This is a genomic window from Streptomyces tyrfis, assembly GCF_037034285.1.
Lineage (GTDB): Bacteria > Actinomycetota > Actinomycetes > Streptomycetales > Streptomycetaceae > Streptomyces.
In genome coordinates this window covers 228,270-274,667 of record NZ_JBAGJZ010000002.1, presented here as the reverse complement: position 1 = coordinate 274,667, position 46,398 = coordinate 228,270, and the positions used below count along the sequence as shown (strand labels likewise).

Here is a 46,398-nt window from a genome sequence, read left to right as displayed (position 1 = left end):
GCTGTTCCGGTTCCACGCTTTCGCACTTTCCCTTTCCGGCGGTTCCGACTCTATCAGATCCTTTCGGGCCTGATTCCCAGTCAGCGGGATTTGCCTTCCCGGCCGTTGGGCCGTTCCGACACCGAAACTCTAGCGGATTTTCCCGGCGGCTCATAATCGGGCCTTCGAAATCAATTTCGGCATGCCGAAATTGTCCCGAGCGGGAGATCGTGCTGAGTTTTGGTTGCCGCGTCCGCGGCGGGATCGACTGTCGCAGAACCGTTCCGGCCCCGTGACAACTCGAAGTACCTTACGGATCGGCACGAGGCGTGTCAACTCCGCCAGGTCAAACGGTTTAACGGGGCCGGCCGCCGGATCAGTCCAGGTCGGTGAGGCGGCCGCCGGCGTCCGGCTGGGCGTGCTCCACGCGGCGCAGGACGCGGATCAGCATGTCGCCGAGGACCCCCCGCTCCTCGGGCGCGAGATCCTGGAGCAGGTCCCCCTCGAAGGCGGTGGCCATGCGCATCGCCTCCAGCCACTTCGTACGGCCCTCGTCGGTCAGCTCGACGATCACCCGCACCCGGTTGGTCTCGTCGCGGTCGCGGGTGACCAGGCCCTCGCCCGCCATGCGGTCGATCCGGTGGGTCATCGCGGCCGGGGTCAGCCCCAGGCGCTTCGCCAGCTCCCCCGGTCCCAGGCGGTACGGAGCACCGTTCAGCACCAGCGTCTTGAGGACCTCCCACTCGGCGTTGCTGATGCCGAGGGTGGCGAGCTGGCGCCCGTAGGCCACGTTCATCCGGCGGTTCAGCCGGCCCAGGGCCGAGACGACCTGCTCGACCTGGGGGTCGAGATCACGGAACTCCCGCTGATAGGCGGCGATCTGCTCGTCGAGGCTCGGCTCCTGCGGGCCGGGCTGCCCGGTGGTGTCAGACATGGCGGGCAGTATGGCACGCCCTTCTGAGCCGTCGAAGTCCTTCGGCCTGAATTGTTAAGGTTCTAACTTTAGTGCTAAAGTCTTCGGGTTCGAGTCGTTGAGTTGGCCCGGTGTGTCGGCATGCCGGGCCAGAATCTTGAGGTAGGTGAGTGTGACCAGGGAGATGGGGGCAGCACTGCGGCGGATCCAGCTGGGGAGCGCGCTGAGCGCGTTCGGGCTGGGGTTCACCGTTCCGTACCTGTATGTCTACGTGGCGCAGGTGCGGGATCTGGGCGCCGGCACGGCGGGCGTGGTGCTGGCGGTCTTCGCCATGGCGGCGCTGGCCGTGCTGCCGTTCACCGGGCGCGCGATCGACCGGCGCGGGCCGGTGCCCGTGCTCGTGGTGGCCTCGGCCGTGGCCGCCCTGGGCGCGGTCGCGCTCGGGCTGGCGTCGGACGTGACCATGTCGGTGCTGTCGGCGGCGGTCCTCGGCGCGGGCACGGCGGTCATGCAGCCGGCGCTGGCCACGATGCTGGTCTGGTGCTCCAGCACCGCCGGCCGTACCCGCGCCTTCGCCATGCAGTTCTTCCTGCAGAACCTCGGTCTCGGCATCGGCGGCCTGGTCGGCGGGCAGATCGTGGACACGGCCCGGCCGCACACCTTCACCCTGCTGTTCCTCATCGAGGCCGTGATGTTCGTGGTCCTCGCCGTCATCGCCGCCACCGTGCGGCTGTCCCGTGCGCCGTCCTTCTCCGGCGCCAGGCCGACCGGCGGGTCCGGGGCGGCGGCGGGCGGGTTCCGGGCGCTGCTGTCGCACCGGGCCATGGTGCAGCTGTGCGTGCTGGGCTTCGTGCTGTTCTTCGCCTGCTACGGGCAGTTCGAGTCCGGGCTCGCGGCGTACGGCACCGAGGCCGCCGGAATCCAGCCCTCGACGCTCGGTGTCGCGCTGGCCGCCAACACCGCGGTCATCGTCGTGGCGCAGTTCGTCGTGCTGCGGCTGGTGGAGCGCCGCCGGCGCAGCCGGGTCATCGCCGCGGTCGGCCTGATCTGGGCGTTCGCCTGGGCGGTGGCGGGCTACGCGGGTCTCGGGCACGGCAGCCAGACCATGGCGACGGCCGCGTTGATCTCCACGTACGCGCTCTTCGGGCTGGGCGAGGCGATGCTGTCGCCGACCGTCGCGCCGCTGGTCGCCGACCTCGCGCCGGAGTCGATGGTGGGGCAGTACAACTCCGCGTTCGCCCTGTGCAAGCAGCTTGCCCTGGCGGTCGGACCGGCCATCGGCGGGCCGATGGGGGCGACGCTGCACGGGCCGTACATCGTGACCTTCGTGCTGTTCTCACTGGGCATCACGGTGCTGGCGCTGCGGCTGGGCCGACGGCTGACCCCGGCGCAGGACCAGCCGTCGGCGGAGGTGACGCCGTCCCGGGTGGTGGCGGTGTCGCGGCCGGAGGCCGAGCCCGCGCCCAGCTGCCACTGACGTCCGTGTCCCGGCCCGCGGCCCGGCGCCGCTCACCGGGCGAACGGCCCCGGCCGCCGCACTCCGCGTATCGGAGTGCGGCGGCCGGGGCCGTGTCGTGTCCGGGGCCGCTTTCATGTCCGGGCCGTGTCATGTTCGGGGCCGTGCGGCGTTCGTGGCCGGTGCGGCGTCCGCGTTCGGGGCCTACCGGTCCGTCGTCGGGGGCTCCGGCGGCAGGGCGAACTCGCACCAGACCGACTTGCCGCCGCCCGGGGTGCGCCGGCTGCCCCAGGCCGTGGCGATCGTCGCGACGATGGAGATGCCGCGGCCCGATTCGTCCGCCGGATCGGCGCGACGGCGGCGGGGCAGGTGGTCGTCGCCGTCGGTCACCTCGATGATCAGACGGCGGTCGGTCCGGCGCAGGCCCAGGCGCATCGGCGGGGTGCCGTGCTTGAGGGAGTTCGCGACGAGTTCGCCGGCGGCCAGGACGCCCAGGTCGCGCAGCTCGGCCGAGAACCGCCACGACGTCAGCACGCCGGTCGCGAAGGCGCGGGCGCGCGGGGCGGCCTCGACGCCGCCGAGCAGGTCGAGCGAGGCGTTGTGGAACAGCTCGGCGTCGGCCCCGCTCCGGGCGGGGTGCTGGACCACCAGCACCGCCACGTCGTCGTCGTGTTCCGCGGTGACCCCGAGGGAGCGGATCAGCCGGTCGCAGACGACCTGGGGCGAGCCCTTGGCGCCCGAGAGGGCCCGTTCCAGCGCGGCGACGCCCTCGTCGATGTCCTCGCTGCGGCGCTCGACCAGGCCGTCCGTGTAGAAGACCGCCGTGGAGCCGGGCGGCAGCTCGATCGTGCCCGAGGTGTGGATCCAGCCGCCGGTGCCCAGCGGCGGTCCGGTGGGGTCCTCGGCCCGGTGGACCGTGCCGTCCTCGTGGCTCACCAGGATCGGCAGATGCCCGGCGGAGGCGTAGACCAGCCGGCCCTCGTTCGGGTCGTGGACCGCGTAGGCGCAGGTGGCGATCTGGCTGGCGTCGATCTCGGCGGCGAGCCCGTCGAGCAGCTGGAGCACCTCGTGCGGCGGGAGGTCGAGCCGGGCGTAGGCCCGCACGGCCGTACGGAGCTGTCCCATGACGGCGGCGGCCCGCACGCCGCGCCCCATCACGTCCCCGATGACGAGGGCGGTGCGGCCCGCGCCCAGCGTGATGACGTCGTACCAGTCGCCGCCGACCGCCGCGTCCGTGCCGCCGGGCTGGTAGGTGGCGGCGATCCGCAGGTCGTCCGGCTGTTCCAGTTCCTGCGGGAGCAGCGAGCGCTGGAGGGTGACGGCCGTCTCGCGGTGGCGTCGTTCGCTGGTGCGGAGCCGTTCGGCCGCCTCGGCGTGGTCGGTGACGTCGGCGGCGTACACGAGCACTCCGCGCTCGCCGTCGACGCCCCGGTTCCGGTTCCTGTCCCGGTCCTTCCTCCTGCTCCTGGCCGTGCCGTTGCCGGCCGGGTCCCCGTCGGCGTCCTCGGCCGTCGCGGCGTCGCCCCGGTGCACCGGGGTGCAGGTCACGGTGTACGAGTTGCCGCCGCGGACCTTGCGGGACTTGACCGTGCGGGGCGTGCCGCTGCGCAGGACCTGGTCCATGAGGGGCAGCAGGCTGAGTTCGGCGAGTTCGGGCATGGCCTCGGCGGCGGGGGCGCCGACCGGGCGCGGGCCGAACGCTGCGACATATGCGTCGTTGACGTACTCGATCCGGTGGTCGGGGCCGTGCACCAGGGCCACGAGGGCGGGCAGCCGGCCCAGCAGGTCCCGTGCGGAGAGGTTCTCCAGCACGGTTCCGCCGCCGGGAGGCCGGGCCCGGGCGCCGTCCTTCGTGCCGTCGCCCGTGCCGCCGGGTCCGCCGTCGGGCGAGCCGCCGGGGGTGTCCGGGCCCGGGCCGTCGCCCGGGGGCCGGGACTCCGTTTCGGGCCGTGCGTACTCGGCGCGCGCCGAGGGCACGGAACTGCGGTCGTCCCGAGCGGCGGCGCGGCGCTGCGTTCCGGGGAGGCGGGCGCTCCAACGCGTGAAGTTCACGGAATTTCTGGCCTCGTGTGTCGGTCTGGTCCGCTCGGGCGGGCTGCTTCCTGTGCTGGTTCCGGCTTTCCCGCCGGATCCGGTCGTCACCGCCGGGTTCGGCGGGAACGGCCGGTTCCGAAGAGGGCGGCCGGGCCCCATCGCGCTGTTCGTGCCTCTGACGAGGCGTCGGGGATGTCAGCGTGCGTCAGCGGGTGTCGGCGGGGTCCGCGGGTGTCAGCGGGGGCCGGCCGCGGTGTCCGGCGTCCCGGACGTCCCTGACGTGCGCGGTGTTCGCGCTGTCGCCGGCGCGTGCCCCGCCGTCGGCGCGTCCGTCGCGCCCGGCGCCTCCGATGCTCCCGGTCTCTCCGAGACCTCCGGCGCCTCCGGCCCCCGCCGGTGCGTCCGGCGCGTCCCGCGCGCCCGGCCCGTCCGCGGTGTCCCGGACGCCTGACGCGCGTGATGCACCCGGCGCCCCCAGTGCTTCTGATGCGGTCGATGCATCCGATGCGGTCGATGCGGTCGATGCGTCCGGGGCTTCGGGGATGTCGCTGCGTTCACTGTCCGTCACTGTCGGCCGGGTCACTCTGTGCAGGTGTGGGCCCACCTATGGTCACACGTCCAGTGTGGCGGACCGTGCGGACCGTCGTCGGCGCCGCCGTGCAGCGGTCGGGTGAGGCGACGCGCCGACAGCCGGTCAGCCGCCGTGCCCCGGTGGGCCGTCGGGGCCCGGCGGGCGGCGCGGGCCCGGCGGCCCCCCGGTGGTCGGCGGGCCTCCGGGGGTGGACGGGCCGCCCGGTCCGGGGCCGCCGGGGCACCCGCCGCCCGCGGCGCGTTCGAACTCGGCCCGCGGGTGCTCCAGCGAGCCGAGCGAGACGATCTCGCGCTTGAAGAACCCGGCGAGCGTCCACTCGGCGAGAACGCGGGCCTTCCGGTTGAACGTGGGGACGCGGCTGAGGTGGTACGCGCGGTGCAACAGCCAGGCCCGGCGGCCCTTGAGACCGCGGCCCCGGACGTGGGCGACGCCCCGGTGGAGGCCGAGCGAGGCGACGGAGCCCGCGCAGGCGTGGCGGTACTCCTTGAGGGGGCCGCCGTCGATCGAGGCGAGGACGTTCTCGGCGAGGACCTTGGCCTGGCGCACGGCGTGCTGGGCGTTGGGCGCGGTCGTGGCGTCCTTCCCGGCGGCGGTCAGATCGGGTACGGCCGCCGCGTCCCCGGCGGCCCAGGCGTGCCCGGCGCCCTCGACGGCGAGCTCCGCCGCGCATCTGATCCTGCCGCGCTCGTCGAGCGGCAGATCGGTGGCGGCGAGGAGGGGTGCCGGTTTGACGCCCGCGGTCCACACCAGGGTGCGGGTCGGGAGGCGGGAGCCGTCGCTCAGGACGGCGATCCGGTCCTCGCAGGACGCCAGCCGGGTGTCGAGGCGTACGTCGACGTTGCGGCCGCGCAGCTCACGGATCGCGTACCGCCCCATCGCCTCGCCGACCTCGGGGAGGATGCGGCCGGACGCCTCGACGAGGATCCACCTCAGGTCCTCCGCCCTGATGTTGTGGTAGTACCGCGAGGCGTAGCGGGCCATGTCCTCCAGTTCGGCGAGCGCCTCGACGCCGGCGAAACCGCCGCCGACGAAGACGAAGGTGAGGGCGGCGTCGCGGACGGCCGGGTCGCGGGTGGTGGAGGCGATGTCCATCTGCTCGATGACGTGGTTGCGCAGGCCGATGGCTTCCTCGACGGTCTTGAAGCCGATGCCGTGGTCGGCGAGCCCGGGGATCGGCAGGGTGCGCGAGACGGAACCGGGGGCGAGGACGAGCTCGTCGTACGGAACCTCGACGGGCCCGGTGCCGTCCTCCACACCGGCGGGCGTGGTCACGACGGCCGTGCGCCTGGAGTGGTCGATGCGCCGCGCCTCGCCGATCAGGATCCGGCAGTGCGCCAGCACCCGGCGCAGCGGCACCACGACGTGGCGCGGCGAGATCAAACCGGCGGCCGCCTCGGGCAGAAACGGCTGATACGTCATATAGGGGTCGGGGGTGACGACGACGATCTCGGCCCGACCGCTCCTCAGCCGCTGCTTCAGCTTCCGCTGGAGACGCAGCGCCGTGTACATCCCGACGTAGCCGCCGCCGACGACGAGAACGCGCACGCGCGGCGGGGGGCCGGGGGGTGCTCCCCCGGAAACTGAAGCCATCACCACCCCATGACGCAACGGCCTCAGGGGTTTGTCCACAGGCCCGACAAATTGTGTGACCGGAGGTTGCGGACGGGGGGTCGCCGTCGGCGGCGCCGGTGGCGCGGAAGCCGCGCAGGTCAGGGGTCGGGGCGGGGGTGACGGGCGAGGAGCGCTTAAGCGACCAATTGGTCCTTGCGCCGATCGGGGGGCGCTCCGTGCGGAACTACCCCCTTCTGAATTGACGCGGGCTCAACTATGTTCGTATGTCGTCGGAGTGCCGGGTCGGGACCGTGATCCACTCTCTGGCTCAGACGGCGGGAAGTCTCCGGGGGGAGACGTCATTACCGGGGGAACAGTCATGCATATTCAGGATCCTCATTGGCAGACCACTGGGGCCGTTATGCCCCATTCGCCCGAGGGGAACGGCCGAGCCGGGGCCGTCGCGACGGTGGGGACCGGGGGGCCGACGACGGCCGTCGACGAGGCGGTGCCGACCAGCACGCCCCTGACGGCCCCGGCCGTGGTGAACGGCGCGAACGGGACGAACGGCCGGTCGACCCCGCTCCGCGTGGACGCCCAGCGCAATCTGGAACACGTGCTGCGCGCCGCGCGCGAGGTGTTCGGCGAGCTGGGGTACGGGGCGCCGATGGAGGACGTGGCGCGTCGCGCCAGAGTCGGCGTCGGCACGGTGTACCGCCGCTTCCCGAGCAAGGATGTGCTGGTCCGGCGGATAGCCGAGGAGGAGACCGCCCGGCTGACGGACCAGGCGCGGACCGCTCTGGGGCAGGAGGAGGAGCCGTGGTCGGCGCTCTCGCGCTTCCTGCGGACGTCCGTGGCCTCGGGCGCGGGCCGGCTGCTGCCGCCGCAGGTGCTCCGGGTCGGGGTCGACACCGGGATCGGCGTCGGCGGGGGCGTGGTGGCCGAGTCCGGGGCCGCGCGGGTGACGGGTGCCGGTGAGCCGGCCCCGGCCGGGGATCCGGGGGCCGCGGCCGTCGGCACGGCGGACGCGGACGGCGGACGGGACGAGGCGCGGGTGCCCCAGCAGCGGCAGGGGGCGGATCAGGCCGACCTCCGGGCCGCCGAGGCGTCGCCCGGCGCGAAGACCGCGGAGACCGGCCACGCCCCGGACGACGCCGGGGCCGGAGAGCTGCTGGAGGTCGTCGGACGGCTGGTGGACCGGGCCCGTGCGGCCGGTGAGCTGCGCCGCGAAGTGACGGTGTCCGACGTGCTGCTGGTCATCGCGACCGCCGCGCCCTCGCTGCCCGACGCGGCTCAGCAGGCGGCGGCATCGAGCCGGCTGCTGGACATCCTCCTGGAGGGGCTCCGCTCGCGAACGGCCGCCTGAGCCGCGGGGACGCGCCACGGGAGAGCACTGCGGGGACGCGCCTCGGAAAAGGCGGTACGGGGTCGCGACGCGGGAAAGCCGGTACGGGATGGCAGGGCGGCAGGGCGGTGGTGCGGGCGGCGCGTGAGACCGCCGCGTGCGTGACGCTGCCGCGCGCATGACACTGCTGCATGCCGGAGGCTGCCGCGTTGCCGGAGGCCGCCGCGCGCGGGGGGCTGCCGCAGGTGCTGCCGGGTGAGTCGCGGGGGCGCTGCGGCGCGGTGCGGTCCTGTCGGTCCGGAAGAACTGTCCTGTCGGCCCGGATGAGCTCCGCAACGGTCCGGAAGAACTCCGGAGCGGCCGGCCGAGCCCTCGGAGGGCCGGTCGAGCCTCGGAGGGCCGGGCGGGCTCCGGAGAGCTGGGCGGGCTCCGGTCTGTCGTCCGCGGCGGTTGCGGGCTCCGCCGGTCGATCCTCGGGGGCGTCCGGCTGCCGCCCGGCGGGACGGCGACGGCGCGCTGGTGCGAGGGGGCGCGTGCGCGGTCGCTTCACGCCTCCCTGCCGCGCACTCTCGGCCGTTCGCACCGCCCTCCGAGGTGATCGCGCCTCCCCGAGGCAGCCGTTCCTACGCGAGGCGGCCGTTCCTACGCAAGGCGGTCAGCCCTCCCCGGGACCGCCGGCCCTCCGCGAAGCGGTCCTCGTCCTTCGAATCGGTCACCGCGGGGAAGAGACGGCCGGCGCGAGGGAAGTGCCGCGACGGGCGTTCGAATGGCCCGAATTGGCGGTTACTCACCGGTCGCCCGGGCGCGGAGCGTTCCCCGTGGCGGCGTCCCGGTCGGCAACGCTCCTTCATCCGCGCTCGAACAGCCCTTTTCAAGCGGCTCGTCACACGGTGTCGGCCGGACCCGCAGGTAAAAGCGCCCACTTACTCTTCCCCGAATGAGGGTCCACTAGTACTCACATTCGACAAAACACCCCGGATGAGTGGTTACAGGGGCTGAGAGTCCGGCGTGATTGCGCCATGTGGCACGCTTGCCGGATGTTCGGGTCCGACGGCACATACGGGGGCTACCGCGATGAGCGGTGACGGGCAGCAGGAAAACAGGGGTTCGAAGTCGTTCGACGACGTCTCCGCCATGGGCGGCGCGACGAAGGCCGACGGACTGTTCCCCCACCAGGTGCCGAGTCAGGCCGGTCCGGGGCGGGCGACGGGCGGCGGGGCCGAGGGCGGCACCGTGGTCCCGGGCCCGTGGCCGGCCGTGCGCGAGACCGACGCGGCCGCGGAGGCCGGCGCCGACGCCGCGGTGCCGATGCAGCGGGAGGGCGGCAGCACCTCCGACGCGGCCGGCAACGGCGTCTCCGACGCCGATCTGATCAGGCGGATGCGGAACGGCGACGACCGGGCGTACGAGGAGCTGTTCCGGCGGCACTCGGACGCGGTGCGCCGCTACGCGCGTACCTGCTGCCGGGACGCGCACACCGCCGACGACCTCACGGCCGAGGTCTTCGCGCGCACCCTGCAGGCGGTGCGGCGGGGCAAGGGCCCCGAGGAGGCGGTGCGGGCGTACCTCATGACGGCCGTCCGGCATGTCGGGGCCGCCTGGACCAAGACCGCCAAGCGGGAGCAACTGGTCGAGGACTTCGCGGTGTTCGCGACGCAGGCCGCCGAGTCCTCACCGGCGTCGGGCGTCGACACGGTCGATCTCGGCGCGGATGTGCTGGCGATGCACGAGGCCGAACGGTCGCTGGCGATGCGGGCCTTCCGCAGTCTGCCGGAGCGTTGGCAGGCCGTGCTGTGGCACACCACCGTCGAGGAGGAGTCGCCCAGCCAGATCGCGCCGCTGTTCGGGCTGACCGCCAACGCCACCGCCGTCCTGGCCAGCCGGGCCCGCGAGGGCCTCAAGCAGGCGTATCTCCAGGCCCATGTGAGTCAGTCGCTCACCGCCGGCGGCGACTGCGCGCGCTACGCCGACCGGCTCGGCGCGTATGCCCGGGGCGGGCTCCGGATGCGCGCCGAGCGCGGGTTGCGGGGGCATCTGGAGGAGTGCGCGAAGTGCCGACTGGCCGCGGGCGAACTGGCCCATGTCAACGCCGGGATTCCCGCGCTGCTGCCGGTCGCGGTCATCGGCTGGGTGGCTGCCGGGTACTCGCTCAAGGCCGCCGGTGTCACGGCCGGGGCCGCCGGTGCGGGAGCCGCCGCGGCGGCGACCGGCGGGGGCTCGTCCGGCGCCGCGTCCGGAGGCGGCACGACCTCGAAGGGGCTGGGCACTCCGACGAGGGCCGGCATCGTGGCGGCGATCGTGGTGGCCTCGGCGGCCGGACTGGCCTGGGCCATGGTCGGCAACGGCCGGCCGGCGCCGGAGACCGGCCGCGCCGCCGAGCCTGCCGCCGCCGCTCCCGACGCGGTGCCCCCCGCGCCGCCGGGACACACCCCTCCGAAGCACACGCCGCCGAAGCACCCCGCGCCCCCGGCGCCCCCCGCCGCGGCAGCGCCCACGGGGTCCCCGGCGTCCCCCTCGCAGCCGGATCCGGCGACGAACCCGGCTGCGACGGCCGCCCTCTCGCCGTCGGCGACCCGGACTCCTCCCCCCGCTCCCGAGCCGGCGCCACCGGTTCCCGCGCCGACGCCGACATCGACATCGACGCCCGAACTGCCGGGGCCGACGCTGAATCCGCCGACGTCGCCCGACCCGAAGCCCACCGTCCCGACATGGCCCGATCCGACGCCCTCCACCCCGACGCCCCCCGACCCGACACCTGACCCGACGCCCGACCCGACGCCCGACCCGACACCTGACCCAACCCCCGACCCGACGCCCGACCCGACGCCCGACCCGACTCCCTCCACCCCGACACCGCCTGACCCGACACCCGACCCGACGCCGACCCCGTCGGTTCCTCCGCCGACCGTCTACCGGCTCAGCGAGCTGCGCTACTCGACGCTCGGCGACCACACCGAGCCCGAGGTCGTGGTCAATGAGAGCAACTGGCTCTGGCAGCGCTCCAACCTGCTGATCGGCGGCACGCGGTACGCCCACGGCGTGACCGTGCACAACAAGTCGTCGGTCACGATCCAGTTGAACCGCCAGTGCTCGCGCTACGAGGCCGTGGTCGGGGTCGACGACCTGTCGCTGGGGGCGGGGTCGGTGCGCTTCTCCGTCCTCGGCGGTGACGGGCGGCGGCTGTGGCGTTCCCCGGTGGTCCACCGCGGCGGCCCGGCCGTGCCGGTCAATGTGGGCATCACCGGTCAGCGCAAGATCCGGCTCGTCGTCGAACGCGCCCGGCCGGGCGGTGGCATGGCCCTCGCGGACTGGGCCGATTCGGGCATCGACTGCCAGTGATCGTCCACCGCCCACCGCAGATCGCCCGTCGCCCGTCGCTCGTCGCACGCCACCGGCTGAACGCCGGTCGCTGAGCGCTGGTGGCGGCAGGAGCAGGGGCGACGGGGTCACGGGCGGGTCATGGACACGGCCCCGGCCGGGCCGCCTCAGCCGGGCCGCCGCAGCCGGGCCGCCCTCGGCCGAGCGCGGCGTCTGACACCGGGCCGCCCCGGCCCACTCACGCCCCGCCGGGGCGGCCCGGAGGTCAGGCGGCGGGCCCGGCGTCAGACGCCGCGCTCGGCCGCCATGTCCCCGTACGCCTCGGCGTACGTCCCGACCCCCGGGGCGCCCGGGTCCTCCGGGAGCGCCGCGGCGATGCCGGTCAGCAGTTCGATGACGTCGTCGACGGTCAGCGTGCGGCCCGCGGCGCGCTCGGACTCGTACGCCTCGGCACCCAGCTCCGCGCGGGCCAGCCGCCCGATCTCGTCCGCCTCGGCCTGCTGCACCACGGTCCGCAGCCCGGCCGGGCGCCAGGTGTCGGCGGCCGCCAGGATCCGTACGGCCTCCGGGAGGCGTCCCACCTCCGGCAGCACGGTCGCCACGCCGTCCACCAGATGCCCGGTGACGAGTTCGGCGCACTGGGCGTCCCGCGCCTCGCGCAGCACCCGGCTCAGCCCGCGCACCCCCGCCGCCGGGCCGTGCCCGGGACCCTGCTCGCGCGCGGTGATCCGGGCCTCCAGCCCCCTGACCACGGCGGTGAAGTGGGACGGCGGGCTGCCCTGTTCGATCACCGCCTCCGTCTCGGTCATCAGCCGTCGCGCCTCGGCGATCTCGCCGCGGTCCAGGGCCAGGGTGGCGCGCAGGAAGTGGGCGTAGGCGCGGGCGTCGTGCACCTGGAGGCGGTCGGCCTCGTTCTCGGACTCGGTCAGCAGCCGTTCGAAGCCCGCCACGTCCCCGGTCCGGTAGGCGAGTTCCGCGAGACGGGCCAGCAGGAACGGAGCCTCGACGTGCGCCCCGACCTCACGGGCGAGCAGCAGCGCCTCCTCGTACGCCGCCGAGGCCTCGTCGTACCGTCCGCGCACCGCGCCGGCCTCCGCGGCGGCGCTGGCTACCTGGGCGCGCAGCCAGCGGTCGCCCACCCGGTGGGCCAGTTCGCGCAGTTCGGCGAGGTCGCCGTCGACCCCGGGCATCCCTCCCGGCATGTCGACGACCATGTGGGTGCGGAGCATCAGCATGACGCCGTACTCCCAGGACCGGCCGTGGACACGGGTGTTGGCGACCGCCGCGTCGACCACGTCGCGCGTCTCGACGGTGGTCCGGTGCGTGAACGTGGCCAGCGGCCAGAGCATGCCCGGGAAAGTGGCGCCGTGGGGGCCGGAGTCCCTGAACGCTTCGGTCACCCGCTCCAGCCACTCCCGCCGCTGGTCGTCCCGGTAGATGTCGTCGGCGGGGCGGTGCTCCGCCGCCAGGAACAACCGCAGGACCTCCACCCGCATGCGGGGCCAGTAGCGGGGATCGGCGCGGTCCACCGGCTCCGGCCCCAGCGTCACCGCCCGTTCGGTCCAGCCGAGGCCCTCCGTACGGTAGTTGCGCAGCCACCAGAACCACCCCATGCCGAGCACCAGTCGCATCGCGTCCGCCTCCGCCGGATCGGTGACGACGGTACGGGTGAGGGCGGCGCGGATGTTGTCCAGGTCGGTCTCCAGGCGTTCGATCCAGCGCAGTTGTTCGCCGGAGCGGAGCCGGGGCTCGGCCTCCTCGACGAGCGCGAGGAAGTACGCGGTGTGCGCGGCCGCGGCGGCGGCCCGCAGGGCGGGCGTCTCGGCCGCGCGCTCGACGGCGTACTCGTGGATGGTCTCCAGGAGGCGGTAGCGCATCTCGCCGTTGGCGGTCGGCGCGGCGACCACGAGGGACTTGTCGACGAGCGAGCCGGTCAGTTGGGCGGTGAAGTGCCGGGCAAGGGGTCCGGCCACGGCCTCGGCGGCGGCCAGGTCCCAGCCGCCCGCGAAGACCGAGACCTGCCGCAGCAGCGTGCGTTCGTCCTCGTCGAGCAGGTCCCAGGACCAGTCGACGACGGCGCGCAGCGTCTGCTGCCGGGGCAGCACGGTACGGGCCCCGCTGGTGAGCAGGCGGAACCGGTCGTCGAGCCGGTCCGCGATCTGGCGCGGGGTGAGCATCCGCAGCCGGGCGGCGGCCAGTTCGATGGCCAGCGGCAGCCCGTCGAGGCGGCGGCAGATCTCCGCCACCGCGTGGGGGTCGTGCGCGGTCTCCCGCCCGAGGTCGAAGTCGGGGCGTACGGCGCGGGCGCGCTCGGCGAACAGCCGGTGCGCGGGGTCGGCCGGGAGCGGGCCGACCGGGCGTATCGACTCGCCGGGGACGCCCAGGGGTTCGCGGCTGGTGGCGAGGACGCGCAGTCCCGGGCAGCGGGTGAGCAGGGCCTCGGCGAGCGTGGCGGCCGCGTCGACGACATGCTCGCAGTTGTCCAGGACCAGCAGGACGGGACGGGTCCGGGAGCGGTGCGCCAGATGGTCGACGAGGGTCCCGGTCGGATCGTTGCGCGCCGGCTGCCCGTCGCGGACGTTGTCCCTCAGGAGCGTGGTCTCGCGCAGCCCGAGGGCGGAGAGCACGGCCCCGGGGACGTCGGCCGGGTCCTCCACCGGGGCGAGTTCGGCGATCCACGCCTCCGGCTCCGGTCCGGACGGGGCCGCCCGGCCGGGGGTGGGCCGGCTCGCCCGGGTCGCGGCCTCCTCGGCCAGTCGGGTCTTCCCGGAGCCCCCGGGCCCGGTGAGCGTCACCAGGCGAGCCCGGGTCAACTCGTCGCGTATGGAGTCCAGTTCGGCTTCGCGCCCGACGAACGAGGTGAGCCGGGGGCGGATGTTGCCCCGGACTGGCGCGGGGGCGGTGGCGTACGCGGGCGCGGGCGCGGCGGCGCACTCGGACCCGTCGGCGTACGCGGGCGCGGCGTGCGCCGCCGTCGGGACGGAGTCGGCGGCGCGCGCCGCCCAGGGGGCGGGTACGCGGGCGGCGGGGATCACCTCCCGAGGGGGTGCGCCGGGGGCCGCCGCCCTGCCGGGCCCGGTCCGTGCCGCATCCGAGGGGCCGAGCAACTCGCGGTGCAGCGCGGCGAGTTCAGGGCCGGGGTCGGCGCCGAGGCCGTCAGCGAAGGCGTGCCGGGCCTCCTCGTACGCGGCCAGCGCGTCGGCCCGGCGGCCCTCGGCGCGCAGGGCGCGGATCAGCTGGCCCCAGAAGCGTTCGTTGTACGGATGGGCGGCGGTCAGCTCCCTGAGTTCCGGCACCAGGGCGCCCGGGCCGGTACCGGAACCGGAACCGGAGCCGAGGCCGACGCCGGAACCGGAGTCGAAGACCGAGCCGAGGCCCGAGCCCGGGCCGGTACCGGAACCAAGGCCCGAGTCCGAGCCCGGGCCCGGACCGAGGCCCGTGCCGAAAGCAGCATCGGCGCCCCCGGCCCCGACGTGGGTCCCGGCACCATGGCCGCCGGTCCCGGTCGCGCCGCCGGTCTCGGCGCACCGCAGGTCGGCCTCGATGCGGCGCTCCAGCGCGGTCAGGCGGCGGGCCTCCGGGCGCAGCCCGTGGCCCTGGCCGTGGCCGCCGTCCGGCAGATCGGCCAGGGCCGGCCCGCGCCAGAGCCCGAGCGCGGTGCGCAGCGTCCGGGCGGCCGCGGTGGGGTCCCCCGCGTCCAGCTGCTCGGCCCCCTCCCGGAACAACCGCTCGAACACGTGCAGGTCGACCTCGTCGGGCGCCGCTTCCAGGCGGTAGCCGTCCCGGACACGGGTGATCGCGTCCCGTCCCAGCGCCCGGCGCAGCCGTCCGACGAGCGCCTGGAGCGCGGCGGGGGCGTCGTACGGCGGGTCGTCGCCCCAGATGTCGTCGACGAGGACGGCCACGGATACGGGCCGCCCCACGCGCAGGGCGAGGGCGGCGAGGAGTGCGCGCAGCCGTGTACCGCCCACGGGCAGCACTTCGCCGTTCGGGTCTCGCGCTTCGGTGACGCCCAGAATCGAGTACCGCACCCGGCCATTCTGGCCCGTCGGCCGGCCCAGGGCCCGGCGGCGCGGGCAGTCGCCCGGCGCCGACGCGCAGGAGCCGCGTGCCCGGGCCCCCGGCCCGGACTTCGTCCCCCGGCCCCGACTCCCCGGCCCCGCCTCCGGTCTCGCCCCGAGCCCCCACTTCTTCGGCCCCGAGCCCCAACCCCTTCGGCCCCGGGCCCGGCCCCGGTCTCCGCCTCGGCCCGGCCCGGCCCCGCCGTCCGCGCGTCCTAGGGCAATACACCTAGGGGGTGTCTGATGAATGAGTGCGGGAGAAGGAGCGGGGTCCGGTGCGTGTGATCGCAAGGCGCCGCGAGCGTCTGCGTGGCGGAGCCACGTGGGCGGTTCGGCAACGCCGCGAGCGTGCGTGCCGGACCCCGCGACGCCGCAGGTATGTGTCAGACACCCCCTACGCCTGCAGGCTCCGCCGCGCCGCCGGGACGACCCCGTGCGCGACCGCGCGCCGACGGGGGGCCTCCGTGCCCGTCCAGCAGGTGCCGCGCCGCGACACGAGCCGGCGGAGCCAGAGCTCCATGGACGCCAGATGGGCCAGGCCGTCCAGCGGGAGCGGCTCGCCGTCGGCCGCCGCGCGCAGGGCCTCGCGTACGACACGGGCCTCGACCAGTCCGGCGTCGGCGAGCAGCGGGGCGTCGAAGAGCGCGATCAGCTCGGGCAGCGCGGCGCGCAGACCGGTGCGGGCGGTCGCCTGGACGGCGGCGTGGGAGGAGGGGGCGCCCCAGCCGGGCGGCAGGTCGTGGATGCCCGCGCCCGCGAGCACCCGGCGCAGGATCGCGGCCCGGGCGCCCGGCTGCACCCGGAGCGACTCGGGGAGCGCGCGGGCGGCGCGTACCACCTGGTTGTCGAGGAAGGGGGCGTGCAGGCGCTGGCTGCGGTTCTCGGCGGCCTGCTCCAAGATCCGGTGATCGGCGGCGTACCGGGTGAGCGCGGCCCGCGCCCGGGCCTCGCCCGGGCGCTGCACGGAGACCGGCCGCACCGCCGCCTCCTGCAGACGAACCGATACTTCGGCGAGCGCCTCCCCCGTCAGCCAGCGCGCGGCGGGACCGGGCCGCGACCAGGCGAGCGCGGCGAGCGAGGCGTCGGCGGGGGTGTCGAGCTCCGGGGCGTGCCGGTTGGCGCCCGGCAGCCGGTCGGCCGCCGCCTCCAGGCCGGTGCGGTACGACGTACGCGACAGCCGGCGAGCCGCGCGGTAGACGGTCAGCGGCACGAAGAAGGACTGCGCGGACGGGCCCTCGGCCTTGGCGAGCGCCGCCACCGGGCGCAGCAGATGGCGTCTGCGCCGGTCCATCAGCAGGTCGGCGAGGCGGGCGGGGTGGGCGTCGAGGACCTGCCGGGCGCCGCCGCCGACGAAGTGGTCGGCGCTGCCCGAGGCGAGGCGGCGACGGTGGCGCTCGCCGACGACGAGCGACGGCGCGGGCTCGTCGGTGAGCGGGCCGCCGCCCAGGTCGGCGTAGGGCAGCGCCTCCTCCCCGCCGGTCACCACGACATGGTGCAGGCGGGGGTCGGCGGCGATGACCCGGGCGCGTTCGAGTTCGTCCTCGTGGCCGTGCGCGGTGAGGTCGTTGAAGGTGACGGCGAGCAGCCGCTCCCCCGCCTCCGCGCCCCGGCCGAGGAGGCCGCCGGGCAGTCCGGGCAGCCCCGGCAGTCCGGCGGCGAGCAGGGCGAGCGTGCCGGAGGCGCTGCCTCCGGAGAGGTCGGCGCCGATGCCGGGCACGGGCGCGCCCCGCGCGGCGCGGCGATCGGCGGGCCCCATTCCGGGGACCGGCCCGGGGTCGGGCGGCAGCGTCCCGGGGGCGTGGCGCGGGGCGGTGAGCCGGGCGCGCACGGCGTCGACCAGCGCGTCCCGGACCCCGTCGACGGCGCTCACCGGGTCGAGTTCGGGCGCGGCCACGGCCAGCGAGGCCACCGCCTCGTAGCCGGAGATCTCGCGCGAGCCCTCGCGCAGGACGAGCGCGTGGCCGGGCGGGAGGCGCTTCACCCCGGCGTACGGGGTGCCGTCGCGCAGCGCCTCCGGGGTCTCGGGGCAGGCCAGCAGGGCGGCCAGATGCCCGATGTCCAGCTGGGCCTCGACCAGGTCCGCGAGCGGGAGCGCTGCGGTGGCGTACGCCGTGCCGCCGGCCCAGGGGGTGTGGAAGACCGGGCGGGCCCCGGCGAGGTCCCCTATGACGCCGATCCGCCGCCCGACCTGGACGACGGCCGTGTAGCTGCCGGGCCAGGAGGTGAGGTGGCGCAGGGCTCCGCCCCGGGCGGCGAGGAGACCGACCCGCAGCTGCTCGTCGGTGGCCCCGCAGCAGCCCAGAACGGCGAGCCGGGCGGTGGGCGCGCCCCCGGCCGTCTCGACGGCGCTGATCCGGATCTCGTCCGGGCGCCAGTCGCCGACGGCCCACAGCGGATCGGGGTCGCCCCACAGAAGCTGGGAACCCACGGGCTGCACGGTGCGCCCCTCGTCGCCCGCGCCGACCGCGCCGGCCGTACCGGTGCCGGCGGTACCGAAGCGCGCGGCGACGCTGCTCCACCCCACCAACCAACGCATCGCCGCCTCCACAGGCCGTGGGCAAGACAGGTGGACAGAACGGCGCAGCGGGAACACATCGGGAGAACTCCGGTGGCGCGCGCCGTCGTTGCGAACATGCTGCCACGACGGACGGGTACCGGAGGGATCGCGGAGGGCGCACGTCGGACCGGCATGCGCCCCCGGCAGGTGCCGTACCGATGCGAGCGGCGGGCGGGCCGCGGCGGGCTCGTACTGGTCGGAGGCCCGGCGCCGGGAGTCCGGCGGGGCGGCAGGCACGCGGCCGGGACGTCTCTGAAACGGCGTCAACCGCCTTGCAGATCGGGCGTGTTGCTTACCACAGGTAAGCCGGGTGTTCCGCCTCAGGATCCGGCCACTTTCCCACTCCTCGTACGGACCGGCGACGGGCGGATCCGGGCGCGTCGGCGGAGCGCCCCGGAATCGATCGGCGCCGCGACGACCGAACGGCGATTTTCAGCCATTCTCTGGGCATGCCGAAACCCCGCGACGGTTCAACAGCCGCCCGGGACACCCCGTTTCCTCCAGGTTCGTTCAACGGCCCTTCACGGGCCCCTCTCCGCGGTCCTCTCCTCACCCGTCCTCTCGCTCTCCCCCTGGTCCCTCCCCCTCGCGCCCCCTTCGCCTCCCACGCGTTCCCTTCGAACGCCGGCCCGGCGCCGGCCGTCGCACCCGCCCCTCGGCGCCGGCGGCCGAACACCCGGCGCCCGCCGCCGCGTCGGCCCTCCGGGCCACGGCGTCGGCCCTCCCGGGGCCGTGCCCGGCGTCCGCGTCCGCGCCGGTCCCGGCGCACGGTCCGGGAGGCGTCGCCCGCCTCCCGGACCGGTCCGCCGCCTGCGGGGAATGAGGCGGCAGTGTCCCCCAGCCCACTGGTTCCAAGGCAGTGGGCCGACCCACGCAGCACCCATGGAAGCCCCTCCGAAACGACCGGACGAGAGCGCACGGCCGGGCGCACGGCCACACGCCAGGGGCACGCGCGAAACCGCGCGGACACCGCCGCCACGCTGGGCGAACACCCCCTCCACGCTGCACGGACGCCGTCTTCGGGCCGCGCGGCCGCCGCCTCCGGGAGCGCACGGACGGGGGCACCCGGCGGACGCGGCCCCGGCGCCGACGACGCGTCGGCCGACCCCCGGGCCACGCGCGCACCCGGCCCCCCGGGCCGCGCCCGCACCCGTTCCGCGCCCCGTTCCGCGCCCCGTTCGCGACCGCCCGGCGGCCGGCCCGCGACCACCCCGCGAACGCCTCGCGACCACCTCGCGACCGCCCTCCGACCGCCCCCGCGACCGGCTCGGCGGCGGCATCCGCGCGACGGTGCGCGCCGTCCGCGCCGCACGGACAACATTCCCGCCATACGGAGGTCTGCCCCTTAACGGTGGGGATGCGGCGAACTACGCTGGGTTCACTGAGGTTCTCGGCAGGAGGCATATTCCTCGGGACTCCGCCACATACGTGTGCGGCCGGAGTGCCGGGGTCCGTCCCTGGGGAGGACACGGTACGAATGCCGCGCGCCACGACGGCGACGCGGCGGCCGTCTGTGTGTCGAGGGGTGACGCATGTCCAGGGAGCAACGCGGACCGAACGAGAAGCTCGGAACCGTTCTCGCCCTCGCGGGAATCAGCAACGCCGGACTCGCCCGGCGGGTCAACGACCTCGGGGCGCAACGCGGTCTGACCCTCCGGTACGACAAGACCTCGGTGGCCCGCTGGGTCTCCAAGGGCATGGTGCCGCAGGGGGCCGCCCCCCATCTCATCGCCGCGGCGATCGGCGCCAAGCTCGGCCGGCCGGTCCCGCTGCACGAGATCGGGCTCGCGGACGCCGATCCGGCACCGGAGGTCGGTCTCGCCTTCCCGCGCGATGTGGCCGAGGCGGTCCGTTCCGCGACCGAGCTGTACCGGCTGGATCTGGCCGGTCGGCGGGCGGGCGGCGGCGGGATCTGGCAGTCGCTCGCGGGCTCGTTCTCGGTCAGCGCGTACGCGACCCCCGCGTCCCGCTGGCTGATATCCCCCGCCGATCCGTCGGTGGAGCGGGATGCCGACGCCGCCCGGGCGGCCATGTTCGGCACCCCGGGCGCGGAGGGCGCACACACGGGTGCGGGGGCGCACGCGGCGACTCCGGGCACGGCGGCGGACGCCGCCGGCGCCGGGCGCGGCCCGTCCGGCGCGGCGAAACCGGCCGGAACCTCCGGGACAGCCGGGGCCGCAGGGGCGGCCGGGACAGCCGGGGCCCCCGGCGTCCGGCGGCAGCCGGGTGCGCGGGCCGCCGCAGCCGACCCGCGTCCGGCCCCCGGCGCGCAGACCGGCCAGGCCGCCCAGTCCGGCCCCGGGTCCCCGCGCGCGGCGTCCGGCCCCGGCCGGTTGGGGCCGCAGACCCCGTCCGCGTCCAGGGCCGTGCCCTCCTCCGTCCAGGCGGCGCCCGGGGCCGCACCGGCGGCGTCCCCCCGGTCCGCGGGCGGCGCGAGCGCCGGGGCGACCCTGGTCACGCCCCCGGTGACCAGCGACATATCCCCCCTGCGGGTCGGTCACAGCGACGTCGCCAAGCTGCGCGAGGCGGCCCAGGACGCCCGGCGCTGGGACTCCAAGTACGGCGGCGGGGACTGGCGTTCCTCCATGGTCCCCGAGTGTTTACGGGTCGACGCGGCGCCGCTGCTCCTCGGTTCGTACAGCGACGAGGTGGGCAGGGCGCTCTTCGGCGCGGCGGCCGAGCTGACGCGTCTCGCCGGGTGGATGGCCTTCGACACCGGCCAGCAGGAGGCCGCGCAGCGCTACTACATCCAGGCGCTCAGACTCGCGCGGGCCGCGGCCGACGTCCCCCTCGGGGGATACGTCCTCGCGTCGATGTCGTTGCAGGCGACCTACCGCGGCTTCGCCGACGAGGGGGTCGACCTCGCCCAGGCGGCCGTCGAGCGCAATCGCGGACTGGCCACGGCCCGCACCATGAGCTTCTTCCGCCTGGTGGAGGCGCGCGCCCACGCGAAGGCGAACGACGCGCCGGCCGCGGGGGCCGCGCTGAAGGCCGCCGAGGGCTGGCTGGAGCGTTCCCGGGACGGCGACGCGGACCCGTCGTGGCTGGGCTTCTACTCGTACGACAGGTTCGCGGCCGACGCCGCGGAGTGCCACCTCGACCTGAAAGCGCCCCGGCAGGTGCGGCGCTTCACCGAGCAGGCCCTGTCCCGGCCCACCGAGGAGTTCGTCCGCTCGCACGGGCTGCGGCTGGTGGTCTCGGCGGTCGCCGAACTGGAGTCGGGCAACCTCGACGCGGCCTGCGCGGCGGGCGCCCGCGCGGTCGAGGTCGCGGGCCGCATCTCCTCCGCCCGGACCACGGAGTACGTACGGGATCTGCTGCACCGGCTCGAACCGTACGGACACGAGCCCCGCGTGGCCGAGCTGCGGGAACGGGCCCGGCCCCTGCTGGTGGCGCCCGCCTGACCGGCCCGCGCCCGGCCCGGCGGGACACCGCCGGGCCGGGCGCGCACACCACGTCCCCCTCCACCCACGCCCGCCGCCGCCCCTCCGCTCCTCCACCGCCCCTCCGCGCATGACGCGCATGACGCGCATGACGCGCTCACCTGCGCGAAACACCCCGCACGCACCGTCGTCTCGCATAAACGTTCTGCGAAGATACGCGCCACGCTGGACGCCACTGGTTTGAGCGGGTTGTCAGTGGGTCAGTGCACTATCGGGGTGGGAGGTGGCGTGGTGACGACGCGCGCGGCGTACGACAGCGACGTGCTGGTGATCGGCGGCGGAATCGTCGGTCTGTCGACGGCGTACGCCCTCACGCGCGCCGCCCCGGGCACCCGGGTGACGGTGCTGGAGAAGGAGCCCGGCCCCGCCCGCCACCAGACCGGGCGCAACAGCGGCGTGATCCACAGCGGCATCTACTACGCTCCCGGCTCGCTCAAGGCCCGTTACGCGCTGCGCGGCGCCGCCGAGATGGCCGAGTTCTGCGCCGAGCACGGCATCGCGCACGCGGTGACCGGCAAGCTGATCGTCGCCACCGACCGCGCCGAGCTGCCCCGGCTGCACGCCCTGGTCCAGCGCGGCCGACGGCACGGACTGCCGGTGCGGGAGCTGGGACCGGCCCAGATCACCGAGTACGAACCGGCGGTGCGCGGGCTCGCCGCGATCCATGTCGGGACGACCGGGGTGTGCGACTTCGCCGCGGTCGCGACGCGGCTCGCCGCCGAGGTGGGCGCGGCGGGCGGAGTGATCCGGTACGGCTCGGACGTCGTCTCGGTCGACCGGCGCTCCTGGGGCGTGGCGGTGCGCACGGCGGACGGCGCGGTGGTGCGGGCCCGGGTGCTGGTCAACTGCGCGGGGCTGCACTGCGACCGGGTGGCGCGGCTCGCGGGCGACGACCCCGGGGTGCGGATCGTGCCGTTCCGGGGCGAGTACTACGAGCTGACGCGGCCGGAGCTGGTGCGCGGCCTGGTCTATCCGGTGCCCGACCCGGCGTTCCCGTTCCTCGGTGTGCACCTGACCCGGGGCCACGACGGCGGCGTCCACGTCGGCCCGAACGCGGTGCCCGCGCTCGCCCGTGAGGGATACGACTGGTCCGTGGTGCGCCCCCACGAGCTGGCGGACACCCTGACCTGGCCCGGCGCCTGGCGGATCGCGCGGCGGCACTGGCGGTACGGGGCGGGCGAGATGCGGCGGTCGCTGTCGAAGCAGGCGTTCACCTCGGCGGTGCGGCGGCGGCTGCCCGACGTCACGGAGGCCGATCTGCGGCCCGCCCCGGCCGGGGTCAGGGCGCAGGCGGTGCTGCGCGACGGCACCCTGGTGGACGACTTCCTGATCCGCGAGGCCCCGCACACCGTCCACGTGCTGAACGCCCCGTCGCCCGCCGCGACGGCCTCCCTGCCCATCGGGCGGGAGGTGGCGCGCAGGGCGCTGCTCCGGGCACGGGAGACGGGGTGGAGGCCGCCCGCCGTAGAATCGGGGCATTGTGTCTGAGTCCTCGAACCCCTCCGCGAACCGCTCTGCGAGCCCCGCCGCGAGCCCCTCCGCGAACGCCGCCACGCATCCCGCCGCAGGCCCGTCCCCGGCTCCGTCGGCGGACGCCGCCGGGATTCCGGACGACCTGCGTGCCGCCGCCTTCGAGCGGCAGCGCAGGCTGCGCCAGGAGCCGCGGTTCCCCGGCGGGCCCGCCGTCGACCCGGCCGGCTCGCACCACGAACGCCGGATCCGCAGCTTCCAGCCGCGTCGCAGCCGGGTCACGCCCGGCCAGGAGAGCGCCCTGCTGAAGCTCTGGCCCCAGTGGGGCCTGGACATCGACGGGCGACGGGTCCTCGACCTGCCCGAGATGTTCGACGGGCTCCCGGTCGTGCTGGAGATCGGGTTCGGCATGGGCGAGGCCACCGCCCGGATGGCCGCCGACGACCCCGGAACGGGCATCCTCGCGGTCGATGTGCACACACCCGGCCAGGGCAATCTGCTCGGGCTCGCGGACCGCCACGGCCTCTCCAACATCCGCGTCGCCAACGGGGACGCGATCATCCTGCTGCGCGAGATGCTGAAGCCGGATTCGCTGGACGGGCTGCGGGTGTACTTCCCCGACCCCTGGCCCAAGAAGCGCCACCACAAGCGGCGGCTGATCCAGCCGGAGTTCCTGGACCTGGTGGCCCAGCGGCTGAAGCCGGGCGCCCTGGTCCACTGCGCGACCGACTGGGAGCCGTACGCCGAGCAGATGCTGGAGGTGCTGACCGCGCACCCCCTCTTCGAGAACACCGTCGCCGACGGCGGCTACGCGCCGCGACCGGCGTTCCGGCCGCAGACCCGGTTCGAGGGCCAGGGGCTCGACAAGGGCCACGTCGTGCACGACCTGCTGTTCACCCGCCGCTGAGCCCCACCGGGCCGGGGCGGGGCGGTCCCGGACCCCGTGGGCCTCCTGGGTCCCGTAGTCCACTCCTGCGGGTCCCACAGCCCGTCAGCCCACGCCCCATGGGTCCGCACCCCGGCGGTCCGTGCCCCGGCGGTCCGCACCCCCGTCGGTCCGTGCGCCCGTAGGTCCATGCCCCGTGGCCGGTGTCAGTGGCGCTCGTTAGGGTCGTGGGGTGGTGTCCGAAGGGCCTGTCCAGCAACGACGGCCGCAGCCGGCCGTCCCGCTCCTCGAGGAGCAGCGGGTCGGCGAGATCCTGGCTGCCGTGCCGGAGCGCGGCCACTGGCGCTACCGCCCGCGCCGCGTCGGCATCGTCTGGCGCAGCAGGACGTTCCGCATCGTGGCCGTGTGCGCGGTGCTCGCGCTGTGCGGCCTGGCGATCCTGGCCCTGGTCCGTGACCAGACCGGCACCGAGGGCTTCCTCGTCGGCCTGGGCCTGGCGGTGCTCCCCGTGCCGCTGCTGCTGGCGGCGTTCCGCTGGCTGGACCGGGTCGAGCCGGCACCCTGGCGGAATCTGCTGTTCGCCCTCGCCTGGGGGGCTTTCGCGGCCGCCCTGATCGCGATCCTCGCGAACTCCTTCGCGACCCGCTGGATAGCCACGGCCACCGCCGACCAGTCGAACGCGGACACCCTCGGGGCCGCGGTCATAGCGCCGGTCGTCGAGGAGAGCGCCAAGGCCGCCGCCGTCCTGCTGGTCTTCCTGTTCCGAAGACGTGATTTCAACGGGGTCGTCGACGGCATCGTGGTCGCCGGCTTCACCGCGACGGGCTTCGCCTTCACCGAGAACATCCTCTACCTGGGCAACGCCTTCGGGGAGGACCAGCAGATCGGCACCTCGGGCGTCGTCTCTGTGACCGCCGCCACGTTCTTCGTACGGGCGGTGATGTCGCCGTTCGCGCATCCGCTCTTCACGGTGCTGACGGGAACGGGCTTCGGGCTCGCCGCCGCCGGTGCCCGGAACCGGCGGTTCCGCCGTGTCGCGCTGCCGCTGCTGGGCCTCGTCCTCGCCATGGGCATGCACGCGCTGTGGAACGGGTCGGCGTCCTTCGGCCCGTACGCCTTCTACGCCGTGTACGGGGTGTTCATGGTCCCGGCCTTCGGCCTGGTGACCTGGCTGGCGATCTGGTCGCGGCGGCGGGAGCTGCGTGCCCTCGCCGCCGAGCTGCCCGCCTACGCGGCGGCCGGCTGGCTGACCCCCGCCGAACCGGTCGCGCTCTCCTCCATGCGCGCCCGGGGCATGGCCCGCGACGTGGCCCGCCACCGGCACTCCCTCGGCACCGGAGGCGGCTGGGCCGCCCCGTACGGCCCCGGCCCCGCGCCCGCGTACGGCCCGATGCCCGCGCCCGTGTACGGCCCGGCCCCCGTGCCCCCGTACAACGCCGCCCCCGCGCCTTCCTACGGTCCGGCCCCCGCGACCGCATACGGCACGGGGCACGGACACGGGTACGCCGCAGCGCGGGTCGCGGCACAGGACAAGGCGCGGGCGAAGGCCCGGGGCAAGGCCGCCGCGCGTACCGTCGCCGAGTACGAGTCGTTCGCGACGTCGCTGGCGTCACTCCGGCGGCAGGCCCGCCGCGGGACGGCCGGCCCGGACTTCGCCGCCCGTGAAGCCGAGCTGCTGCACCACCTCTGGCAGCGCAGGGACGTGGCCGCGCCGGCCCTGACCTACGCGGCGCAGGCGACGGGCCTCCTGCGCCCGCCCCCGCCGCCTCCGTCCCCGTTCCCGCCGCCCCACCAGACGTACGGCGTGGGCTACAACCCGTACCGGACACCGCCCCGCTGACCGGGCGGCACCCCGCCCGGAGGCGTGCCGTCAGGCGGACGCCTCGTCGAGGGCGGCCAGCTCCTGCTCGGTGAGCCGGAGGCCGGCGACGGCCAGCAGCGCGGGCAGCTGCTCGACCGTACGGGCCGAGGCGATCGGCGCGACGACGGTCGGCCGGGACGCGAGCCAGGCCAGCGCGACGGTCGCGACCTCCGCCTCGTGCGCCCGGGCGACCGCGTCGAGGGCGGCGAGGACCTTCTGCCCCCGCTCCGACTCCAGGTGCTTCTTCGCGCCCTCCGCACGCGCGCTCTCCACCCGGGCGCCCACCCGGTACTTGCCGGTGAGGAAGCCGGAGGCCAGGGCGTAGTACGGAACGGCGGCGAGCCCGGCGCGCTCGGCCACAGCCTGGAGCGGGCCCTCGTAGGTGTCCCGGGAGACCAGGTTGTAGTGCGGCTGGAGGGCGACGTAACGGGCCAGACCCTCGCGCTCCGAGAAGTCCAGGGACGCCTGGAGCCGCTCGGGGCTGATGTTGGAGGCGGCGATCTCCCGCACCTTGCCGGCCTTCACCAGCCCGTCGAGGGCGGTGATGATCTCCTCGACCGGCACGGTCTCGTCGTCGAAGTGCGTGTAGTAGAGGTCGATGCGGTCCCTGCCGAGCCTGCGCAGCGACTCGTCCGCCGCCGCCCTGATGTTCGCGGCGGAGAGTCCCTTGTACCGGGGGTGGGCGCCGACCTTGGTGGCGACGACGACGTCGGAGCGGTCGGGGCGGGACGCGAGCCACTTGCCGATGACGGTCTCCGACTCACCGCCCTCGTTGCCCGGCACCCAGGAGGAGTAGGTGTCGGCCGTGTCGACGAAGTTGCCGCCCGCCGCCGTGTAGGCGTCCAGCACGGCGAACGACTGCGCCTCGTCAGCCGTCCAGCCGAAGACGTTGCCGCCCAGGGCGAGGGGGAAGACCTGCAGATCGGAGGAGCCGAGCTTGCGGAGAGAAGTCATATGCCGATCAACGCGCCCCCGCCGAGCGGGTATTCCGGGCATCCGCCGTTCGGCGGCACCTCCGACGGCGGCCCGCCCGCCCCTCGGGGGCCGACGCCCGTACTCCCGGCGCCCCGTCGCACGAGCTCCCGGCGCCCGTCGCGCGAGGCGAGGCGAGGCCCGCGACCGGGCTGGTGAACCGATGCCGGGCGCCTGGGTTCAGGACCGAGGCCCCGGGCTCAGGGCTCAGGGCTCAGGGCCAAGGCTCCGGGCTCAGGGCTCCGGGCTCAGGGCCAAGGCTCCGGGCTCAGGGGCTGAAGCCCCCGTGTCCGGGGGCGAGGCCCTTGCTCCGGTTCAGGGGTTGAGGCCCTTGCTCCGCAGCCAGGTCATCGGGTCGACGCCCGTGCCGTCGGAGGCGTGAACCTCCAGGTGCAGGTGCGGGCCCGTCACATTGCCGGTCGCGCCGACCCGGCCGATGGTCTCACCGGTGGAGACCTTCTGACCGACGCTGACGCCGATGGACGACTGGTGGCAGTACCACAGCTCCGTGCCGTCCTCCAGCTCCAGCACCGTGCGGTAGCCGTACGAGCCGGACCAGCCCGCCGACTTGACGGTGCCTCCGTGGATGGCCTTGAGCGGGGTGCCCGTCGGGGCCGCGAAGTCGAGGCCGGTGTGGTGGCCGGAGGCCCACATCGTGCCGGCCTGGCCGAAGGTCGAGGTGAGGGTGTACGAGCTGGTCGGGATGGCGTAGCTGGCGGCGAGCTTGGCCAGCCGGAGGGCCTCGGCCTTCTTCTTGGCCTCCTCCTCCGCCTTCTTCTTCTCGGCGGCGGCCTTGGCCTCGGCCTCGTCCTGCTGCTTCTTGGCCTCGGCGGCGGCCTTCTCCGCGGCGGCCTTCTCCTGGGCCTCACGGGCCTCGGCGTCGGCGGCGGACTGCTGCTGCTCGGCCTGCTGGAGGATGCGGGCGCGGAGCGCCTCGCCCGCGTCGGTCGCGCCCTGCTCGGCCTCGGCGGTGGTGATGCCGGCGGTGGTGAGCGGGTCGGTGGTCCCGGCTTTGTCGTCCTCGGACGAGCCGGGGAGGAGGGAGCCCACTCCGGGCAGGGACGAGGCGTCCGGCAGGTTGTCCGCGATGGAGTCGGGGAGGGAGATGGAGACCGGGGGCTTGCTCTGCGCGGTGGCCATGCCGCCCGCGCCGACCGCCGCGATGACGCCGACCCCGAGCACCGCGGAGCTGCGGGCCAGTCCGTTGCGCTGCTTGGCGACCCGGTGCTTGCCGCGTACCGGGCGGACGGACTCCTCGGTGGGGTTCCACTCCCCCCAGGCGCGCTCGGGACCGCGGTCGCCGTCGACGCCGAACTCCCCGACGGGCAGGCCCGCGGCGGAGAACGCGTCCGGTCCGGCCCCATGATCCACGACGCCGTCGGAGCCGTGTCCGGGAGCGGTCACCGCCGCCATCCCGATCGTCCCGTGGTCGGAGCCGTAGACGACACCGGGGGCGGAGTCGTAACCGGGATCCATGCCATAACCGGAATCCATGCCGTAACCGGGGACCGTGCCATATCCGGAATCCGTGCAGTAAGCGGAATCCGCGCCATGACCGGGGCCGAAGTCGGCGCCGTGGCCGGGGCCGAATGCGGAGTCGAGCCGGACGGGGGCCTCGGGGGCAGGCTGGTTGGACGCCACGGGGGCGCACTCCTTTCCTTCCTTCTCGCCTACCGGGTTAGCTGACGGGTTCGGAGCAGGAAGGTCTCCTACGGACCCGCGCCTCTCACGAGACACGAATGTCCGATTCACCCCAAGGTGATGGTTCCCCGGTTCCCTCTCGGGATTCGGCGCACGCGCACGGTGCCGCCTCTGGCGACGGCTGGGACGACCGCGCTGCGTTATCGAACGTTAATAGACACCCGGGTCCGATTCCAAGCCGTTCCCACTGATCGCTCACGCCTCTGGCCTGGACTTTACGGGATATCTCGGGGCGTACCCAGACGAGTTGAACACCCCTCAGCCACTACCCCGTTTCTGACGTTGCGTCAAATGTTATGCGGAGAGATGTTCCCCGATCACGCACCGTGGCAACCGCGGCGGCCGGCGCACCGGGCGCCGCGACAGCCGGCGCACCGGGCGCAGTACGGCGCGGCGTTCACGGCGCGGCGCGTCGGCCACAGCGCGGCGCGGCACGGGCGAACCTGCCACGGCCGGCGCGGGCGAACCGGTCACGGCCGACGCGGCCGAACCGCCCGCGCCACGCCGCGCCCGCCCGGTCACTCCGGGTCGGCCCCGACGATCCGGACGGTCCTGCGCCGGTCCGGCTGCCCCGCCGCCGGACGCACGACCGCGAGAAGGGCCATGTCGTCGGTGGACACGCCTCCCGTGTGCAGCCGCACGTCATCGGTCAGCGCGGACAGCAGCTCCTCCGGCCCGGGGAAGATCCGTCCGCGCAGCCGGGCCGCCGGATCATAGAAGATCCCCCCGGCGTCCCGCGCCTCGGAGAGCCCGTCCGTGTACAGCAGCAGCGTCGTCCCGGGCGACAGTTCCCACTCGTCCGCCCGGTCGGGCCACGCCCCCAGGTCCATCCCGAGCGGCAGCGCGGGCATCGAGGGCTCCAGCACCTCCAGCTCCCCGTCGGGGTGCAGCAGGATCGGCTCCGGATGCCCCCGGTTGACGATCCGGACCCGGGTCAGACCGGACGGGATCTCGGCCAGCACGGCGGTGGTGAAACCCTCGACGGCGTCGAGCGCGCCCCGGCGCGTTCCGCCCTCGCGCGCCAGCGCGCGCTCCAGCCGCTGCGCGACCCCCTCCAGCGAACGCTCCTGCTCGGCCGCCTCCCGGAACGCCCCGATGACCACCGCCACCGTGCCCACGGCGTCGAGCCCCTTCCCCCGTACGTCCCCGACCACCAGCCGCACCCCGTGCGGGGTGTCCATCACGGCGAACAGATCGCCGCCCACGAACTCGTCCGCCTGCGCCGCCACGTACCGCGCGGCCACGTGCAGCCCGCCGATCCGGTCGGACGGCTTCGGCAGCACCGCCCGCATGGCGGTCGCCGCGATGACCCGCGCGGAGGCCAGCTGCTCGTTGCTCCGCCGCACCACCCGGTTGATCAGCACCGCCAGGACCGAGACGGTGGCCAGCGTGAGCAGCTCGATCAGCGGCACGGCCCGCGGCAGCGAGTCGCTGGCCAGCCGGAGGGCGACCACGGCCAGCATCGAGGCGACGCCGGTGCTGATGGTGCTGGACAGCGAGAAGAACGGCGCGGCGATCAGCGGCGCCGCCACGAACAGCGGAATGGCGGTGAACACCGGCGGCGTGAGCAGGTCGAACACCAGCCCACCGATGATCATCAGGGCCGGAAGGGCACGCACGAACCGCCTCGAACCGACGCCTCCGGCCCCCTCAGGCCCGCCGCGCCGCTTCAGCCGCTTCCACACCTGTGGTCTCCTGCCCGGTACACGCGCGGCTGCGGACGGTACCGCGCCCCGTCCCAGGCTCGCCGGAACGACGCCGCGCGGCGAATCCTCATCACCCAATGGGGTAGGTACGTGGCGCACCTCACATACCGCCCTGCCACACCAGACCCACCCGCCACGTCCCCCGGCCGCACCTCATCCGGCCCGTCCAACCGCGCCGGAAGCCCCTTCCACCCCAAAACGAATGGGGCCCGGCACGCTGTATAACGTGCCGGGCCCAATTCTTCAGTAGCGGGGACAGGATTTGAACCTGCGACCTCTGGGTTATGAGCCCAGCGAGCTACCGAGCTGCTCCACCCCGCGTCGGTGAACACAACTCTACGCCATGTTCGACGCCCTCGTGACCAATTGATGGACGGGCGCCGAATCCGCGGCCGGTCCACGCCGCCCGACCGCCTGATCGCCCGACCGGCGACGGATGGCGCACGGCGGGCCGGCGCACTGACGGGACGGCCGACGTACTGACGGGACATCAGGAAGGCGCGGGAGCGGGGACCGGCCGCGACGCACGGCGCGTACGCGAAGCCGTCGGTCCGTCCGCTCGCGCGCATCGCCCCGAACGACGCAGCGCCCCGCCCGGTCGGAACCGGTCGGGGCGCTCGCGGCGGATCGGAGGGTCTCCCTCCCCGCCGTCGGTAGGCCGTGTGGGACTCGAACCCACAACCAACGGATTAAAAGTCCGCTGCTCTGCCAATTGAGCTAACGGCCCTCGCCGAACCATCCCTGAGCATAGCTCGCCGCGGCCCGCCAGCCGATCGGGTATCGACTGCCGGGCCCCGTCATGGCTGGATCAGGGGGTACGGGCGGAGGACGCGGCGGTGTCGGCGGCGGGGGCGCGTCCACGGTCCGGGCGGAGGAACCAGTGACGGGCGGAGGCCAGCCACCAGGCCGCCGCGAAGCCGAGCACGACCAGGACCGCGACGGGGGCGTAGTTGAACGTCTCCCAGGTGACCGGCGAGACCTGCGGCAGCATGAAGAGCACCGTGATGACCAGGACCCAGACCACCGCGACGGCGCCGATCGGGCGGGACCAGCGGCCCAGGTGCCAGGGGCCGGGGGTGAAGTCGTCGCCCCGGAGCAGGCGGAGCAGGGTGGGGACGACATAGGCGATGTACAGGCCGATCACGGCGATCGAGGTCACCGCCGCGTACGCCGTCTCGTTGATCAGGTACGGCAGGCCCAGGGCGAGGGCGCCGAGGGCGGCGAGCCAGACCGCGGCGACGGGGGTGCGAGTGCGGGGGCTGACGGTGTGCCAGAGGCGGGAGAAGGGCAGCGCCCCGTCCCGGGAGAAGGCGTAGATCATGCGGCTGTTGGCGGTGACGGAGGCCATGCCGCAGAACAGCTGGGCGCCGATCACGATCAGCAGCAGGAGCTTGCCCGTGGTCGCGCCGAGGGCGTCCAGGAGGATCTGGGCGGGCGGGGCGCCCGTCGGGGAGTTCAGCGCCCCCTCGTAGGACTGGATGGCGAACGTGAAGCCGAGGAGCAGGGCGAGACCGGCGATCCAGGAGGTCCAGATGGACCGGACGATGCCGCGCGGGCCGGCCGTCGCCGCGTCGTGGGTCTCCTCCGTCATGTGGGCGGAGGCGTCGTAGCCGGTGAACGTGTACTGGGCCATCAGCAGGCCGAGCAGCACGACGTAGAGGCCGCTGCCCCAGCCGGTCCCGTTCACGAACCCGGTGAAGACGAACGACGCCGGCTGATGCGTGTCCGGGACGAAGGTCAGCGCGCCGACGATGACGACGACGCCGAGGACGTGCCACCACACGCTCACGCTGTTCAGAAAGGCGACGATGCCGACGCCGAAGGTGTTGAGCAGCCCGTGCAGCAGCAGGATCGCGGCGAAGAGCAGGATCGTGCGGGCCGGCGTGACCTCGAAGCCGAACTGGAGGTTCAGGTAGGCGCCCAGGAAGGACGCCGCCCCGAAGTCGATCCCAGCCGTGACCGCGACCTGGCCCAGGACGTTGAACCAGCCCGTGAACCAAGCCCAGGCCGCCGCGGTGCGGGGCGGGGCCAGCCGATGGGCCCAGAAGTAGAGGCCGGCGGAGGTCGGGTACGCCGAACAGATCTCGGCCATCGCCAGGCCGACGAACAGCGTCATCAGCCCGACGCCGACCCAGCCCCAGGTGATGACGGCGGGCCCGCCGGTCCGCATGCCGAAGAGATAGAGCGTGAGGCAGCCGGAGAGCACCGAGATGATCGTGAACGAGACCGCGTAGTTGGAGAACGCCGACATGCGCCGGGCCAGCGTCTGGGTGTACCCGAGCTGTGCGAGGCGTTCCTCGTCGGACACGCCCGGCGGTGTCCTGTCCTCACCCGTGTCTTTTGTCATGCCCCCAGCGGTTCCCGCGCGGAGGCGCGGCCATGCGGTCACCGGGGCCGTGCCGGTGAACCGGGCGGGCCGCGGGGAGGGTGAAACGGCCCCGTACGGCCGGGTCGCGGACGCCGGGGACGGTCGTACGGCCGCGTCGCGGACGCCGGGAACGGCCCTGCGGCCGAGGCGGAGACGCGGAAGGCGGGCCCGTCCCGAAGGAGCGGGCCCGCCTTCCGTCGCCGGTCAGTGGGTCGGCGTCATGGCCTCAGCCGTTGCGCTTCCAGCGCGGCTTGTCCTCGCGGCGGCCGAAGGAACCGGTGCCGCGGTGGTCGTCACGCCGGCCGTACGGGCGGTCGCCGCCGCCGGAACGGAAGCCGCTGGAGGGGCGGTCGTCGCGCCGGTCCCGGTTGTACGGGCGGTCGCCGCCACCGGAGCGGAAGCCGCCCGACGGACGGTCGTCACGACGGTCGCGGCCGAAGGACGGACGGTCGCCGTCACGACGGAAACCACCCGACGAACGGTCGTCACGGCGCTGGAAACCACGGTCCCCGCGCTCCCCACGGTCATCACGACGGTCGCGGCCGAAGGACGGACGGTCGCCGTCACGACGGAAACCACCCGACGAACGGTCATCGCGGCGCTGGAAACCACGGTCCCCGCGCTCCCCACGGTCATCACGACGGTCGCGGCCGAAGGACGGACGGTCGCCGTCACGACGGAAACCACCCGACGAACGGTCGTCACGGCGCTGGAAACCACGGTCCCCGCGGTCCCCACGGTCGTCACGGCGGTCGGAGCTTCCGCGGTAACCGCCCCGGCCGTCACGGCTGTCACGGCTGTCACGGCTGTCGCGGCTGTCGCGACGCTCGAAGTTGCCGCGCTCGTCGCGCCGGTCGTCCCGCGCGGAGGGCTGCTCCGGCACGGAGACGGCGGCCTCGATGGCGGCCTCCGCCTCGGCGACGACCTCGGCCACCGCGGCCTCGGGGTCCTCGCCCCGCTCGCGCGCGGCCCGGGCGACCAGGCGGTCCGCCTCCTCGCGCAGTTCGTTGGCGCGGCGCTGGACCCGCTCCAGCTGCCTGGTCAGCTCGACGACCTCGCGCTCGGCCTGCTTGGCGGCGTTGGCCGCCGAGTCGGCCTGGACCTCGGTCAGCGAACGGGCGCCGGTGATCTCCGCGACCTCCGGGTCGAAGGCGCCCGCCCCGGACACGATGTGGCGCGAGGCGTCGACGCCCGCGTCCTCCATCAGGCGGAAGATCTGACGGCGCTGGTGCGGCAGCGCCAGCGAGACGACGACCCCGGACTTGCCGGCGCGGGCGGTGCGGCCCGAACGGTGCAGGTAGTCCTTGTGGTCGCCGGCCGGGTCCACGTTCAGCACCAGGTCGATGCCGTCGACGTGGATGCCCCGGGCGGCCACGTCGGTCGCGACGAGCGCGTTGACGTAACCGTCCTTGAAGTCCGCGAGCACCCGGGTGCGGGCGCCCTGCGTCATGCCGCCGTGGAGCGCGTCCGCCTTGACGCCCGCCTCGACGAGCTGCTCGGCGACGCGGTCGGCGCCCAGCTGGGTGCGGACGAAGATGATGGTGCGGCCCTTGCGGGCGGCGATGGCGGAGGTGACCGGCGCCTTGTCCTTCGGCTTCACCACGAGGACGTGGTGCGTCATGGTCGTGACGTTGCCCTGGGCGCTGTCGACCTCGTGGCTGACCGGGCTGTTCAGGTAGCGCTTGACCAGCGTGCCGATCTCGTTCTCCATCGTGGCGGAGAAGAGCATGCGCTGGCCGCCGGCCGGGACCTGGTCGAGCAGCTCGGTGACCTCGGGCAGGAAGCCCAGGTCGGACATCTGGTCGGCCTCGTCGAGGACGGCCACCTGGACGTTCTCCAGGGAGCAGGCGCCCCGGTTGATGATGTCGCGCAGCCGGCCCGGGGTGGCGACGAGGATGTCGACGCCGCGCTCCAGGGCGTAGATCTGGTTGCCCATCGACGTACCGCCGCAGACGACCTTCATCTTCAGGCCGAGCACGTCGCCGTACGGCTGGAGCGCGTCCGCGACCTGCATCGCGAGCTCACGGGTCGGGGTGAGGATGACCGCGCGGGGCTTCTTCTTCTCGGTCCGGCCGTCGGCCAGGGCGGCCAGGGTCGGCAGGCCGAAGGAGAGCGTCTTGCCGGAACCGGTACGGCCGCGGCCCAGGATGTCCTTGCCGGCCAGGGCGTCCGGGATGGTCGCGGCCTGGATCGGGAAGGGCGTGGTCACGCCGTTCTGCGCGAGCTTGCGGACGATGCCCTCGGGCAGCCCCAGGTCGGCGAAGGTGACGGACGGGCCGGACTCGTCGGCGCCTTCCTCGTCGTCCCGCTCGGCGTCGGCGGCGACGGCCTGCTCGGCCTCGACGGACGCCTCGGTCCCGACGGACCGCTGGGCCTCGGCGGACTGCGCTTCGAGCTGCTCGGTCTCGACGGCCTGCTCGGCCTCGACGAGCTGCTCGTTCTCGATGCTCTCGGGCATGACGGCGCGGTCAGAACTGGAAATTGACATGCGAAATGCGAAACCTTCCGGAGTCTCGGCACGCGCCCGTAACTCCGTGATTCGCAATTTCGACCGCCTCAATGCGGTCCAGCCACGGCAAGGGAGAGTACGCGCCACACGGCGCGCTTCTGTTTCGGCGCCGGGCAATGGGATCAAACGATCTGCCACCATACGCACTCACCCCCGCATCGCGCAAACCGCGCCCGCGCGCCCGGGGTCGCCCGGCGCCGCCGCCCGGCCCCCTCCCGCGCGCCCCCGCGCGCCATGCCGGGCCCGGCTACGCCGGATTCGTCTGCGCCGGACCCGTCTGCGGCGAGGCGTCCGGCGTCCCCAGCCCCTCCTCCTCGCTCGGCAGGCTCATCGCGTAGGCGCGGAGCTCGGCCGCCGGGGAGGAGGACGGCTGCGGCAACGGTTCCGAGGGCTCCGGTTGGGGGGTGACCGGCGGCTCGGGGGCGGGCGGCTCGGACGGCGGCGGGGTCTCCGGCCGCTGCGGCGTCTCGGCGCCCGGCTGCGAGCTCTCGGGCCGCGGCTGCCCGCTGCCGCGCGGCGGCGCCGGAACGCCCGGCTCCTCCGGCGCGTCCGCCCCGCCCTGCTCCGCCCGGGGCAGGGCGCCGGGCGAGTCCGAGGGGGCGGCGGAGGCGCTCGGCGCGGTGGACTCGGCCGTCTCCCGCTCGGAGTGCGCCTCGGCGCGCCCGCCGCCGAAGCGGGAGCCGCCCGCGCCGGAGACGGTGTCGCCGTCCGGCCCGGCCGTGCTCCCCTTCGGCCTGGACGACGGCTTCGAGGCGGGCTTGCCCTCGTCGTCGCCGATGCTCATACAGCCTGCGGACGCGGCGGCCGTCACCGCGATGACGGCCGCCCAGCGGGCGGAAACGGACAGTTGGCGCACGGGCGGTACCTCCGGGGGGATACGGGGAGGAGCGGGGCGGGGAGCAGAAGACGGGGAGGAGCGGGGCGGGGAGAGCGGCGGGAGGGGCGGGCGAAGCGGCACGGGCCGGAACGGCCGGCCATGTGCCCCCATGTGTCCAACTACCGGCGACCCGCCGGGGACACGCCCCATGAGTCCGGCGCGCGCGTCGCCCGCGCGTCAGCCGCACCTCCCGCACGCCCCCTGAGCCGCGTCCTCGTACGGCTCGGTCACCGCGCCCCCGCGTGCCGTGCACGCCCGCGCGCACGGCGCACCCGCCCCCCGCGTTCCCCGAGCGCCCCTGGGCCCCGCCACCGACCGCCCGGACGCCGCCCACGCCGCCCACGCCGGCCGCGCGCCCCGGGCCCCGGCCCCGCCGCCCGGGCGTCCGGGGCCCACACGGGCTCCGCGCGTACACGCCGAGCGCCGCTCGCGCCCGTACGCCCGATCCCCCGCGCCGGCCGCCGGCCGCGCGCACCGGGAAGCCGATGGGCGAAGGAGCAGGAGGAACGGCGCCCGATCCGCGCGCCGGGAAGCCGGACGCGTCGCCCGGGGCCGCGCGCTCACCCGTAGCCGAGCGCGTGCAGCCTCTCGTCGTCGATGCCGAAGTGGTGGGCGATCTCATGGACGACCGTGATCTCGGTCTCCGCGACCACGTCCTCGCGCGACTCGCACATCCGGAGCGTCGGCCCGCGGTAGACGGTGATCCGGTCCGGCAGCACTCCCGCGTACCACTCGCCGCGCTCGGTCAGCGGCGTGCCCTCGTACAGCCCGAGCAGCTCCGGATCGGCCGGGTCCGGTTCGTCCTCGACGAACACCGCCACGTTGTCCATCAGCCGTGTCAGCTCCGGCGGGATCCGGTCCAGCGCCTCGGCGACCAGTTCCTCGAACTCCTCGCGCGTCATCTCCAGCACCCCGCCATTCTCCCGTACGCCCGCCCGGCCCGCCCCGACGCAGGTCATGGCCGCGCGCCCGCTCTCCGCGCCCCTCTCGCACCCCCGCCGGGACCGGCCCGTAAACCGTTTTGGCGATAGCCCCCGGCATCCCATATGCTTCTCACGTCCCCGACGCGCCGGAAGGCGCCCAGGTGGGCCCTTAGCCCTCATCGTCTAGTGGCCCAGGACGCCGCCCTTTCAAGGCGGTAGCACGGGTTCGAATCCCGTTGGGGGCACGCATCACCGTGTGCGAGACTTGTTCTCGCACATAGCTTGGTCCTGTGGAGCAGTTTGGAGTGCTCGCCACCCTGTCAAGGTGGAGGCCGCGGGTTCAAATCCCGTCAGGACCGCTGCAGCTTACGCGAGCTGCGTGGCTGGGTAGCTCAGTTGGTACGAGCGATCGCCTGAAAAGCGATAGGTCGCCGGTTCGATCCCGGCCCCAGCCACCGCCCGAAGGCCCCGTCCGATGGACGGGGCCTTCGTCGTGTCACACCTCCTCGCGGTCCGCCGAGTTCACGCCGCCCGGTTCGGTCCCGGCGGGCGTACGCCGGCCGCGCCACGCCCGTACCGCCAGGACCAGCAGCACCACGGCGACCGCGATCACCAGCGCCGGCCCGTCCTTCACCCGCGTCCCGACCGTCCGGGCCCACTGCTCGACGGCGAACGACTGGTCCACACCCAGCAGCCCGGGCAGGGCGGTCGTCCCGTCGTACACCAGGAACAGCACCCCGAGACCGATGAAGAAGAGCCCGGACAGCAGCGTCGTGGTGTGCAGTTCGAAACGGCCGAGCCGGAGGGCGCGGCCGCGCAGCCAGGCCCGGCGGCCCAGCTCGAACCGCTCCCAGAGCAGGGCGAGCAGGAAGAGCGGGACCGCCATGCCCAGGGCGTAGACGGCGAGCAGCAGCCCGCCGTAGACCGGGCTGCCGCTGACCGCCGCCACGGTCAGGACGCTGCCGAGGATCGGCCCCGCGCAGAAACCGGCCAGTCCGTATACGGCGCCCAGCGCGTAGACCGAGAGCGCGGTGGTCGGGCGGATCCGGCCGCTGAGGGCGGCGATCCGGCGCGAGGCGAAGCCCAGGCCCACGATCTGCGCGACGCCCAGCGCGATGATCAGCCATCCCGCGCCGAGGACGAGCGCGTCGCGGTGGCCGTAGAAGAGCCGCCCGGCGAACGACCCCGCGGCGCCGAGCGGGACCAGGGTGGTGGCCAGGCCCGCGTAGAAGATGCCGGTACGGGCCAGCAGCCGCGAGGCGGAGTCGATGGAGTACGCGAAGAAGGCCGGCAGCAGCAGGGCGCTGCACGGGCTGACCAGGGCGAGCAGCCCGCCGAGGAAGGCCGCGAAGTAGCCGATGTCGGCCGTCATTCCGCGCCGCCCGCGTCGCGGCCGGCGCCGGTGCCCGAGGGCCGGGGGGTGGCCGCGCGGGCCTTCCCGGCCGCCGCCTCGATGGCGTCGACGAAGGTCTCCATGGGCTGCGCACCGGCGATCGGGCGGCCGTTGATCAGGAACGACGGGGTGGAGGTGGCGCCGATGCCGTACCCCTGTTCCTGGTCCGCGCTCACCGCGGCGGCGGCCTCCTCGCTGTCCGCGTCGCGCGCGAACCGGTCGAGGTCCGCGACGCCGGCCTGCTGGGCGAGGGCCTTCAGCCGGGCCTTGCCGAACCCCTTCTCCTTGGCGCCCTCGGCGTACGCGGCGCGGTGGAACTCCCAGAAGCGGCCCTGCTGCCCGGCGGCCCAGGCGGCGCGGGCGGCGGCCTCGGACTCGGCCCCGAAGATCGGGAAGTTGCGCCACTCGATGCGCAGGGTGCCGTCGTCGACGTACTTCTTCACCAGGGCGGGTTCGGTGTCGCGGGCGAACTTGCCGCAGTAGCCGCACTTGAAGTCGGCGTACTCGATGAGGACGACGGGGGCGTCGGCCCGGCCCTGGGCGAGCCCGTCGCCGGCGTCGCGCCGGGCGAGCTTCTCCAGCGCCGGGTAGACCCCGGCGTCCGGATCCGCGGTGACGTCGGCGGCCGAGGACGTGGAGGAGTGGTCGGGGGCGGTGGCCCGGTAGGAGACGAAGCCGAGCGCGGCGGCGGCGAGCACGACCCCGGCCCCGTAGAGCAGGGGCTTGCGGGACGACGGCTTACGGGACGAGGGCTTGCGCGCCGGCGTGCGCGCGGGCTTGGAGGTGCGCTCGGGGGTGGGCTCGGAAGCGGACTTGGGCATGCGGAAACTCCGTACGGACGGCGCGGCAGCGGAGGGCGCGCGCGGAGGAATGGGGGGACGGCGGGAGGAACTCCGGCCGTCGTCTACACCCTCAGTACGGAGAGCTCCACGGGCGTGGGCGCGGCGGGCGCCGGGGCGCGCAGCCGTATCCGGACGGGCGGGTCGACCGGTCCCGTGCCGGTGGCGGCGGGAAGGCCCCATTCGGTGAGGCCGGGCACCTGGTCGGACGCGGCGCGGGACCGGCCCGGCAGGGCGGGTTCGCCGTCCTCGTGCTTCCGGCTCTTGCCGCATCCGGGAACGGGGGCGGGGCGCGGGTCCGGGTCCGTGGCGACGGCCCGGACGGTCGCCGGGTCCACGGCCTCGGCCGGGCCGGTCGCCGGGTCCGGGAGCGCTCGCGTGGGCGCGTATGCGTCCGCGACGGCCGGAACGCCCGTCGCGCCCGGAGCGCTCATCACGTCCGGAGCGCTCGCCGCGCCCGGAGCGCTCATCACGTCCGGAGCGCTCGCCGCGTCCGGAACGCCCGTCGCGCCCGGGGCGTCCGGAGCGCTCGTCGTGTTCGTCGCGCCGGGAGCGTCCGCCGCGTCCGAGACCGCGTGCGCGACCGCGCCCGGAGCGGTGACCGCGCCCGCGCGCGGGCCGGTGGCGGCGGCCGGGCCGGTGGCGGCGGCCCCGGCAGTGACCCCGGCTGTGGACCCGGCCGTGGTCCCGGCGCTCGCCCCCTCGCCCGCGGCGTCCCTCCCCGGTCCGCAGAACAGCGCCAGCACGACCGCGCACACCGCCAGCAGGCAGCTCCACCGCGTACGGGACGCGGTCATGGACGCGGACACGGGCACGACGACCGGCCTTTCCGGACGGGACGGGCAACAGGACGGGCAACGGGACGGACGCTGGACGGGCGACGGGACGGGCGGCGGGAGAGCCGCGGGAGGGCGACGGGAAGGGGCCGGCGGCCCGGGACAGCGGCTGCCCGAAGACGTCGGCTGCCCGAAATGGTACGTGCCGGCGTTCCGCGCGGCCGTGCGACGCCGGCCGGCGTCCGACGCGCTGAACCGGGCCGCGCGAAATGCGTTCGCCGTTCCTCGCGCCCGGGTGAGATCCTGGGGTCCGTATGTCTACTTCCTTCGCCGATCTCCAGACCCGGCTCGGAGAGCTCTCGCTCCGCGACGCACACCGGCTCGGCCGCCGTCTCGACGGGGCGCGCCGCATCCGCAAGCCCGAGGCCCGGCAGGCCGTGCTGGACGAGATCGCCACCGAGGCCGGCAAGGCCGCCGAACGGCTCGCGCTGCGCGCCGGACGGGCGCCCGCAGTGTCGTATCCGGAGCAGCTTCCGGTCAGCCAGAAGAAGGACGAGATCCTGGAGGCGATACGCGACCACCAGGTCGTGATCGTCGCCGGGGAGACGGGCTCGGGCAAGACCACGCAGATCCCGAAGATCTGCATGGAGCTGGGGCGCGGCGTCCGGGGCATGATCGGGCACACCCAGCCCCGCCGGATCGCGGCCCGTACGGTCGCCGAGCGCGTCGCGGACGAGCTGAAGACCCCGTTGGGCGAGGCGGTCGGCTGGAAGGTCCGCTTCACCGACCAGGTGAACCCCGACGCGACGTTCGTGAAGCTGATGACGGACGGCATCCTGCTCGCGGAGATCCAGACGGACCGCGAGCTGCGCGCGTACGACACGATCATCATCGACGAGGCCCACGAGCGGTCGCTGAACATCGACTTCCTGCTCGGCTATCTGGCCGGCCTGCTGCCCAGGCGGCCGGACCTCAAGGTCGTCATCACCTCCGCGACGATCGACCCCGAGCGGTTCTCGCGGCACTTCGGCGACGCCCCGATCATCGAGGTCAGCGGGCGTACGTACCCGGTGGAGGTGCGATACCGGCCGCTGCTGGAGGAGGACGCCGAAGACACGGCCGACTCCGACCGGGACCAGATCACCGCGATCTGCGAGGCCGTCGACGAGCTCCAGTCCGAGGGCCCCGGCGACATCCTGGTCTTCCTCTCCGGCGAGCGCGAGATCCGCGACACCGCGGACGCGCTGAACAAGCGGAACCTCCGCCACACCGAGGTGCTGCCGCTCTACGCCCGTCTCTCGCACGCCGAGCAGCACCGCGTCTTCCAGCGGCACACCGGGCGGCGGATCGTGCTGGCGACGAACGTCGCGGAGACCTCGCTGACCGTCCCCGGCATCAAGTACGTGATCGATCCGGGCACCGCCCGGATCTCCCGCTACAGCCACCGCACCAAGGTCCAGCGCCTGCCGATCGAGCGGATCTCGCAGGCCAGCGCCAACCAGCGCAAGGGCCGCTGCGGCCGCACCTCGGACGGCATCTGCGTCCGGCTGTACTCCGAGGACGACTTCCTGACCCGTCCGGAGTTCACCGACCCCGAGATCCTGCGCACCAACCTCGCCTCCGTCATCCTCCAGATGACCGCGGCCGGCCTCGGCGACATCGAGCGGTTCCCCTTCATCGACCCGCCGGACCACCGCAACATCCGCGACGGCGTCCAGCTCCTCCAGGAGCTCGGCGCGCTGGAGCAGAACGAGAAGGCCGCCCGCGAGGAGGCGCCCGGGGCGAAGCCCGAGAAGCGGAGGGGGCAGCGGCTCACCCCGCTCGGGCGGAAGCTCTCCCAGCTGCCCGTCGACCCGCGGCTGGCGCGCATGGTCGTCGAGGCCGACCGCAACGGCTGCGTCCGCGAGGTCATGGTGATCGCCGCCGCGCTCTCCATCCAGGACCCGCGCGAGCGGCCCGCGGAGAAGCAGACGCAGGCCGATCAGCAGCACGCCCGCTTCAAGGACGAGACCTCCGACTTCCTGGCGTTCCTGAACCTGTGGCGGTACATCCGCGAGCAGCAGAAGGAACGCGGCTCATCCAGCTTCCGCCGGATGTGCAAACAGGAGTATCTGAACTTCCTGCGCATCCGCGAATGGCAGGACATCTACGCGCAGCTGCGCACGGTCGCCAAGCAGATGGACATCCACCTCAACGAGGAGGACGCGCCCGAGCAGTCGGTGCACGTCTCGCTGATGTCCGGGCTGCTCTCGCACATCGGGCTGAAGGACACCGACAAGAACGAGTACCTGGGCGCCCGCGGCGCCAAGTTCGCGGTCTTCCCGGGGTCGGCGCTCTTCAAGAAGCAGCCGCGGTTCGTGATGTCGGCCGAGCTGGTCGAGACCTCCCGGCTGTGGGCGCGGGTCAACGCCAAGGTCGAGCCGGAGTGGATCGAACCGCTGGCCCAGCATCTGCTGAAGCGCGCCTACAGCGAGCCGCACTGGGAGAAGGACCAGGCGGCGGTGATGGCCTTCGAGCGGGTCACGCTGTACGGAGTGCCGATCGTCGCCCAGCGCAAGATCAATTTCGGCCGGATCGATCCGGAGACCTCCCGCGAGCTGTTCATCCGCCACGCCCTGGTGGAGGGCGACTGGCGGACGCACCACCAGTTCTTCCACGACAACCGCAAGCTGCTGGGCGAGGTCGAGGAGCTGGAGCACCGCGCCCGCCGCCGCGACATCCTGGTGGACGACGAGACGCTCTTCGACTTCTACGACCAGCGGATCCCCGAGCACGTGGTCTCCGGGGCGCACTTCGACTCCTGGTGGAAGCACAAGCGCCGGGACGAGCCGGAGGCGCTGGACTTCGAGCGCTCGATGCTGATCAACGAGAAGGCCGGGGCCGTCACCAAGGACGACTACCCGGACTCCTGGCGGCAGGGGAAGCTCAAGTTCCGGGTGACGTACCAGTTCGAGCCCGGCGCGGACGCCGACGGCGTGACCGTCCACATCCCGCTCCAGGTGCTCAACCAGGTCACCGCCGAGGGCTTCGACTGGCAGATCCCGGGCCTGCGCCTGGAGGTGGTCACGGAGCTGATCCGGTCGCTGCCCAAGCCGATACGCCGGCACTACGTCCCCGCGCCGAACTACGCGGAGAAGTTCCTGGACCGGGCCGTTCCGTCCGCCTCCGGCGGCCCGGTGCCACAGCGGGAGCCGCTGACGGTCACGCTCGCGCGCGAGCTCCAGCGGATGGTCGGCGTGCCGGTCACGGCGGACGACTTCGACCTGAGCCGCGTCCCCGAGCACCTGAAGATCACTTTCCGGATCGTCGACGAGCGGCGCCGCAAGGTGGCCGAGGACAAGGACCTGGAGGCGCTGCGGCTCCGGCTGCGGCCCAAGGCCCGTCAGGCCCTCTCCAAGGCCGCCGCGGCCACCGCGGGCCCCTCGGGCGAGTCCGTCGAGCGTTCGGGCCTCACGGACTGGACGATCGGCACGCTGAACCGGGTCTTCGAGACCGATGGGGTCTCCCCCGGTCGAGCGAGGTCGAGAGCTCGGGGAGGGACCGGTCAGCCGGTCAAGGCGTACCCGGCTCTGGTGGACGAGGGCACGAGCGTGGCCGTACGGCTCTTCGACACCGAGGCCGAGCAGCAGCGGTCGATGTGGCTGGGCACCCGTCGGCTGATCATGCTGAACGTGCCGGTGAACCCGGCGAAGTTCGCCCTGGACAAGATGACGAACCAGCAGAAGCTGGCCCTGTCCGCCAACCCGCACGGCTCCGTCCAGGCGCTCTTCGAGGACTGCGCGACGGCCGCCGCCGACCGGCTGATCGCCGCGCACGGCGGCCCCGCCTGGGACGAGGCGTCGTACCGCACGCTGTTCGACAAGGTGCGCGCCGACCTGGTCGCGCTGACCGAGCACACGGTCAAGCAGGTGCAGCAGGTGCTGGCCGCCTGGCAGGCGTGCGAGCGGCGGCTGAAGGACACCCGCAGCCCCGCCCTGCTCGCCAACGTCGCCGACGTGCGGGAGCAGCTCACGGCCCTGATGCCGGCGGGCTTCGTCACCGCGACCGGGCTGCGCAGGCTGTCCGACCTGATGCGCTACCTGGTCGCCGCGGACCGCCGGCTCCAGCAGATGCCGACGGCCGTCCAGCGCGACACCACGCGCATGGCGAAGGTCCACGAGATGCAGGACGAGTACGCCTGGCTGCTGGAGCAGCTGCCGCAGGGCAGGCCCGTCCCGCAGGAGGTCCTGGACATCCGCTGGATGATCGAGGAGCTCCGGGTCAGCTACTTCGCGCACGCCCTGGGGACGGCCTACCCGGTCTCCGACAAGCGGATCGTGAAGGCGATCGACGCCGCCGCCCCGTGACCGGGACGGGCCGTTCCGGTTCGCCCCGGCGGGACCCTCCTGACCTGGCCGGACGGCTCCGCGGGCGGGGCGGGCGGCGCGCGGGCGGGGTCCCCGGCGCCGTGACGGTGCGGTCACCTCGGGTGAAGTCGACCGCACCCTCGGAACTGCTGTACAGTCTGTTTCCGCAGCCAGCCGCAAGGCGGCAGCGAAAACCTGGTCCTGTGGAGCAGTTTGGAGTGCTCGCCACCCTGTCAAGGTGGAGGCCGCGGGTTCAAATCCCGTCAGGACCGCAGTGAGGAAGCCCGGATCCCCTGGATCCGGGCTTTCGCGTGTGCCGGGCGGCGGGCCACCCGTCCGCCGGGGCCGCCGGGGCCCCAGGGCCTCCGGGACGCCTCGGGACCGCCGGGAGCTTCCGGGCGAGCGGGCGGGCCCGCCCGCCGGCCGCTCGGGCCGCCCCGTCCGCACACCCCGCGCTCCACGCCTCGTGACCACCACCCGCACCTCGCGACCGTCACCCGCGCCCCAGCCCGCGCGGTCGCCCCGGGCCACGCCCGGACGCCCGCGAACGCGCCCGGCGCCCCACCGGCCCGGGGCCGCCCCCCTCCCCCGGGCGCATCCCGCCTCCGCGGCGCGCCCCACCCCCGGATCACCCCATCCCCCGTGCGCCCCAACCTCCCTGACCGGCCGTCAGCCCCGCCCGGAGGCCCTCAGGGGCCCTGTGGCGGCCTTTGAGGCCGAGCCGACGTCGAACCCACGACCCGGCCCCCGCAGGGCGTCAGAGCGGCGTCTCGGGGATCGGGCCCGAAGGCCCCACCCGACGGCCGAGGCGGGACAAGTGCCGACATGGATCCGAGGGCGTCCCGCGGCCCACTTCGAGCGATGTGACGGGAGTCACTAAAGGAGATTTACGAACAGGTGACCTTACGCCCTTCCTACAACTCCCGAATTTAATATGTGCAATTGCACCTCCCGGACGGCAGCACCCGAGGAGAGCGACGGACACCACACGGGTCCCGTCGACCGGCGGCGCGCGAGGCGGCACGGGGCCCGCACCGCCGCCGCGCCCCGGAGCCGACCGGACGCCCGGTTTCCAACGGCCCCCGGGGACAGGCGGAAGCGGCGTGGGTCACACACGCACGCCGCCCCGGACAGGGCTCCGGAAGGAGCCCCGCCCGGGGCGGCGGAACGCGAAACGAGATCGCGCCGGACCCGGCGGAGTCCAGCGCGATCGAACGACGTACCCGTGTCGCACAGGTATGGCGCCCGTTGGGGCGGGCGCCCGTCATGTGGAGCTATGGGCGGACCTGTGCGGGTTGGGGGACCCGGCGGCCCGGATGTGGCGCGGCGACAGGGGGTGTGTCAGGCCTCACTGCGCTGCTGCGGAATACCCGCGAGCAGTGCGCGGACCTCTGCCTCGCGGTACCGGCGGTGTCCACCGAGCGTGCGGATGGACGTGAGCTTGCCCGCCTTCGCCCAGCGGGTAACCGTCTTCGGGTCCACGCGGAACATCGTGGCGACCTCAGCCGGGGTCAGCAGCGGCTCGGCATCAGGGGTGCGAGCGGTCATGAGCGGCCTCCTCGGGAGAACCGAACCATCTCGGTTCTTTCCTCTAAATTCTGCACCTTGACCCGCGTTGCCCGAAATGGCGGACGCGGGCCGAGTCGGTTATAGGACGAACGGCTTGTCCTCGGCACTACAACTACACCATCCGTCCAGCCACGTCGGCCAAACCGATGGAATTGCCCTCCCAGGTGTTCATCAGCGACGGAAGCCGATGGACCATGCCATAGCGGACAGTCACACCACCGTGACGATCAGTCACAGAGCGATCAGGAGTCACCAGACCCCCCATAGCGTGCAATGCAGAGCAATCCGCCCATAGTTGGGCGGAAGGAGACCTCCCCGGACTCCTTGTCCTATTTTGGCACGAGGAGTAGGGAAGGGCGCAAGAGCCCCGTTAGTGCTATCCATCACGCTTGAGGCAAAGGCCCGGTTCGGGACGTAGGTCCCGAAGCCCTTTCGGGTATTCTTCCGCCTCTTCATCCTCACGTGTCACAGGACACAGAGGTTCAGACGCGAACAAGGGGGCGTTCAGTTCGCGAACTGACGATCTCTTACCGCCCGCCAGCGCTCCGCCAGCCGGGCGTACGCCTCGCTCGCCCGGTCGGCGTCCCCGGCCCGCAGCGCCTCCACCCCCTCGGCCACATCGGCCGCCGAGCGGTCCTCGGCCAGCCGCTCCGCCGGCAGCGCGTGCACCAGTCCCGCGTAGTCCAGCTCCACCAGGGACCGCGGGTGGAACTCCTCCAGCCAGCGCCCCACCTCCACCAGCCCCTCGGTCAGCGGCCCCTCGTCGACGGTCTCGCGCAGGGTCCGCAGCGTGCGGGCCAGCCGGCGCCGGGCCTGCACCATCGGCGTCCGGTAGCGCAGCACCGGCGGCTCGCCGCCCGCGCCCGCCGCCGCGTACTCCCGTTCCGCGTCGGAGAAGAGCACGAACCAGCGCACCGGCACCTGCCACAGCGCGGTCAGGATCCACGGTCTGG

General features: G+C 74.2%; 25 protein-coding genes, 6 tRNA genes and 1 riboswitch (1 of these 32 cut by a window edge). Of the genes, 12 read left to right on the top strand and 19 right to left on the bottom strand.

The window, feature by feature from the left end; all coding sequences use genetic code 11:
• Positions 1-355: 355 nt before the first annotated feature.
• Positions 356-913 carry a MarR family winged helix-turn-helix transcriptional regulator gene (locus WA762_RS03210; RefSeq protein ID WP_335932678.1) on the bottom strand — a complete coding sequence of 186 codons (558 nt, stop codon included), beginning with the start codon at positions 911-913 and terminating at the stop codon, positions 356-358.
• Between the two features lie 163 nt (positions 914-1,076).
• Between WA762_RS03210 and WA762_RS03205 the strand changes: the two genes are divergently transcribed.
• Entirely contained in the window at positions 1,077-2,369 is a 1,293-nt protein-coding gene (locus WA762_RS03205; RefSeq protein WP_335932705.1) for an MFS transporter, read from the top strand.
• A gap of 183 nt (positions 2,370-2,552) precedes the next feature.
• On the opposite strand, the gene WA762_RS03200 is transcribed toward WA762_RS03205, so the two are convergent.
• On the bottom strand, positions 2,553-4,400 hold the full coding sequence (locus tag WA762_RS03200; protein ID WP_335932677.1) for an ATP-binding SpoIIE family protein phosphatase: 1,848 nt from the start codon (positions 4,398-4,400) through the stop codon (positions 2,553-2,555).
• 676 nt (positions 4,401-5,076) lie between these two features.
• The gene (locus WA762_RS03195; RefSeq protein WP_335932676.1) at positions 5,077-6,519 is read right to left on the bottom strand and encodes an NAD(P)/FAD-dependent oxidoreductase; all 1,443 of its coding nucleotides are present in this window, start codon (positions 6,517-6,519) and stop codon (positions 5,077-5,079) included.
• A gap of 385 nt (positions 6,520-6,904) precedes the next feature.
• Here WA762_RS03195 and WA762_RS03190 point away from each other — a divergent pair, with 385 nt between their 5' ends.
• Both WA762_RS03190 and WA762_RS03185 read left to right on the top strand, forming a co-directional pair.
• Positions 6,905-7,891, top strand: a complete 987-nt coding sequence (locus WA762_RS03190) for a TetR/AcrR family transcriptional regulator (RefSeq protein ID WP_443080500.1) — start codon at positions 6,905-6,907, stop codon at positions 7,889-7,891.
• 1,053 nt (positions 7,892-8,944) lie between these two features.
• The gene (locus WA762_RS03185; protein ID WP_335932672.1) at positions 8,945-11,209 is read left to right on the top strand and encodes a sigma-70 family RNA polymerase sigma factor; all 2,265 of its coding nucleotides are present in this window, start codon (positions 8,945-8,947) and stop codon (positions 11,207-11,209) included.
• Positions 11,210-11,472: 263 nt separating this feature from the next.
• Here the strand turns inward: WA762_RS03185 and WA762_RS03180 are convergent, their stop codons facing one another.
• On the bottom strand, positions 11,473-15,219 hold the full coding sequence (locus tag WA762_RS03180) for an AfsR/SARP family transcriptional regulator (protein WP_335932671.1): 3,747 nt from the start codon (positions 15,217-15,219) through the stop codon (positions 11,473-11,475).
• Positions 15,220-15,643: 424 nt separating this feature from the next.
• Positions 15,644-17,785, bottom strand: coding sequence for an asparagine synthase-related protein (locus WA762_RS03175; protein WP_335932670.1), 2,142 nt, complete (start codon positions 17,783-17,785; stop codon positions 15,644-15,646).
• A gap of 1,553 nt (positions 17,786-19,338) precedes the next feature.
• Between WA762_RS03175 and WA762_RS03170 the strand changes: the two genes are divergently transcribed.
• From WA762_RS03170 to WA762_RS03155, 4 genes are all read left to right on the top strand, one after another.
• Entirely contained in the window at positions 19,339-21,210 is a 1,872-nt protein-coding gene (locus WA762_RS03170) for a sporulation protein (protein WP_335932669.1), read from the top strand.
• A 270-nt stretch (positions 21,211-21,480) separates the two neighbouring features.
• Positions 21,481-22,737 carry an L-2-hydroxyglutarate oxidase gene (gene lhgO, locus WA762_RS03165; RefSeq protein WP_335932703.1) on the top strand — a complete coding sequence of 419 codons (1,257 nt, stop codon included), beginning with the start codon at positions 21,481-21,483 and terminating at the stop codon, positions 22,735-22,737.
• The gene (gene trmB / locus WA762_RS03160) at positions 22,730-23,626 is read left to right on the top strand and encodes a tRNA (guanosine(46)-N7)-methyltransferase TrmB (RefSeq protein ID WP_335932668.1); all 897 of its coding nucleotides are present in this window, start codon (positions 22,730-22,732) and stop codon (positions 23,624-23,626) included. Before lhgO ends, trmB begins: the two co-directional genes overlap by 8 nt.
• A 214-nt stretch (positions 23,627-23,840) precedes the next feature.
• A complete protein-coding gene (locus WA762_RS03155) occupies positions 23,841-25,445 on the top strand; it encodes a PrsW family glutamic-type intramembrane protease (protein WP_335932701.1) in 1,605 nt (534 codons plus the stop codon).
• A 30-nt stretch (positions 25,446-25,475) separates the two neighbouring features.
• On the opposite strand, the gene WA762_RS03150 is transcribed toward WA762_RS03155, so the two are convergent.
• From WA762_RS03150 to WA762_RS03110, 9 genes are all read right to left on the bottom strand, one after another.
• Positions 25,476-26,420, bottom strand: a complete 945-nt coding sequence (locus WA762_RS03150) for an aldo/keto reductase (protein WP_335932667.1) — start codon at positions 26,418-26,420, stop codon at positions 25,476-25,478.
• 333 nt (positions 26,421-26,753) lie between these two features.
• Positions 26,754-27,851 (bottom strand): M23 family metallopeptidase, encoded by a 1,098-nt coding sequence (locus WA762_RS03145; protein WP_443080503.1) that lies wholly within the window; start codon positions 27,849-27,851, stop codon positions 26,754-26,756.
• Between the two features lie 239 nt (positions 27,852-28,090).
• Positions 28,091-28,241, bottom strand: a riboswitch (cyclic di-AMP (ydaO/yuaA leader).
• A gap of 416 nt (positions 28,242-28,657) precedes the next feature.
• On the bottom strand, positions 28,658-29,824 hold the full coding sequence (locus WA762_RS03140) for a PP2C family protein-serine/threonine phosphatase (protein ID WP_443080499.1): 1,167 nt from the start codon (positions 29,822-29,824) through the stop codon (positions 28,658-28,660).
• A 268-nt stretch (positions 29,825-30,092) separates the two neighbouring features.
• A tRNA-Met gene (locus WA762_RS03135) sits at positions 30,093-30,166 on the bottom strand.
• Between the two features lie 333 nt (positions 30,167-30,499).
• Positions 30,500-30,572: transfer RNA gene (locus WA762_RS03130), tRNA-Lys, on the bottom strand.
• A gap of 81 nt (positions 30,573-30,653) precedes the next feature.
• Positions 30,654-32,192 carry an amino acid permease gene (locus tag WA762_RS03125; RefSeq protein ID WP_335932666.1) on the bottom strand — a complete coding sequence of 513 codons (1,539 nt, stop codon included), beginning with the start codon at positions 32,190-32,192 and terminating at the stop codon, positions 30,654-30,656.
• 247 nt (positions 32,193-32,439) lie between these two features.
• Complete coding sequence (locus WA762_RS03120) at positions 32,440-34,671, bottom strand: DEAD/DEAH box helicase (RefSeq protein WP_335932665.1); 2,232 nt, start codon at positions 34,669-34,671, stop codon at positions 32,440-32,442.
• Positions 34,672-34,969: 298 nt separating this feature from the next.
• Positions 34,970-35,578, bottom strand: a complete 609-nt coding sequence (locus WA762_RS03115) for a hypothetical protein (protein ID WP_335932664.1) — start codon at positions 35,576-35,578, stop codon at positions 34,970-34,972.
• 581 nt (positions 35,579-36,159) lie between these two features.
• Positions 36,160-36,510, bottom strand: a complete 351-nt coding sequence (locus tag WA762_RS03110) for a metallopeptidase family protein (RefSeq protein WP_335932663.1) — start codon at positions 36,508-36,510, stop codon at positions 36,160-36,162.
• Between the two features lie 184 nt (positions 36,511-36,694).
• On the opposite strand from WA762_RS03110, the gene WA762_RS03105 reads away from it, so the two are divergent.
• The 3 genes from WA762_RS03105 to WA762_RS03095 all read left to right on the top strand — a co-directional run bounded on the left by WA762_RS03105 (position 36,695) and on the right by WA762_RS03095 (position 36,977).
• Positions 36,695-36,767, top strand: a tRNA-Glu gene (locus WA762_RS03105).
• Between the two features lie 39 nt (positions 36,768-36,806).
• A tRNA-Asp gene (locus WA762_RS03100) sits at positions 36,807-36,881 on the top strand.
• A gap of 22 nt (positions 36,882-36,903) precedes the next feature.
• Positions 36,904-36,977 (top strand) — tRNA-Phe (locus WA762_RS03095).
• A gap of 41 nt (positions 36,978-37,018) precedes the next feature.
• Here the strand turns inward: WA762_RS03095 and WA762_RS03090 are convergent.
• The 3 genes from WA762_RS03090 to WA762_RS03080 all read right to left on the bottom strand — a co-directional run bounded on the left by WA762_RS03090 (position 37,019) and on the right by WA762_RS03080 (position 39,569).
• The gene (locus WA762_RS03090) at positions 37,019-37,894 is read right to left on the bottom strand and encodes a cytochrome c biogenesis CcdA family protein (RefSeq protein ID WP_335932662.1); all 876 of its coding nucleotides are present in this window, start codon (positions 37,892-37,894) and stop codon (positions 37,019-37,021) included.
• On the bottom strand, positions 37,891-38,736 hold the full coding sequence (locus WA762_RS03085) for a DsbA family protein (RefSeq protein ID WP_335932661.1): 846 nt from the start codon (positions 38,734-38,736) through the stop codon (positions 37,891-37,893). The genes WA762_RS03090 and WA762_RS03085 overlap by 4 nt, the downstream gene beginning before the upstream one ends.
• A gap of 83 nt (positions 38,737-38,819) precedes the next feature.
• A complete protein-coding gene (locus WA762_RS03080) occupies positions 38,820-39,569 on the bottom strand; it encodes a hypothetical protein (protein WP_335932660.1) in 750 nt (249 codons plus the stop codon).
• 275 nt (positions 39,570-39,844) lie between these two features.
• Between WA762_RS03080 and hrpA the strand changes: the two genes are divergently transcribed.
• Positions 39,845-43,876 (top strand): ATP-dependent RNA helicase HrpA, encoded by a 4,032-nt coding sequence (gene hrpA / locus WA762_RS03075; RefSeq protein ID WP_335932659.1) that lies wholly within the window; start codon positions 39,845-39,847, stop codon positions 43,874-43,876.
• A 197-nt stretch (positions 43,877-44,073) separates the two neighbouring features.
• Positions 44,074-44,148, top strand: a tRNA-Asp gene (locus tag WA762_RS03070).
• A 1,069-nt stretch (positions 44,149-45,217) separates the two neighbouring features.
• On the opposite strand, the gene bldC is transcribed toward WA762_RS03070, so the two are convergent.
• On the bottom strand, positions 45,218-45,424 hold the full coding sequence (gene bldC, locus WA762_RS03065; RefSeq protein WP_003949541.1) for a developmental transcriptional regulator BldC: 207 nt from the start codon (positions 45,422-45,424) through the stop codon (positions 45,218-45,220).
• Between the two features lie 525 nt (positions 45,425-45,949).
• Positions 45,950-46,398, bottom strand: the 3' portion of a protein-coding gene (locus WA762_RS03060; protein WP_335932658.1) for a DUF8083 family protein. 397 nt of this gene lie beyond the right edge of the window; only the last 449 of its 846 coding nucleotides appear in the window; its start codon lies off the right edge, out of view; its stop codon occupies positions 45,950-45,952.

Bases quoted from the DNA above. Each gene is read 5' to 3' on its own strand.
- WA762_RS03125 (WP_335932666.1), bottom strand. From the start codon at position 32,192: ATGACAAAAGACACGGGTGAGGACAGGACACCGCCGGGCGTGTCCGAC.
- WA762_RS03150 (WP_335932667.1), bottom strand. From the start codon at position 26,420: ATGACTTCTCTCCGCAAGCTCGGCTCCTCCGATCTGCAGGTCTTCCCC.
- WA762_RS03145 (WP_443080503.1), bottom strand. From the start codon at position 27,851: ATGGCGGCGGTGACCGCTCCCGGACACGGCTCCGACGGCGTCGTGGAT.
- WA762_RS03170 (WP_335932669.1), top strand. From the start codon at position 19,339: ATGTCCAGGGAGCAACGCGGACCGAACGAGAAGCTCGGAACCGTTCTC.
- WA762_RS03085 (WP_335932661.1), bottom strand. From the start codon at position 38,736: ATGCCCAAGTCCGCTTCCGAGCCCACCCCCGAGCGCACCTCCAAGCCC.
- WA762_RS03190 (WP_443080500.1), top strand. From the start codon at position 6,905: ATGCATATTCAGGATCCTCATTGGCAGACCACTGGGGCCGTTATGCCC.
- bldC (WP_003949541.1), bottom strand. From the start codon at position 45,424: ATGACCGCTCGCACCCCTGATGCCGAGCCGCTGCTGACCCCGGCTGAG.
- WA762_RS03185 (WP_335932672.1), top strand. From the start codon at position 8,945: ATGAGCGGTGACGGGCAGCAGGAAAACAGGGGTTCGAAGTCGTTCGAC.
- WA762_RS03210 (WP_335932678.1), bottom strand. From the start codon at position 913: ATGTCTGACACCACCGGGCAGCCCGGCCCGCAGGAGCCGAGCCTCGAC.
- WA762_RS03205 (WP_335932705.1), top strand. From the start codon at position 1,077: ATGGGGGCAGCACTGCGGCGGATCCAGCTGGGGAGCGCGCTGAGCGCG.
- WA762_RS03120 (WP_335932665.1), bottom strand. From the start codon at position 34,671: ATGCCCGAGAGCATCGAGAACGAGCAGCTCGTCGAGGCCGAGCAGGCC.
- hrpA (WP_335932659.1), top strand. From the start codon at position 39,845: ATGTCTACTTCCTTCGCCGATCTCCAGACCCGGCTCGGAGAGCTCTCG.
- WA762_RS03175 (WP_335932670.1), bottom strand. From the start codon at position 17,785: ATGCGTTGGTTGGTGGGGTGGAGCAGCGTCGCCGCGCGCTTCGGTACC.
- WA762_RS03090 (WP_335932662.1), bottom strand. From the start codon at position 37,894: ATGACGGCCGACATCGGCTACTTCGCGGCCTTCCTCGGCGGGCTGCTC.